We start from the raw sequence: 57,671 nt of genomic DNA, 5'->3' as shown, positions 1-57,671 counted from the left end.
GGAAGGTTTTGGAAAGCCTTTACGCAACCGATTGATTATCGAAAAATAATAAGAATTTATTTTACTCAATAAGCTCAGTAAAATGAATTACTGAAAAAATACACCCATCCCTGATTTTCAATCTGAAACAACAAACGCGTCAAACCAAAGAATAATTTCTTTGATTTGACGCGTTGAATAATGGCCTTAATTGCCTTAAATCTTTGGTTCCCAGCCTTTTTCGTACTCACGTCCCCAGAGTTTCATGGCGTCGCGGTCGCGGATATGGCCGTTTTGAGGGTCAACTTCAAAAGATTTGTTGGTACGATATGCAATGTTGGCTAAGTGACAAAGCAAGGTGCTTTTAGCTCCCTCGTCGATGGGTGAGGCTTGTTTTGCCTTACCCCGTACAGCGTCAAAGAAATTGACCACGTGGCGCGTGGTCATGTCGCCGCCACCGCCCAAGGCCGTGCCTGCTTCTGAGCCAGTTGACTTGCTATCTTTGATTACTTTGCCGTCGCGACTAAATAATTTATAGCCGTCGCGGTCAACGTACACGCTTCCGTTACTTCCATAAATAACCGTTCCCCGGTCGCTGCCGTAGGTTTTGTGACCGTTGCGGCTTTTCCCATCCCATTTGATTACTTTATTTCCAGGAAAGCGAAACATGGCATCCATGGTATCGTACATGGTCCAACCATCGTCCAAGAAAGAGCGTTTGGCGGCCTCCACCATGACAAATTCTGGAAATTCTACCTGCAAAGCCCAACGCGCCACGTCCAACTCATGGGTGGCGTTGTTGCCGCTTTCGGCAGTACCGTAATCCCATCCGTACCAGTGCCAGTTATAATCCCAAGTGTCGTGCGTGTATTCTCTGCGGGGAGCTGGGCCCTGAAACAACTCCCAATCCAAACCATCGGGAACGGGGGATTTTTTTGGAACTGGAACTTCCCCGCGTGAAGCGGCGTAGAAAGCTACGGCTTTGTAGGCGGTTCCGATGGCACCATTATGGATTTGGTTAATGATGTCAATCGACTCCAACGACGAACGTTGCTGATTGCCCATTTGAATCACTTTACCGTATTTTTTCTGGCATTCTGCCAAAATTTCACCTTCACGAGGATTATGGCTACAAGGTTTTTCGACATATACGTGCTTCCCCGCCTGCACGGCCATCCACGTACCGGGTGCGTGCCAGTGGTCGGGAGTTGCGTTTATGATGGCATCTACTTGTTTATCAGCGTATATTTTGCGGAAATCATTTTCTAATTTTGGCGCATAAGTAATGTGCTTTGAAAACTTTTGGGCCGCTGATTCGCGCTGTTTTTTCATGACATCGCACAAATAAATCAACTCTACGTTGCTGCTTTTGAGGCCAATAGGCTCATAATAAGCCCCTAAACGTCGACCCAAGCCCAAAATGGCAAGGTTGATGCGGTCGTTGGCCCCGATGATTTTGGCGTAACTTTTGGCCGACATTCCGTTTGCCAACCCGCCAAAGGTTAAGCCAGCGGTGCTGAGTGCGGCTTTCTTTATAAATTCTCTTCTCGAATTTTCCATTTTAAATTTGGTTAAATGCTTGTCTGTTAGCAATATAGATTATTTGAACCCGATGATTATGTCTACACTTTGCGTTTGCCTTTTTTGGAGGCCTCACAAACCCCTTTGAAGTACCCTACCGACTCGGCAATGCCCGCCAATGGGTCTTTCATGTCTTTTTCGTATTCCAGACTGCAACAGCCGTCGTATTTTACCTTACGAAGCATGGCCACAAACGCAGGAACATCAATTACCCCACGGCCTAATTCGCAGGTTTTCCCGTCTTTTGAAGCAGCGGTTACGTTTTTAAGGTGAATATCAAAAATCCGTTTGTTGTATTTTTCCAAATCGGCAATGGGGTCATCTCCAAAGCGCATGTCGTGGCCCATGTCAAAACAAAGGCCGATGCGCGGATCAAGATTTTTAACGGCATCAATCACCGACGAGGCATTGGGCCAAAGTTTAATGTCTGGGCCGTGAATGTGAATCGCATAACGCATGTCATACTCTTTCACTTTTTTGTCAATGTAAGGCAAAAGGTCTTCATTGGGAACCCCAACGATGAGTTTTACCCCCACACGCCGCGCATAATCGAAGCCATTGTCGATTTCTTGCGTTGTTTTCATGTAAATGGGCCCCACGGCGTAGCCCGTCACTCCAGATTTTTTTAGGGTTTCGTGAAAAGCCGTAATCTGCTCGGCGGAACTATTAAAAGGCAAATGAAAGTCTTTGATACACAGGTAGTGTACGTCCACTTTTTTCATCATTTCGAGGGCTTGGTCCAGCTTGAAATGCACGAAACTGTAGCCGGCAATTCCCAATTTAAACAGGTCTTCGTTGGCCTGAGCGTTGGTTTGAGATGCGCCAAAGGAAGCCGCTCCTGGGCTCGCCAATGCGATGGTCCCCACGGCATTTTTAAGGAATGATCTACGGTTGGTCATGAAAGTGGAGTGTTATGTGCCTGCGCACGGTTGATGGTTTTTTGGGTTCTTTAATCAATGCTAAAGTGTGCTTTTGGGGATATGCCGTTTGAGCAACTCCTTATTTTTTTAAAGAAGGGGCTTGTTTTTCTCTACTTACTGGCATTTTCTATTAGAGGTTGAAAGGGTGAGAGAGCGTTGCTTACGCAAACGTTTTCGTTAAAAGGTTCACGTAAGCTATTGACTATCTGCGTGATGCGTAACTTGCAGAGTATGAATGGATACCCCCAATAATCGAATAGGTTTGTGCGTTGGGAATTTTTTTTCTAATAATTCAAAAATAATTTTTTCAAATAGTGTTTTATCCCTCATGGGTAGGAAAGCCGAATGGCTACGGGTGATTTGCTAAAAATCGTGGAATTTGATTTTCAGGGTAGCCGTAACTCTACAAATCTATCTGCTGTTGAAATGGTTTGATAAAAATGGCTAATTTTCAACAATTAACGCAAAACATCATTTGTATAACGTTGAAAATATATATATCTTTAAAATGATTAAATCAAACCCATGAAGCTTCAACAGATTTCGCCAAGGCAAGAGATAGCGCCGTCAGTGGGTACAGTGGTGTTAACTGTCAGTCAATTGATTAATTATTTTGAGGCTTCTTTAAAAAAGCCCAACAACTACCCGCGCATTGCCCGCGCTTATGTTGAGTATTGCCTACACAATCACTTTGGCATGGATGTCGTCAGTCTTAATTTCTACGCTGTTGGAAAAAAAGGGAATCTGGTTTCGCCCGTTCGTAAGTTTTTGAAGTTTTACGTCGAACAAGGCCAGCCGCAAGTTGTCTTGGACCCACCCACCACGAGCAAAATTTCGCCCGCCGCCAACGAACTGATTCTGGGTTATCTCAACGATGCCACCCATTTGCGCGGCGACCAAAGTCGGGAAAACTATACCAAAGCCCTAAACGCTTTTTTTGAATACATCGAAACAGAAACCATGTCTGGTCGGCCCGCCTCTTTTTCCAGTCGCACCGTTGGGCAATACGTTAACTTTCTGCGGACCAAAAACTTATCGGCTTTTACCATCAATTTTTATTTATCGGTGATTAAACAATTGACGGTTTGGGTCATCAAAAATCGCTCTCGGTTGGGGCTGTCGGCAGAACAATTGGAAGACTTGCACGAAATTTCGGGTATCCGTGGACTAAGAATTGAGCGGGGTTTCTACAAGGAAAGTTTGAACGAAACCGAGCGGGCAGACTTGCTTGCTTCCATCGAAAACCCCACCGACCGTGCCATTGTTGCGTTGTTGGGTATCGAAGGCCTCCGCACGGTCGAGGTATGTAGGTTGCAGGTAGGAGATGTTGATTTGGAGCGCGGTCAATTGTGGGTATTAGGAAAAGGAAAACATACCAAAAAAGTCATTAAACTTTTTGAAACGTGTGCGGAGGCGTTGCGCCTGTATAGTATATATATAGGCAATCAAGCCACCAAAAACACCCCGCTTTTTCCAGATTTAAAAACTGCACAAATTCGCTATCGGGTCGATAAATACTTGAAAGCTCTGGGACTGAAAAGACCAAAAATTTCGGCTCATAGTTTGCGTCATACGGTGGGGCAATTGTTGATTGCAAAAGGGGTTGAACCGATTCACGTTCAGCGACATTTACGGCATGAGCTGTTTGAAACCACTCAGTTTTATATAAAAAAACAAACGGAGAAAGAGTACCTAAACAAAATGCCTGACTAGATGGGTGCTCACGCAAAGTCACAAAGCGTTTTATTCTTTCAATAAGATAGGAAACAGTTGATTGATGTTTTTTAATATTAAAACGAAATAAAAACGTTATAAAATCAAAAAAATAAATCACAACGAATCAACGATGAACAAGTTCATACGCAAAATTTGGTTCAATAAGCGGAAGTATTACCTGAAACTTGGTTTCCTCCTGAAACACCGAAACAGCGGGCTGATTCAGAAGTTGATACTTCGCCATTATATTATTAAGGCCAATTTTGTTTGAAGCCACGGCCAGACGCTTTTTTTGAAGGTTATTCTCAACACACAAAGTATTATCAGCCGCATAAATCCGAATATGCAGCGGTTTGGAAGCGGAAACAATGTTATGTTTTACGGCATTTTCAAACAATAATTGAAGTGTCAAGGGTGGAATAAGAAAATACGAATACTGTTTTGGAATATCAATACTAAGTTCAATCCCCTTTCCGTGGCGGGTTTTGAGAAGGTTAAAATACGCTTTTATAAACGCGATTTCTTCCTCCAAAGCACACAATTCACGATTGTTTTCGCGCAGTAAATAGCGATAAACCGACGAAAGTTCGTCAATAAAGTCACTGGCTTTTTCTGGACTTGAATGCACCAGAGACGAAATAGAATTTAAACTGTTAAACAAAAAATGTGGGTTAATCTGGGCCTTCAACGAATCAAGTTGGCTCTGTAAATTAGCCTTTTTTAATTCCTGTGCTTCTTTGTAGGAAACCCGCCATAAACGATACAAATAAAAACCCTCAAAAACCGTAGCAATCTGAATGGTGCCGACTAATGACACCAAAGCATTGAAAAAATAGGGCTTAAAATGGGTATAATCTACATAGTCCCACACGGCAAACAGTTGATAAAAATACGTTTGTACCACCCGAACCGCAAAAGAGCCAATGGTAAACCAAACGGCTTGATACAAAATTCGTTGGCGGGTATGAATGAGTTCTGGGAATTTACGGCGGGAATAAATAATCCCGATGCGGTTTACTTCCCACACAAAAACCGCCCCCAAAACAAAGAAAAAAGGGATTTTCCAGTCGTCTGCGTAAGGCACATTGGTGTAACCGTACATGACCCACTGCCCAAAAAGAGCAATGAACGGAACACCCGCCAAACGGGTCCATTTATCGTTGAGTTTTTTCATCAATTTCCAGTCGATGCCCCTATTTGCCCATCCATTCTTTAAAATCGCCCACACGTTCACGGCTTACCGTTACTTCTTTCTCGACGGAAGGTTTTAGGTCCAGTTTAAGTTTTCCATTAAAGTAATTATGAATTTGAACCACCGATTTTATTCCCAGAATATACTGACGATTGATTCTGAAATAGTATTTAGGGTCAAGTTGTTGTTCGAGTTCATCAAGGGTGTAGTCAATCAAATGCTTAACCCGGTCGCGGGTCATTAAAAAAGTAATCCCTTCTTCAGTGTAAAAATAAGAAATATCCGTGATTTCAACTGGAATCAGCCGTTGTCCGAGTTTTACCAAAAACCGGGAACGATACTCACGGAGTTGGTTATGACGCTGCAACTCCGAAACCAGTTTAGAAATATCAATCGTTTGCGTCTGAGCACTGTTTATCTGCTCATATTTTCGCAACGCCCTTTCGAGTTCCTCTTTCTTTATGGGTTTAAGCAGATAATCGACGCTGTTTACCCGAAAAGCCTGAATGGCATATTCATCGTAAGATGTGGTAAAAATAACCGGGCTTTTTACCTCCATTTGGTTGAAAATCTCAAAACTTTGCCCATCGCACAGTTCAATGTCCATTAAAATCAAATCAGGATTTGGGTTGGCTTGCAGCCATTCAACGGTGCTTTCAATACCGTCAGTTATACCAGAAATTCTGAGTTCAGGAGCAATTTCAAGCAGCAATTTTGATAATTTTTGTACTGCTAAGGGTTCATCTTCAACGATAAGCACGTTCATGGATTTGTTCATTTGAGAATGTAAAATGACACAAAATTACCGCAACAGTAAAGAGAGGAATGATTGAAGTGTTAAAAAATGCCAGTAAAATAAATGAAAACTCACTTGAATTGATGGACGTGTAATACTTGAGGGTCAGTAGAGGCTTAAAATACGTTACCGAACGTTGATGCGCAGTTTATCTGGCTGCACCACCCGAAAACCCTGAGGGGTGACTTCGATAAAACCATCATGCTTGAATTCACTGAGCGTTCGAATCAGCGATTCTGACGTCGTACCAATCATCGCAGCCAAGTTTTCACGAGAAAGCTGAATTGCTTTTTCGGGCTGTTGAGCCTGTAAAAGCAGCAACGTATCGGCTACGCGGCGGCGCAAAGAATTGTAAGCCATCCCGAGCAGTTTTTTTTCGTGGTCACTTACGCGGCTAGACATCAACTTGATAAATTTTAGGCTTACCTCCAAATCATCAGAAATCACTTTTAAGAAATCAGCTTTAGGAATATAGATTAATTCTGAGTCTACAATGGTCACGGCCGAATCGGTGTAATCGGTGTGCATAAATAAGGAAAGATACCCAAAGAAATCGCCAGGATGATAAAGCCCCGTAATAAACTCTTTGCCGTCACCATTGGTACGAACAGTTTTTACTTGCCCTGATTTGAGATAAAACAATCGAATGGGCTCATCGCCCTCCAAATAAACGTATTGCTTTTTGGGGATAACGTGCGGCTTTCTGTCGGTTGTGAAGCTTTGAAATTTGCCTTCATGATAAGTTTCCTGTAAAAAACGGTTCAGATTATCCTCCTGCACCAGGGGAACGGGTACGGGATTAGCTGGCGGTTTGAGATGAGAAATCCGGTTCAATCGAACCTCAATAGACCGCAGCAAATCACTTTCGTCAAAGGGTTTCATCAAATAATCATCTGCCCCTAAATCCATGCCTTTACGCAAATCAGTGCGCTCAGTTTTGGCCGTCAAAAAGATAAAAGGAGTTCCCGCCAGTTCAGGATTTTTGTTTAAAATTTGCAACACTCCGTACCCATCCAATACAGGCATCATAATATCACAAATCACCAAATCGGGCTTAACGGCAAGGGCTTTCTCAACCCCAACTTTTCCATTCTCGGCCACATGAACCTCATAACCAGCCAATTCAAGAATATCGGCGGTGTTTTCACGAATGATTTCGTTGTCTTCAATCAATAAAATTGTTTTCATAGGGTAAAGTTATGGTAACGGTAGTTCCTTGATTCAAGACACTCGCCAGCTTTATATCTCCACCCAAAAGATTGACATATTGCCCTACAATATGCAGCCCCAGCCCAGTGCCAGAAATATTAGCGGCGTTTTTGGCTCTGAAGAAACGTTCAAATAAATGTTTTTGGTCTTCTTCCGAAATGCCAATACCGCTGTCCTGCACGGTAAGTGTCAGCAGACCGTCTTTACAAGCTCCCCCCACTGTGATAATCGATTCAGAATCAGAGTATTTTGCGGCATTTGTCAGAAGATTCAGAATGATATTACGCAACAGCGTAGCATCAATAATGATGATATCGGTAGGAGAAAAATGAGACTCAATCGTCTGTCCTGGCTTCAATATCCCTTGCATCACCTCCAGAATTTCATCCACCAGTTGGGGCAAATTCACGCGGTCGGTATGAATTTCTACTTTTCCTTCTTCTAACCTGCCCAACGACAAAAACTCTTCTAGGATTTCGTTGAGGTGATTTACCGATGCACGAATACGCACCAGATGTTTGTGGATTTTATCCTGATTAGCTCCGTCGACGTACTTTTCAACCAATGTGGTGGAGGTTAAAATCGCCGTAAGTGGTGTTCTGAACTCATGGGAAGCCAATGAAACAAAACGCGATTTTAAAGCACCCAACTCACGTTCCCTGTCCAAGGCTTTTGCGAGTTCTTCTTTAGATTTTTCAAGTTGTCGGAGCGTGTTTATGAGGGCGTGGGTTCGATTGGCCACCTTTTGTTCCAGCTCAACATTAAGCTGATTAATCAGTTCATGTTGGGCCTTCAGTTGCAGCTTGGCTTCTTTCTTAAAGATAATGTTGTTGATAAAAGCGATGGCATACAGCTCATCATTCAGGCGAAAGTAACTAAGACTTACCTCAACGGGGAAGTCAACGCCCTCTTTAGAAACGGCTCTCAGGTCATACCCGTTTCCCATCTCCCGCGTTTGGGGGTTGACGTTAAAATTTTTGCGGTGTTGCCGGTGTACATCGATGCGGTCGGAGGGTATCAATTGTTCAATATCCATTGTCGTAAATTCATCCTCCGAATAGTGGAACAGTTTTTCCGCCATTTTATTGGCCGAAATAATCTGTCCATTTTCATTACAAACGATGATTCCGATGGTCGCATTCGAAACAATGGTTTCATATTGACGGATGGATTGCAAAAGGGCAAGTTCAGCTTCATACAATCGATTCAGATTGACAATTCGAACCAAGGCGTTGTTTGTACCTCGGATAAGGGTAATTGTAATACCTCCCCGAAACACTTGCCCCGAAAGGCACTTTACTTCAACTTCTTCATAATGATGCTCCGATTCCATGAGCTTTGCTATTTTTGTAGCAATCTCTGTATCTTCATCATGCGCTGCACGAAACCAAGGGTCCTTGAAATCTGAAAATTTTTGATTACCCGAAAAGCCCATTAATCTTATCCCAGAATGATTAATCCGTAGAAAATGAAATCGTTGTAAATCATAAATTCCTAAGAAATCATTTTCCTGTTCAAAGAGTAAATTCGATAAGTCATTAAAAAGCATATTCCTTGGTTTTCAAATGGTATTTTTCAGAAATTTCTAGCTAAAAACGATATTTTAACGAAGAGGGCGCGGGTAAAACACAGGGGCAGAGTTGACCAAAATCAATTTCGAGGGGCGAGAAATCATTACCTTTGCCCAAGTTAATGATTCGTTTTTATTTTAAAAATAAGCAGGCATGGAGTTCACGGTTTCGCATCCGATTCAGATTCCCTCGCAGTCCGCTGATTTACTTATTTTTATGCCTTCAGCACCGGGAGAAAATACCTTAATTGCTTCGCTAAACTCCTTAGCCGATTTGCTACAAAATCTGCTGGGCACTAGTGTTCATGTCTTCAAAATTGATGAAATGACGTATCCTGGAATTGTTAAGAGTTTTGACATCTTCAAAACTCCCACCTTTGTACTAGTGCAGCGGGGCGTTGAAGTTTGGCGTCAAATCGGCATGACGGATGCCCCGACAATTATCAAAGCGGTAAAAAATCAGTTGACCGACTAGAGCTTGAGACTACGGCCTGCTTTTGATTTGATATGAATTCGGTACACGATAGGATGCACCGTTTTTTCGGTTTCTGTTGATGTTTGATTTAAAGTTCCGGGTTTTTCATTGGCAAACACGGGCACTTTTCGGTTTTTGAGCAAATAAAGGGCGGAGTCGCGCAGTTCATCATGTAATTCTTCAAATTCTCCTTCAATCAACACGCTATGCCAAACGCCAGGGCTGATCATTTCATCAATTTCGAAAGCTACATTCGGGTTTTTTCTTACCATATCAATTTTGGTTCCGGCCCGCGTAATGCCGTAAATGTAAAGCCCATCGTAAAAAAACATGACTGGTTCAATCAATATTCTGTTGTCTGCCGAGCACCCAATTCGCCCGAAATATTGATTGTGCAGCATGTGGTCTATAATTTCCGTTGAAAGTTCAGTCAGCATGGTAAATGGTTTTTAGTAATAGGTTGTATCAAATTAGGACTTATAAAGCCGTTCGTAATACTCCGTCGCCAACCGAAGTGCATCAAAACGCGGGCTTATTTCATTGATTCCAGCTTTTACAATCGTCCACCAAGCATCGGGGGTTTCGTAATAAAGCGGTAAAATCTTGTTTTCAAGGTAATCAAACAGGTTTTTGGCATCAAAATCATCTTGCTCGTGGGTCGGGTTGTTTACGTCGGCTTCAGGTAATATAAATGCATTTTGGCCGTTCACGGCAAATTCAGATACCCAGCCATCGTTCGTTGAACACATCAACGAACCGTTCATAATGGCCGTCATGCCGCTGGTTCCTGAGGCTTCGTGGGTGATGCGCGGCGTATTTAGCCACACATCACCGCCTCTTTTTAGCATTTTTGACAACGACAACTCGTAACCCACCAAAACAGAGCAGTTTACGTAGCGCTTTGACAAATGCACAAGTCGGTCAAATTGGCTAATGCCTACATAATCATAGGGGTAAGGCTTACCCGCCCAAATCAATTGGATGGGATAACGGGTATTGGAAATCAAACGCTCGAAGCGCTCCATATCATTGAGCAATAAATCGGCACGTTTGTACCCTGTTAGTCGTCTTGCCCAAACAATCGTCAGGATATTGGGGTCATACATTTCGCCCGTTTGGTCGGCTACCACTTCAAACAACTCCTTTTTCCAATCCGCTTTTTTTTGCTTTAAGAATTCATCATTACCCGTCTTTGCGGCTTCAATGAAAGAATTATCCGCCCAATAAACCTGACTTTGGGCATTGGTAATGTGAATAATCGGGCTTATGTCTGCCGTATGTTGCCAAATAGATTTACTTATTTTCTCGTGCATCGCTGAGACGGCATTACTGAGTCGAGCCAGTCGCAACGCACCCAACGCATGATTGAAAGAATCTCCCTCTACCCCCGTCAAACTCCTTACTTTGTCTAAAGGCAAATAGTAAAAAAAGCCCATTCGGTCAAGTAAGCGAATATCCGACTGCGGATTGCCGGCTTCTTCGGGTGTGTGCGTTGTAAAAACAACGCGCTCTTTGACCGCCTCAACACTGCTAAATTTTGAATACAAATAAAAAGCTAACGGCAAGGGGTGGCTTTCATTCAAATGATAAACATCTGGGGTTAAATTGAGGGCATCTAGCAACTTTGCTCCCCCAATACCCAGTACCGTATAAGCCGCAATTCGGGTTTCGGGATTGGGGTCATAAAGTCGGTGCGTAATGGTTTGGGCCAAATAATCATTTTGTGGCAAGTCCGTGGTCAGTAGAAAAAGGGGCGCAGTGCCAAAAACCGAAGGGGGTAGATAATAAGCCCCCACCCACACGGGTGCATTGTTAATCAGCACCTGCACCGTAACATTTAGTTTTACCAGAAAACCATAATGTTTTTCCATAAACAAAACATCCATGGTCTGGTCAGCTTTTCTGATTTGGTCATAGTAGCCATACTTCCATAAAATACCAACTCCGATGAGGTTTTGCTTAAGCGCATAGGCCCCCCGCAGATGCGAGCCTGCCAAAAATCCCAACCCACCTGAGTACGTTTTTAAGGGTTGATGAATGGCAAATTCCATCGAAAAATACGCCACGCGCTTGGAATACTCGGCCGTAAAGCCAGTGAAATCGTCGGCGAAACCTGATAATGAATATGTACTCATGCTATTTTGGCACAGGTTTGAAACTTGTAAAAGTGTCCAAACGCGATTTTTTAGAAAAGTAAATTACTAAAATAGAAACTTCCTTCACATGAAGCTAATCACCGAAAAAACTGATTTTTCTCACTCCTAAAAATCAGTTTTCTGAGAAGTACTAAATCCCATTTATCGTTTATTTAACAGGGCTTTGAGCTATGCATTCAAACTCTATTTGGCCTCAATCCTCTCGATATTCAGCATAAAAAAGGGGCTTAATGTGGGGATTTTATTGCGCAACGAGGAATAATTTACCCACTCTCTGATGATTTAAAAGCCATAAAACCAACCTTAATTGGTTGGTTTTATGGCTTTTTTGACTGAGTACGAAAATTTATGTGGGGAAATAATCTCTAATGGGAAAACCCATATTAAATCATATTAAACATAATACCTCAATATATATCGAACATTTTTTACGCCGCTTTAATAATGAGATAGACTGGTTAGAAAAATAGATTTCTGGCCAATTGGATAACTTTCAAACGGATAAAAAATGAATAATTCGACGTTAATATATGCCCTCATTACCCGGGCTACGGGTAAAATTGGAGAATCTTTTGCGCGCATTCTGGCGCGAGAAGGATACAGTTTGGTTTTGGTAGATACCAAACCAGATTTATTACAAAAAGCATGTAACACCATTCAAGAGGAGTTTCCTTCCACCCACACGGTTTGCATTAACAAAGATTTAACCCCCGAATCGGCCTCGTATGAGCTTTATAGGGAAGTAAAAGAACAAAATTTGACCATTGAGCTATTAATCAATAACGAAGAAATCGAACACCTAAAACAAAATCCTGCCTTAAAGCATAACCATGGTTTCTACGGGAAGGATGGTATCCCAACCACCAATACTTTTTTAAAGCACCCCCTAACCATTCTTTTTCTGAAAGAAATGATGGCACAAAATACGGGGAAAATAATGCATTTTATCTCAACCATAAACCGCGCTCGCAACATCCGGTTTTCGACGCATAACTTCGATAAACCACTTATTTTTTCGCTCATTGAGGTATTTCAAAATACCATCCAAGAAAGTCTCATTGAGCTCAATATCCTGAATTCGCAAAAGTATTCCCTGTCTTATACGTCGTTGGATGATTTGGATTTAAGACATAATTAGGGGCCGTACTGGTATAGTATTTTAATTTCGTTTTACCCCATCCACTAAAAAACGAATTCAATGACTCGAAAAATCACGCTTAAAGGATTGTGGGAAGTCTTACTTAATTCATTCAACGGATTTTTAGACGACAATGTGACCAAACTCGGCGGCTCGCTGGCGTACTTTACCGTATTTTCGGTAGGACCGTTGTTGGTGGTTATCATTTCCTTTTCTGGAATTTTTTTGGGGCGCGAAGCCATCGAAGGGCAAATTTATGCGCAGCTAGACAGTTTTCTGGGCAAAGACACGGCCATAGAATTACAGGAAATCATCAAGAAAGCTGCCATAAGTGGTAAAAGTACCACCGCTGCCGCCATCGGAATAGCAACTTTGTTGATAGGAACCACAGGTATTTTTGCCGAAATTCAGGACTCCATCAATAAAATATGGGGCATCAAAGCCAAACCAAAAAAAGGATGGCTCAAAATCATCCAAAACCGTTTTTTATCCTTTTCGGTCATTATCAGTCTTGGGTTTTTACTGGTGGTCTCATTGGCCGTCACTACCATCTTAGACGGATTCAACAATCGGTTGCAGGCCGCATTTCCCGAAGTCACGATTGTGGTGTTTTATATTCTTAATCAGGCGCTTACGTTCATCGTCATCAGCTTACTATTTGCGGTTATTTTCAGGGTTTTGCCCGATGCCAAAATCAAGTGGCACGACGTATTGGCGGGCTCGATGCTCACCGCCCTTTTATTTATGCTCGGCAAGTTTGGTATTTCATTCTACATCAGTAAAACCAACATCGGCAGCATGTACGGTGCCGCTGGCTCGATGGCTATTTTGTTGGTTTGGATCTATTATTCTTCTTTGATTCTCTATTTCGGGGCCGAATTTACGAAGGCCTACGCCATGAAATTTGGCTCGGCCATTTATCCCAATGCGTACGCCATTACCGTCAAAGAAGTAGAGATTGAAAACGGCAAAGATTCTATCCAAACCAACGAAAAAAAAAAGAAAGAACTCATAGATAAGGGCTAGCAATCCAAGCAAACCCTCATAACGCTCTTGCATCCCCCTGTAAAAATTCCCTCAATTTTCTTAAAACTTTCCTGACCTATGTGACAATTATCACGGTAAGGCCCTTTTTGACCGTCTACTTTTGCAGAGTCATTCAACAACTCACTGCAAAAGAAAATGAGCTCAATTGAAATTTTTGGTTTTTCAGCCTCCATTTTTATCGGAATAAGTCTCGGGCTTATCGGTGGCGGCGGTAGCATTCTCACTTTACCCGTTTTGGTCTATTTATTGGGCATCAACCCTGTTCTTTCCACGGCGTATTCCCTTTTCGTGGTCGGCACTACTTCATTGGTTGGTTCGGTCAATTATATGCGCAAAGAATTGGTCAATTATCGCGCCGCGCTGGTTTTTGCGGTTCCTTCTTTTATCACCGTTTTTCTAACCCGCAAATACCTCGTTCCTGCCATTCCTGACTCGTTGTTTTCGGTGGGTGGATTTGAGGTCACCAAAAACATCGGCATCATGATATTCTTTGCCATTGTGATGTTGGCCGCTTCGTATTCGATGATTAAGGAGAAGAAAAAGAATAAAACCGAAGAAACTGGCGAATTGAAATTCAACTATCCTGTCATCGGGCTAGAAGGGGCCGTTGTGGGAGCATTAACGGGCCTTGTGGGGGCTGGCGGCGGTTTTTTAATTATCCCGGCCTTGGTGGTTTTAGCGCATTTGCCCATGAAAATGGCCGTAGGTACTTCGCTGCTTATCATTGCGGCAAAATCACTCATCGGCTTTATCGGCGACGTATCCAACCTCCCCGTCGATTGGCCGTTTCTGCTTGAATTTACCGCTTTCTCCGTCGTCGGAATCTTCGTAGGCTCTTACCTTTCAAAATTCGTCCCGAGCGAAAAACTCAAAAGAGCGTTTGGCTGGTTTGTACTCGTGATGGGCATCGGGATTATTTCAAAAGAAATTTTCTTTAAATAATCAAATAAAATGTGGCTTATGTAATAATTGTCACAGTACGGAGCATCCCCTCAATCTAACTTTGTATCATTAATTCAACAATACTAATCTTAACACAACACAACCATGTTCTTTCAACACATTTATGACAAAACCCTAGCCCAAGCGAGTTACCTTATCGGCTGCCAAAGAACGGGTGAGTCCATGGTCATTGACCCCAAAAGAGATGTAGATACGTACCTTGAAATTGCCAAACAAAACGGTTTGCGCATCACCCATATCACCGAAACCCACATTCACGCCGATTTTCTTTCGGGAGCCCGCGAATTGGCCGCAATCACTGGCGCCAATATGTACCTTTCTGATGAAGGCGGCGAAGGTTGGGAATACGAATTTGACCACATCGGTCTGAAAAACGGAAGTGTAATCAAGGTAGGAAACCTTACGTTTGAAGTCATTCACACCCCCGGCCACACCCCAGAAAGTATTAGTTTCTTACTGACCGACAAACCCGCAAGTGCCAAACCAGTGATGCTTTTTACGGGCGATTTCGTTTTCGTAGGTGACATCGGTCGTCCAGATTTATTGGAAAAAGCCGCAGGCATGAAAGGGACACAAGACGCAGGTGCGCTTCAAATGTACAATTCCATCCAAAAATTTGCCGCTTTACCCGATTATTTGCAGGTATGGCCCGGCCACGGAGCAGGTTCGGCCTGTGGCAAAGCCCTCGGCGCTGTTCCTAGCTCAACGGTGGGTTACGAAAAAATCCGGAATTGGGCGTTTCAGCACGACGATGACCAAAAAGGATTTGTGGATTACCTGCTCGCTGACCAACCCGAGCCGCCCAAGTACTTTGCCATGATGAAAAAGCTCAACAAAGTAGCGCGACCGTTGCTTACGCAGGTACCAACACAAACAAAACTTTCAGGCGATGCTGTAAAAGCCGCCATGGAAAAAGGCATCAAATTGATTGATACCAGAAATAAAGTTGATTTTTCCCAAGGTTTTATTCCTGGAAGCATCAACATTCAGGGAAACAACGCCTTTGCTACGTGGATGGGCTGGTTTGTGAATTACGAAGAGCCGTTTATGTTGGTGGCCAACGACAACCAAATCGAAGACCTCACCCGCAAATTGATGCGCATTGGTTTAGACAACGTACTTGGTTATATTGACGACGTAAACACCCTCGAAATTCCGCTCCAAAAAAGCGAAATCATCGAAATCGACGAATTCAAATCTTACCTCAACCGCGAAGATACGCAGGTAATCGACCTGCGCGGGGTATCGGAATACAATACCGAACATATTGAGGGGGTCGAGAATATTTTTATCGGAACGATTCTCTCCAATTTGGATAAAATCAGTAAAGATAAGCAAGTGGTTATCCATTGTCAGGGTGGAGACCGGGCCGCTATTGGGTATTCACTTTTGGTCAAAAACGGATTCAAAAACGTAAAAAACTATTCGGCAGGGATGAACGAATGGGTCGCGAAAGGAAATCCTACCGCAACCGAATTGGTCGAAGCTGCCGCTTGTTAACCCACTTTATTTTCACTAAATCCCCGACGCGGTAGCATCGGGGATTTTTTTATGGGTTTTAGAGACCATTAAATGACATAAAAGCTGACATCAATCAGTATTTCTGTGTGCTAAAAGTTACAGAAAAGGCTACCAACAGGCGGTAATTTTGTTCTATTAAATCAGCAAAATAAACTTCCTCAAAAGACATGAAAGTAGAACAAATTTACACGGGTTGTTTGGCCGAAGCCGCCTATTACATTGAATCAAACGGCGAAGCCGCCGTCATTGATCCCCTTCGTGATACCAAAGCCTACGTAGAGCGCGCCAAAAAAGAAGGCGTTGACATAAAATACGTGTTCGAAACTCACTTCCACGCCGATTTTGTCTCGGGACACATTGATTTATCCAACGCTACGGGCGCCACCATTGTTTTTGGACCCACCGCCAAGCCCGCATACACAGCCTACGTTGCCAAAGACGGGGAAGAATTTCAGTTGGGCAACGTAAAAATCAAGGCCATTCATACGCCCGGCCATACAATGGAATCAACCTGCTTTTTGTTGATTGATGAAAACGGCAAAGAAACGGCCATTTTCACGGGCGATACCCTGTTTATCGGGGATGTAGGCCGCCCCGATTTGGCGCAGCACGTCATCAGCGATTTGACAGAAGAAAAACTGGCGGGGCATCTTTACGATTCTCTCCGCACCAAAATCATTCCGTTGGCCAACGACATTATCGTCTATCCGGGCCACGGTGCGGGCAGCGCTTGCGGCAAAAAAATGAGTAAAGAAACCACCGACACCCTCGGCAACCAGAAGTTGTTTAATTATGCGCTCAATTTGAATCTGACCAAAGAGCAATTCATAAAAGAGATTTTGACGGGGTTGGTTCCTCCCCCTGCCTATTTTCCCCAAAATGTTTTGATGAACATTCAAGGCTACGAAAGCCTCGAAGATGTCATGCAGCGTGGAAGTCAGGCGCTGACACCCGCCGCTTTTGAAGCCGCCGCCAACGAAACCGAAGCCCTGATTTTGGACGTTCGCGAAGCCCAAACTTTTGCCAAAGGATTTATTCCAAACGCCATCAATATCGGCCTTGACGGGCAGTTTGCTTCGTGGGTAGGTACGCTTATTCCTGATTTAAAACAGCCGATTTTATTGGTGGCCGAAGCGGGCAAAGAGGAAGAAACCATCACGCGTTTGGCCCGGGTGGGCTACGACAACTGCATCGGTTACTTGCAGGGCGGCATGGGCGCTTGGCAAGCAGCAGGTCTGGAGTTGGACAGCGTCACTTCTATTTCGGCCCAAACGTTTTCTGATTTGTTTACCGAAAATCCATCACTAACGGTGTTTGATGTGCGTAAAAAAAGCGAATACGACGCCGAGCACATAGTTGGCGTAGAAAATTTGCCGCTGGATTTTCTGAATGACCACATGGCCCAAATTCCAACCGACAAAACCTTTTATGTTCATTGTGCGGGTGGGTATCGCTCCATGATTGCGATTTCGATTTTAAAAGCCCGGGGCTTTGATAATTTGGTGGATGTAGCGGGTGGTTTTGCGGCCCTCAAAAACGTGGGAAAACTCTCTTTGACCGAATACGTCTGCCCTTCTACTCTATTGTAAATCAATTACTTCCTTTGCAAGAGAGAGCGAATTATTCGTTCTCTCTTTTTTTGTGTAACATATATCACGATGTAAGAAAGTAATAACCGCGATTTTTGTGATAAAATCAACCTAATGGGTCTTTTCTGGCCTATTCAGTATACATTTAAATACCATGAAAGAGTTTTGGAATACGCGTTATCAGGAATCTCAATTTGCATACGGTACCCGACCCAATGAGTTTTTTCAGGAAACCATTGATAAATTACCCGCTGGAAAAATCCTGTTACCCGCTGAAGGTGAAGGCCGAAATGCCGTTTATGCCGCTCGCAAAGGCTGGGAAGTGACCGCGTTTGATTACAGTATTCAAGCCATGCTCAAGACCTTTCAGTTGGCCGAACGCCACGGTGTTACGTTGCAATACAGCGTTAAAGACGTTCAAAATTTCGAACCTGAAACGGCGATTTACGACGCTATTGGCTTGTTTTATACCCATTTTCCCATTCAAATACGCCCCGCGTTTCATCAAAAACTGGTGCAAGCCCTCAAACCCGACGGATACGTTATTTTGGAAGGATTTCACAAAAATCAACAATACTACACCTCTGGCGGCCCCAAAGACGAAGCCCTGCTTTTTTCGTTGGAAGAACTGGAGGCTGAGTTTAAAGGCTTGCGTATTTTGAGTTTGGAAGACAAAGTGGTTGAACTCGATGAAGGGCTTTATCATCAAGGGAAAGCACACGTTGTGCGGATGATTGCGATAAAATCTTAAATCTCCTTAACCATAGAACAATGAAAAATACGCTCAACAATTGGCAACTTTGGCTCATGGCAAGTCTGACGTTGGGATTGGCTCCTTTTCTTCCCGAGCCGCACTTATTTGGTAAAATTCGATGGATACTCGGCGGAGCCGTGGGTATGAAACCCATGGATTGGTTTGATTTTTTTTTACATTTAACACCTTGGCTTTTGCTCCTACGAAGTATCGCGCTAAAATGGATAAAATAGCGCAACCTTAACCACTCGTTAGATGAAACTCCCTACATTTAACTAACTATTTTAATACTGTACATATTCATTTTTTTATTCAATTTTTTCATTGATATGTAACATATATCACATTGAAAGAGATTGAATACCGCTAATTTTGTCCCACCGCCTTTCACAACAATTTGGCAATCATGGAGTCCAACAACCTCGTAGAAACGTTATTACGCTCGCTCAAAATTCTATTAGTCTTACTGCTAACCTCGGCCAGTTTAATGTTCTTTTTAGGATATATTCTGGTCGTTGGTGATTCCAATTCAAACGATAATGCACCCATTGTTGAGCAAAACAATTATGTAAAGCCCGATTCAAACTTTGTGGGTCTTTGGCCTGGCCCCGCCGACTGGCAAAAGTCAAAATTCAACCCAGAACAACAAAAGTTAATCAATTATGGCAAAGAGCTCATTGCGCATACGGCTGACTATCTGGGGCCCAAGGGCAGCGTAAAGCCCATTTCTAACGGCATGAATTGCCAAAACTGCCATTTGCAAGCGGGTGCTCAGCCTTGGGGCAACAACTATTTTGCCGTACAGGCTACCTATCCCAAATTTCGCGAACGGTCGGGAACGAGCGAAAATCAAGTAAAACGCGTCAGCGATTGCTTTGAGCGCAGCCTCAACGGAAAAGCCCCCGACTCGACCAGCCGCGAAATGAAGGCTATTTTGGCCTACATCGAATGGTTAGGGACGGGAGTTCCCAAAAATAAAGCACCCAAAGGCTCAGGAATTTATAAACTAAAAGGGCTCAAAAGAGCCACCGACCCCGTTTTGGGAAAAGTAGTGTATGAACAAAAATGCCAAAGTTGCCATCAGGCAAAAGGCGAAGGTGTATTGGCCGCCGACGGTAAAAGCTATACGTTTCCGCCGCTTTGGGGGCCCAACAGCTACAATATCGGCGCGGGTTTGTACCGCATTTCCAACTTTGCGGGCTATGTAAAATACAACATGCCTTTTGGAGTCACCTACAAAAATGCCCAACTCACCGACGAAGAAGCCTGGGACGTAGCTGCCTATGTTAATTCCATGCCCCGACCTACCAAAGACTTAAGCAAGGATTGGCCCAATATCGACGGCAAGCCCTTCGACCATCCGTTTGGCCCTTATTCCGACCCATTTACCGAAACCCAGCATAAATATGGCCCTTACAAGCCCATCAAGGATTGGAAAGAAAAACACAAAGCCAATAAATCCAAAAAGCCTAGCCTCGCCTCCCTATGAAATCACTCCTTTTTATTTTTGCCTTCACGGGTATTTTGTTTGTAAATCAGGCCATTGGACAAACACCGGAGAAAGAACATCGCATCGTATTTCACTTGGCCTCCGCTGACACCCTTGTGCATAAAGCACTCGTTAAACAACTAGGAAACGTCTTAGATTATTGGAAAACCGCCAAAATCGAAGTTGTTGTTCACAATGCTGGGGTAGGTTTTATGAAAAAAGACGAAGCCATCCTGAGCAAAGAAATTGAACTTCTGAAAGAACGTGGAATCGTCTTTGCCGTTTGTGAAAATACCCTTAAACAACGAAAAATAGCCAAAAACCAGATTTTACCAGCGGCCATTTTTGTCCCCGTCGGGCTGGCAGAAATTGTACTCAGGCAAGAGGAAGGTTGGTCATACATCAAAGCGGGATTTTAACTTAAACCTTTATAAACAATGCCTTCTCGCCGCAAATTCCTCCAATCAGGTTTGTTTACAGGGGCCATTTTGGGAAGTACGCCTCCCCTATCGGCTTCTGAAAAAAACACAAATTCCGAAAAAAGTAACCACGCCAAAAGCGGAACAATTACATTCTTACAAACCACCGACGTTCACTGCCAGCTTCACCCCCACGATGAGCTTTTTTGGGAGAACAACCAACTTACATTTCGTAAAGCAGGAGGCTACGCGCATTTGGCAACGGCCTTGGATGTGTTGCGAAAACAAAACCCGTCGAATACCATCGTCATGGATACGGGCGATATGTTTCAGGGCAGTATGCTTGCCATCAAAACCACAGGCAAAGCGTTTGTTCCGCTTTTGAATGCGCTCAATTATGACCTGTATCTTCCCGGAAACTGGGAAGTGGTGTACAACAAACAAAACATGCAGCACCTGATGGGCGGGCTACTGACGCCCAAAGTCTGCGCCAATATGTACCACGACGCAGGCGACGGCAAACGGGGAAATCTCATTTTTCAACCCTACCAGATTTTCAACCGATTGGGGATTAAAATCGGTTTTTTCGGATATACCGATCCGTTGGTTCCGATTCGTCAATCTCCCATGTACAGTAAAGGAATTATTTACACAAAACCCGAAGAAAGCCTAAAAGAATACGTGACGTTGTTGAAAGAACAAGAACAATGTGATTTTGTAATTTTACTTTCACATTTAGGGCTTAGTCAGCAAATTGCGCTTGGCAATAACCCTGACTGTAAAGGAGTTGACTATATTTTTGGGGCTGATACGCACGAGCGGGTACGAAAACCTATTCAGGCAGAATACACCAAAATTGTGGAACCGGGGGCTTTTGGTTCATTCATCGGCAAACTCGACTTGCGCGTTGAAGACGGAAAAATCACGGGAGACTCTTACGAACTTATTGAAGTTGACCCTAAAAAATATCCCGCCAAAAAGGAAGTACAGGAGTTAATAGAACAAATTGAAAAACCGTATCGTACCGAAATAAATCGCGTGATTGGGTACAGTACTTTACCCTTATACCGAAATTTTGTGGTCGAAAACACCATTGATACTTTAATTGTGGACGCCCTCAAATGGAAGGTTAATCCAGATATAGCCTTGTCAAACGGTTTTCGTTTTTGCCCACCCCTGACCGCCGGCAAAGATGGAAAAGTGGCCATCACCGAAGGTTATCTTTTTGACATGCTCCCCATTGATTCTAACGTCAAAACAGCCAAAGCAACGGGCCAACAACTCATGGAATGGCTCGAAAAAGAATTGCAAAACGTATTTGCCCAAGATGCATCCAAACGTTTTGGAGGCTGGTTGATACGGTTTAAAGGGATGCAAATAGAATTTAAAGCAAAGGAAAGAGTGGGTCAACGGGTGCAAAAAGTGACTATCGGCGGTCAGCCTCTCAATCTTGACAAAACCTACACCTTGTGCGCCTGCGAACGCGACGGTGACCCCGATGATATGCTTTGTCGCCTCAAAGGAGTGAAAGAAGCAAGGCTGACTTCTTATACCCTTCATACGGTGATGAAAGAATATTTGCGGGAATTTTCTCCCGTTACGCCCGCTTTACGCCACGATGCCACCATCCTAGACGCTCCTCAGAATCTTTTAAGTCAAGTTTTTGGGGTAGATTATACCTTTAGGTAACATTTGTCACGGAAGGGCCTTTTTCTAACCTGTACTTTTGTAATGTTATTTCAAAACACTAGGCAGAGAAGAAAATGAATCGCACTTTTTATAGTCTAATATTGTTGTCAGGTATGTTAAGTCGTGTTTATGGACAAGGCATACATAGTCACCGAGAAATAGAAAAAGATACCAATACGTTGAACCACTTTTTTGCCAACGGACGCTTTTACGGTCATGCCCGGTCTTATTGGTCAGGCACCGTAAACGACGGCAATCTGAGTGATGCTTATGCATGGGGGGCTGGGGCTGGAATTGGGTACGAAACGCCCAAATTTTTTAAGCGTTTTCAACTCGGTCTGAGTGGTTTTTTTATGTTTAATATCAAATCCACCGACCTCGCCAAAGCCGACCCACAAACGGGACAAGTCAACCGCTACGAGATTGGACTCTTTGACATTGAGCGCCCCAACGACCACGAAGATTTAGACCGACTGGAGGAGTTATTTATCAAAACCCACTTCGGTAAAAAATCGGTCGTTACCATCGGTCGGCAAATCCCACAGTCGCCCTTTATCAATCCTCAAGACGGACGCATGAGACCCACCCTGACCGAGGCCGCCGTGGTAAACATCAATGAATGGTCAAACCTCAAACTCCACGGCGAATACATTTGGCGGATTTCTCCGCGCTCAACCGTTCGGTGGTTTGAGGTGGGTGAAAGCATGGGTGTTTATCCCGTAGGAGTCGATATAAACGGAAAACCCTCTCAGTACAAAGGACATACGGAATCAAAAGGAGTCGGGATATTGGGCGCAACGTACCGTAAAAAACAATGGTCGATTGAGCTTTGGGATACCTACCTTGAAAACATAACTAACACGGGGTTTCTGAAAGCCGAATGGAAATCAAAAACCGAGGCAGGCAAAAACTGGTTTATAGGGAGTCAATTAGTTAGGCAAAATGCATTGGGCAATGGTGGAAATCCAGACCCGTCGCAGGCTTATACTCAAGCTGGAGCAACGTCGACGGTGATTTCGGGCCGAATCGGGCGGCAATCTACCAAATTTGATTGGTACATAAATGCCACCAGAATCACCGCCGAAGGTCGGTACCTTATGCCGCGAGAATGGGGCCGCGAACCTTTTTATACGTTTATGCCCCGCGAACGAAACGAAGGTTTTGGGGATGTAACGGCTACCAGTATCAATACTTTTTATAAACCTCGGAAGAACCTAAAAATTGAAATCAGCGGCGGGTATTTCCAACTACCCGATACCAAAAATTTCGCACTTAACAAATACGGTATGCCTTCGTACTCTCAAATCAACTTAGGCGTTACGTATCAATTTGAAAAATACCTGAAAGGATTAAACGCCCTGCTTTTGGTTGTTCGAAAAGATGAAATTGGCGAAACATACCAAAACGACCGCTATGTATTCAACAAAGTAAATATGTCTCACTTCAACTTAATTCTCAATTATCACTATTAATTAACATTCGCATGCAACAATTCATTGAACTGATTCGTCAACCTTGGCCGTGGTACGTGGCTGGGCCGCTGATTGGGCTGACCGTCCCCACATTATTATTGATTGGAAACAAATCTTTTGGTATTTCATCCTCACTGCGTCACATTTGCGCCGCCTGTTTTCCCGCCAATATTTCCTTTTTTAAGTATGATTGGAAAAAAGAAATCTGGAATTTGGTCTTCGTACTCGGCGTATTTTTTGGGGGAATGATTGCCACCAACTTTATGGAAAACCCCAACGCTTTCCAACTTTCTGCCAGCACAATGGCTGATTTGCGGGCGTTAGGAATTCAGGATTTTTCGGGATTGATGCCCGCCGACTTGTTTAGCATGGAGGCACTTTTTTCGCTTAAAGGATTCATTTTCTTTGTTTTGGGTGGTTTTATGGTTGGTTTTGGCACTCGCTACGCGGGTGGATGTACTTCAGGGCACGCCATCATGGGGTTGTCAAATCTCCAAGTTCCGTCCCTCATCGCAACCTGCTGTTTTATGGTTGGTGGTTTTACCATGACCCACTTATTAATGCCCTTTATTTTCAAATTATTTTAATTGAAACCCAACACATTAAAGCATACAACAATGAGTTTTCAACAAGTTTCTCCTCCCATTGAGCAAGATGAACAACCCTTCGTCTGTGAAGCTCCCAACGACATGGCGCAGTCCGAAAGTTGGGTCAGTAATATCAAATACCTGATTGTCGGGGTTCTTTTTGGGATTGTTTTTGTCAAAGCCGAAATCATTTCTTGGTTCCGTATTCAGGAAATGTTCCGCCTGCAAAGTTTCCACATGTACGGCGTTATTGGTAGCGCGGTAGTGGTCGGAATGATTTCCGTATTTTTGATTAAGAAATTCAATATCAAGACATTATCTGGCGAAACTATTCAGTTTCACCCCAAGAAATTCCAGCGAGGACAAATCTACGGCGGCCTTATTTTTGGTTTGGGCTGGGCCATTACGGGCGCTTGTCCGGGGCCTTTATTTGCCCAAATCGGCAGTGGTTATATGGCCGTGATTGTCACGTTATTGAGCGCCGTGGCAGGAACGTGGGCCTATGGATATTTTAGGGATAAATTACCCAACTAAGCCCTAAAGAATTACCGCAAAATAATACAGCGAGTCTACGCCAAAATGTGCGCTAGACTCGCTGTATTATTTCAATATTAATTGATGAAAAGTTACTCTGCTTTCATCACTTTCAAAGTCAAACTTTTACCGTTTGATTGAACGTTGAGCAGGTACGAACCCGCCGCCAATTGAGGAACCGAGAGGGTTTGACGATGGGCGCTACTACCGCTCACAAATCGGCTCGATACCGCCACACTTCCCTGCACATTCAGCAATTGCCACTCAACCGTTTTACCAGCCATTCCTTTCACCAAAAGGGTCAATTCTCTTCCAATCACAGGGTTGGGCGCAATCGCCGCCCACACATTAGCATCAGCAGAATCATCTGATTCAAAGGTTTCTGCTCCTACTCTACCGTTGCAATTTTTGGCCAAAACAACCGCCGAGCCGTTCATGTTAGCATCACAACCCGTGGCGGCGTTGATCGCATCAACCGTGTAAGTACCAGCAGGCTGCAATCCAAAACTAATCGCGCTGCCAGTTCCTGCCACCAAAATTCCCGTACTTACATTATTTTTTTTGAGCAAGTAATTGACCCCTGCTTCAGAATCCTCCATCCCTACTTCCACACCAGCGCTACCCACGCAGTAATTTCCACCACCCGAAACCTTAAATTTATCGGGGCGACTGTTGGTGTAAATAATGGCTTCTCCCGTCATTGCCGATGTACAGCCAGTGGTTGAAGTAGCTGAAACCGTATAGGCACCCTGCTCGGTCTGCGTAAATGTTAACGAGCTACCTGTGCCCGCTACCGCGCTGCCCACTGGCGAGCCATTGCGGAGGAGTTGATAGTTTACGTTGGTTTGCGAACCGCTCAGCGTAATAGTGAATGATGGCACAACGCCATTTCCATTGTTTCCGCTGCATTTTCCACCACCGCCTGAAACGCTGAACACTGAAGGTACAAGCGGAGCAGCATTAACCACAACGGGGTTGCTTGCATAGGTTGTAGAGCAAGATGTATTGGCTTTGGAGCGCACTACAAGGGTATAATTTCCCGAAGTCAAACCGCTAAAAGTATTTGATTCCTGCCAACCCATATTATTCAAATTGTACTCCAACGTACCTGTACCCGTGGCGGTAATTACAACACTGCCCGTAGCGGTCAAACAAGTAGGTTGGGTTACTACTACGTTGGTGATTGTGGGCGGTGTGCACAAATTCAGTCCGACCAAAACAGGATCGTGGTCAGAAGCCCGGTAAGGCTCAGTGCTGTACAATGAAGCAACAAGACCTGCTGTTTTAAATTCTGTGTTATAGTCTAAAACGGTAGGCTCGTCAGCATTGATGTGCCATTTTTCGGCCCCCGTTACCTGTGATACAAAGGCAGAACTTCCAAGGGCGTGGTCAAGCGAACCAAGTTGACCATCAAAAACGTACGAATATGAGGTCAAAGGAAGAAGATTTCCGAAACCCGCATTGGCAAAAGTGGTTAGCGGGTCTTCTTTGGCGTATGCATTCAAGTCACCCAGAATAAGGTAATCAGGGTCGGTTGTGCCCGTTGGGTTTGTTAACAACCACGCAGCTACATCCTGTGCCTGACGGGTACGTGTTCCGTTAGAGAGCCCCTGCCCGTCGCCAGAATCGGCATCTCCTGCACCGCCTGAACTGCTACCTTTTGATTTAAAATGGTTTACTACAGCCGTAAACACTTCTCCCGTTGAAACCTGCTGGAATGTTTGCGCCAACGACCGTCTTCCTACCACCGTGAACGAACCCGTACCAAAATCAAAAGGAATGGCCTTTGCATCGCCAACGGGGCTGACCGCCGCTGGTTTATAAATCATTGCAACGGTTATTTCGTCAGTAGAAATATTGCCTGAATTGATAAAACTATAAGTACCCGCACCAGCAATACCGTTTAATCCATTCACTAAATCTTGAATGGCACTCGTGGCTCCAAAACCGTCATTTTCAATTTCCATCAAACCAACTACATCGGCTCCTGAAGCAATGATTGCGTTCAGAATCTTATCCCGTTGACGATTAAATTCGGTAACATTGTCCGCTCCGCGTGAAGTAGGAAATCCACCGCCCGAACCGTTTCCGTTGAAATAGTTGAGCACATTGAAGCTAGCCACTTTCAACGTGCCACCAAGCATAGGCGGCGTAGCTGGGCGGGCATTGGTGGCCATGAAATTAGGGCTGGTCAAGGTCTGGATTCGGTAGCCTTCAAAACGATGGTCTAACACCCCCACCACACTCACGACCTCGTCGCCCGTGCGGAGGGTATTGGAAGCGCTGAGGGGATTTCCACCTCGCCCAAAAATGATTGGGTCAGGGTTTTGTGAACCAACGCCATCATCCAAATAAATCTTTCTTTTGGCAATCTGAGCCAGATAGTCAGAATAACCTGCTACGCTTGGGGTATTAAACTGCGTGTATTGATCCAAACGGGCGTCGGTGCCGGGTTGATTGCTGTCACCGTTTGCGGAGAGCACAAGTTGTCCGAAACGGCCCAATTGAAACAGCTCTGTCACGGTAAGATTTCCCGTGGCGGCGCTCAACTCCACGAGCATACCTTCGTAGCGCTCCAAGTCGTTCACGTCTGATACAGGTAATTGTACGTTGGTAATAGCAGGTAACGTAGCCGCACCCGCATTCTGTACACTCACCAATTCGTTCAATTGGGTTAAGCTGCTTCCGCTTGAGGTAAATTCTGCCGCTTTACCCGTTACTTTTACTTTATCACCGATGTTACCGCTGAAAAGTTGGGCGGGGTCAAAAACAAAAATCCCTTCCGACGTGGCTGGATTGCCGTCGGTATCGGCATCTTCTTCCTGTACATAAAAACCGTTCAAACGCGTTGAACCAAGGAAAGTACGCGTTACAATGCCTTCAATGGCAACCGTTGTGCCCGCAAAAGGCGTCGTGGTGCCACTACCTTGAATTTCGTGTATTTTAGAAACTGCGATATCATCATTTTGAATGGTCCCCTGCCCTTGTGTATCACCCGCAGTCGCGCCAGTTACGTTGGTTACTTTGACAAAAAAGGTTTCGTTTGGCTCGGTGGTTTCGTCGCCATTTACTACCACTTCAAAACTGTAACTGTTTGAGCCTTGTGGGATGGTTTGTCCAGTCAATGATTTTGCTACATAATCACTGCTCGAACTAGCGGTATTATCGTCGGTCGCAATATCAAACGTCACTCCACCTGCTCCCGCAGCTACGTTCAAACTTACCGTAAATGAATAAGTAGTGGTGCCGGTATTGCCTTCTACTTTAGAAACGTCATTGATGTTGAGCGTAGGCGTCACGGGACCGCAGGTAGCGGTGTGCGTTCCTAAGCCACCAAATGTGTCGTTGGCAAAGCCATCCCATTCGGTGGCAGGGTCAAATGCATTACTTCCGTTTACTTCACCACCACAGATGACTGCTTTCCGACGAAGGGTATTGTCGGCGGTAGAGGTTAGCCCCGATCCCCATTCGGTACCAGGGTCATTTCCAATTATACCGATTACGTCAATAATTGTAGTGCCTTTGCGAAGCACAACCACATCATCACCGTTGAACCAACCCGAACCATTGGTTTGATCGGCTTGGGCCAGTATGGTTGTGCTTGCACCTGAATTGGCAATAACAAAAACATCATTACTAGCGACTGTCCCCGTCAAATTAATGGTTAATGTCGAAGCAGTGTTACCGTTAAAATACATCTGAATATTGTACCCGCCATCCGCTAAATTAATGGCACTGCCCGTACCATTATAAATTTCAATGGCTTTGTTGTTGCTGCTTCCTTCAATGTACTCAGAAATAAACAACTCCGTGGGCGCCTGCGACCGAGAGACCGTTGAAACCGTTAACAATAGGGCTAAAAGGCAAAAAGAGCCTAAACGCTGAAGCCAACGCACGGGATTTAAAGGTTGAAAATGGGTTTGGGGTAGTAAAAGTGAAGTCATAAATGGTTTTTTAGAACGTTTGATTTGAGTGAAGTAAAATTATGTTGTCGCGAAAGTACAAACAGTAACATTATCAAAATGTAAATTTTAAAAATAATATACCTAAAAGTCATACCTAAAAAGCTTTAATTATCTTACCAAAATCCCTCCTAGGTATAAAAACTGCTTCTCGTATAACTTAGGGTTGTTTATTTTGTTATTGCGTTTTTGCAAAATCGACGCTTTATCAAGCTTTTCAGCGGAAACTTTTATGGTTACCTCATGATTTCCTGCATTCAAACCGTTAATAATCGTATAGTTCATCCGGTAGTAGGTCGCATATTCATCAAAACGATTGATGTAACGAGGTGGCTCATTGTCGATGTATACTCTGATTTGCCCACTACTCGGCCCTATCACATCCACGATTCCAAAACTTGTTCCCTTGAAGCGTACCTTGATGTACTCCGAAGTGTCATCGGAGGCAATGACGGAGGTCAGAAGCGAGGCGTAAGCTTTTCCTATCACGACTGAATCGACCCTTTGCCAGCCCGAACTTTTTTGGATTTTGTCCAGCGCCAAAAGGCTTGCTTTTTCTAAATTGTTAGGCATTAACGCCTTTTTCAACTTGTGTTTGCCTTTTTTCCCAACCGATTGAAGCTGAATTAGGTGTTTTTTTACGGCTTCTGCGTATACTTTATGCCCTGTTTCAGGGAAAGGATGTACTCCATCCGCCGAAAAAACCATTGGGTCAGTAGTAGAACCAGCCTGACCTTGAAGCACCATTTTTCCCTCAGCAATTAAGTTCACCGCAGGAAAAGCCATTGAAATTGAGGGGATTTGGTAATAATCGGCGACGCCTTCCATCGCCGATGCAGAAACGGGGAATGTACCCCGCTGATAAAATTCCAACTGCGGGCGGGAGAAAGTATACACAAAACAAATATCAATGGAGCGGTTTTGTTGCCAAATTTGGCGGACAATTCCTTCCATTGATTCTTTCACATCCTGCGCCGATTTTCCATTGTCATTGACGGCAAATTCCACAAAAACCAAATCAGGAGCATATTGCAGAACATGGTTTTGCAAGCGATACGCGCCAAAATCGGAGCCGGTCCCACCGATGGCGGCCATGATTTCCACAAATTGTGCTTGGGGATAGTTGCTTTGCAACCATTGGAATGTTTTAGTGCGCCATCCATGATCGGCCCGGGTAATACTCCCACCCAAATAGGCCACTTTTACGGTTTGACCTTTCTGTATTTTATCAAAAAAATGAGGCAAGCCTGCGCGATAGGTTGCCTCAACAGAATTAACTAAAGGTTCGGTTTGTGCAATAGTCCGTATGGCAAAAAGCACCGAACATAGTACAAAAAATAGTTTTTTCATTACGTTTGGGAAAGTACCGATAAATAACGGGTGAATTTTTATCCCAAAAGTACTTCAAACTTCTATTTCTATCCTTTTTTCTCCATTAATTGTTCCTCATTCTGGTTTATTTAATCAACAAACTTGCGTTGACTAGTGGCATTTTCGGTCGGGAAATCTCTTGGAATGGGGATATCGACCTTGCCCGTAGCGGCCCACTGAGCCCCGCGTTGAAGGCAAGTGATAAATCCGACACATTCGACCGAATAATCAACATGTCCGAGTGGCGTATGAAAAACGCGCCCCTTGCCGTATTTGATGGTCATCAACATGGGTTCGTGGCGGTCGGTTCCGCGGTTATCTTTAGGAGAAAAAGCCGTGGCCAATACTTCCATATCTTCGGCGGGCCCGCGCAGGCGGTCATACATTTCGTCTTTGGTGTGCATCCATTTCAGCGGCATTCCTTTCGTAATCGGGTGTTTGGAGTTTCTGACAGTGATTAAAAACTCCTTTTGTGCCCCATGAGAGCCTGCTTTACCAGCCTGCATATCCTTGACCAACTTTCCATTTTGATCGTAGTAAACAAAAGGGCCGTCTTTTTCGCTACGGTCGCCCCAGCCTCCTACCCCGATCATTCGGTTATAGGCAGGCCATTTCGGAAATGAATTATCGGCGGCATGAACGACCACTAAACCACCGCCATTGTTCATAAATTTCTCAAAATCAGCCTGCGTTTCGTCCGACCAAGGGGCCGCATTCCAACCAAAATTACAAACCACTAAATCATACTTAGAGAAATCAGGATGAAAAGCGGAATCCATTTTGGCATTTGCCATTGCTTTGGTGGCAGGCAGTCCTTTGATTTTGTATTTATCAACGAGGTCACCACCGTTCCAAGTGTAATAAGTACGTTGCACATCCACCGAAAATTTACCCGTTTCTTCCAAGTAATCTTTCATCATGTACGTTATTTTGGGCCACTGCTCGTGGTTGTTTTGCCCGTCAACAATCAAGGTTTTGATGATTTTTGGACCTTTTTCTTTTTTGGATTGGGCTTGAGCATTTCCCCACCCCAGCGTGGTCAAAAGCACTAAAAAAACGTAAGTAGGTTTCATGAAAAAAGTGAATGGTTATAATTTCTAATCGATTAAATCTTCCTAAAAAACAGCATTTTTACTCAATACCCTTTACTTTCGGCAAAGGGGCCAGTGGGCGCGCTACCATCGACTAATCCAAAACGACGATAAGCATCCTCCATAATGGCCGCCGTGGCGCTGGCGCCCAAACGTGCAACGCCCATTTTCTGCACTTTCAGAAGCCCGTCAAGGGTACGCACCCCACCCGCGGCTTTGACCAAAACCCCTGGGCCCACGTGGTCGAGCATCAATCGGAGGTCATGCTCAGTGGCGCCTTCGTAGCTGTACTTTCCGTCGCTGCCCTTCACAAAACCGTAGCCAGTAGAGGTTTTTACAAATTCAGCCCCGACTGCCGTACAAATCTCACAAAGTTTGATTTTAAAGGAATCTTCGGGCAAGAAATCATTTTCAAAAATCACCTTCAGAATGGCCCCGTGCTGCTTGCAAGCCGTTTTAACCGCCTGTATTTCCTCTTGCACATAAGTCCAATCATTGGCCAATACCTTTCCGATGTTGACCACCATATCAATCTCAACAGCCCCGTCCTTACAGGCCTGAACAGTTTCGGCGACTTTTATCGAAACGGTACTGTTCCCGTGGGGAAAACCAATCACCGTACCTACCAAAACATCAGTACCTGCCAGCAACTCCGTGGCCATTTTGACCGCATAAGGCTTGATACAAACCGAGGCAACATCGTATTTTAGGGCCAGCTTACAACCTTCCAGTAGTTCTGCATCCGTCAGGGTTGGATGCAGCAGCGAGTGGTCTATCATCTTTGCAAGGCTGCGAATCTTTGCGGTGTTCATAACAATCAAGTTTAATGTAAAATATCATTATAATGGGTTATTTCTGCAAAACAGTTATTCATTTACCATACAAGCGCTGACTTTGTAAATTTTCCCGTCTGTTTTTGTGAAAATATACAATTCACCGTTTAGCCCCTCTCCCAATCTCGCGTCGGTTTTGGCGTAGCCTGTGAGTTCACGTAAAGTTGTCAATTTATCCTCCAGCATAAGCTCTAATTCCTGAATATCGGCCTGCTTTCCAAGGCGGAATTGGTTATTTTCCACGTAAAAAATGCGACCATTGACAATATCCCCGAAAATATACTTGCCTTTGAGGGGCGGAATATTGTTTGAATCATACACAAATCCCCCCGAAATGGCATTGCCTTCGTCGTGGTCGTATTGAGCTGCTGGATAGGTGTATTTGGTCGGAGGCTCATTTTTGGGTAACTGATACACCAAGTTCATTTTTCCGCGGGCGTTCATCACAAAAGTACCTTCCCGCTCGGGCCATCCGTAATCGGCTCCTGGCTTGCCAATATTAATTTCTTCAATCTGGGTATGGCCAATGTCCGTAATCAACATTTTACCATCTGGTGTCCAAATGATGCGATTGGGATTTCTAAAACCACGACAATACACTTCTCCAACCGCGCCTTTGACTTTAACAAATGGATTTGACGCAGGAATCCCGTAGCGCCCGTTTTTACTGTTCTTTCCCAACGGGTTGATGCGTAATACCGAGCTCCAAACGTGCGTTTTATCATTGCATAAAAAAGCGAAACCATTTTCTGTAGCGCCCCCATCCCCCACTCCAATGTACAATAAACCATAGTCAGCACTCCCCACCTTGGCTAGAGGATTGAACGTAATTTCTTGCACTCCGTGGATGGGTGAAACCATATTTACCCGCATCAACTCACGACCTTTGCCCGAAAAAGTCTTGGCATTAGGATTCTCCATTTTCCATTCTCGGAGCACCCATTGTAAGGTTACTTTTATGGAGTCGGCGTACCCAAAATCGGGCGTGGCAGCTTTTCCTTTTTCGGTATGGGTGGTGTAAAAAAGCCCATTACGGTAGAAATCAGGGTGAAAGGCAAAGTTTCCAAATCCAGTCGCTAATCCTGGAGCGTGAATAAATTCAGGAATTTCTTTGGCAATATCCATAAACTCTACAAGCTGATTATCAATCATTTCGTAGAGTTTTCCCCGCAAATCCACGATAAACAAACGGTCTTTTGCTCCCGCCAATTTCAACATCTTATTGATTCTGGCCAAGGGCAATTTTGCCGCTGTCGGGGGAGCGGTAGTTAAATACTCTAATTTTAAGCGTAATCCTGATTTTTCAATTTTTTTTGGGACTGGATTGCTCACAGGCGTTCCTAAATGACTCGAAACAGAAGCGGTAGTTTCAGTTTTTCGTTTGGAATGAATAAACGACATAATTGCCTTAATGTCGGCTTCTGGTAATGCTGTAAAAGCTGGCATTGCCTGCTTATATTCATCAAAAAGCATAGACGCACGGGCATCACCGCTACCGATCATTTCGGGGGCATTTCGGATAAACTTTTTTAGCCATTCTGAGGGCACTACGGTTGTTACGGTCGAAAGTTCGGGGCCGATGCCCTTCTGCAAAAAGTTGTGACACGCCGAACAGTTGTTTTCAAATAAAACCTGTCCTTTGGTAATTATTTTCTTATCCGTTGAATATTCGTCTTCAACTAATCTTTTTTGGGAGCTTTTCGAAGTTGTTTTATTTTCCCCTGCGTAGGAGGTCACGCCCAACAATGCGGTAAAAAATGATATAAAAATGAGCACTCTTGTCGTCAGAATCGATGATGTAATAGTATTAGGGTTGGTAATTTTCATTAGATAATAAAAATAGTTGATTGAAGTATGGATAAAAAAAGGACATTTCTTAATGAAAGAAGATTTAGCCAAAAATCTCCCGAAAACGATTGCAAGATATTATTGGCGGCGTACAAGAATACTTGACATCATGCCTTACATACCTTCGAAAAAACAAAAAAGCTCTCTCGTTTAGGGAGAAAGCCTTCGGTAGATGAGTGTGAAAATGAGGGGTTATGGTTTCAAATCAGTTGTTTTAGTTTCTCTGCCCATTCAATCAATTTATCAACATCTTTCATTCTAACATCCGATGAGGTTCTGATTTTCTCAAATGCTTTTATCAGCATTTTTTTCGTTTCTTCTACCTTTGCTTTGGGCTTATTTTTTACGAATAGAGTCGTTTCTTTTTCGGTGAGTATACCCTCTAGTTTCTCCGTTGAGTCAATGAGTTCGGTTTCCTGTGTCTTGGCTAATTTCTGAATATCAGCTTTACCAATCTTGATTTCACCGCTTAAAACCGCATTTTTAAGGTCATTATCTAGCTTATCAAGCCCCGCGGCAAATTCGGCGTCTCTTAGAATTGTATTTCTGCCAACTTTATATTCTTTGGCTAACTTTTCGGAGGTTGAAAGTGAATTTTTATCATAAGTCCCATTTTGGGAATTATGCTTTTCTCCGTCATTTTCACCATAAGTCCCAGAGTGGGACTTATGGTCATTTCGGTCGTATTTCCCTTTTTCCGTCTTCTCCAAATTATACCTGAGACCCCTAAAATAGGAAGTTTGTTGGGGGGTTAAATTTCGGCGACCCAACTGCAAATCAATCATGTAGTCTTTTACCTCCTTAAGTGACAAAAAAGGCATTAACTGAACGTTGAAATTAATGTTTCGGGCGGTGCAAATACGATAGCGATTGTGCCCATCGACCAGTATGTAGGCTGGGGTATTAGGGGTAAGAGACGCATCATCGACTACACCTTGGGTGGTTTCCCATAACAGTAACGCGTCTTTGCAGCCGTTTTTGATAATATTTTGTTCCAGCTGATTGAGTTCATCCTCGGTAGGAGAGGGGATAAAACTGCGAAGTTCCTCTAAAATTTGAATGTTTTGCTTTATCTGCTCAGAAGTGATGTAGCTGTTATTGAGCGCCTGTTTGGTTTTTTCGCCAATGGCGTTTTTGATGTTGAGCTTAGCCATAGGGATATTATTTTACAATTTGCAGGTAATCAATAAACTCATTACAAAAATCACGGTAATTTTTCGCAGCCTCGGAGTTATCGGCAAATTTGGCAATGGGTCGCTGTAAAATTTGTGATTTTTGAAAGTCAACCAAGTGTTTGATTTCGGTTTTAAAGACCCGAATTGGCACGTTCTCTTTCACGTTTTCTTTGATTCCGTCATGGACGCTGTTTTTCTTCACCATTGTAAACACAATGCCATCAACCTTCAATTCTGAGTTGAGGTTCGTCTTCACCTCCATAACGCGCTGTAGAAGCGAATTAAGGCCCTTTACGGCCGACATTTCGGGTAACAGTGTAATCAAACAGCTGTTGGAAGCATTCATGGCCGAAATCGTCAGTTTATTGAGGGAGGGAGGGCAATCAATCAGCACGTATTCAAATTCGGTAAGTAGAGGTTGAAGTTTGTTCTTTAGACGCAAATCTCCCCCCACACTCAAAATGAGTTGAATCTCGGCATCTGCAAGCTCAATATCTGAGGGTGACAGATAAAGATTCTCTGATATTTCAATGATGGGCAATGGTTGAGCATGATTTAGCAGCGCATGGGCCACCTGCACTTCTGGATTTTCTACACCAAGAATTTGACTGAGATTACCTTGTGGGTCTAGGTCGATAAGCAAGACTTTAAAACCTCTCCTAGCTAATGCTTCCCCTAATGAGGATGTTGTGGTTGTTTTTCCCACTCCCCCTTTGTGATTAATGATGGATATGACTCTGGCTTTTTCGTAAAGGGTGGATGAATAACCGTATTTGGTTAATATGGGGAAGAGCGCAGTAAGATGTTTTTCTGCTAGGTTACGTGAGCCCGCAAGTGCTTGGGCAATGGTTCCCTTTGGAATCCCTGCTTCTTTCTCCAATGCCGACACGGTGAGCGCGGGGTTGTGCTTCAAGAAATTTTCTACTTCTTTTTGACTTATCATACGACTGTTGATTTTGTCATTATTTTTTTACAAAAATAGTTAAAATAGTAATCATTAGTAAAAGTATTTTGACAAAATACTGTAAAAAGTAGTGTAAGGTTTTTGATTTAGGGCCTAAAACAGAATGTGGAATTGAAAAAGGCGGGAAAGAAGTGAAATAGTAACGAACTAATTTTTTAGTTGACCCCCAAATCCATTTTTGATGGGAGCGAATTTTTGTTTTTTGTTTTGTTTTTTGTTGTTCCTTTTTTGTTTTTCCCTAGAAGAAAACTGCATTGATTTTAATTTGAAAATTGGTTAAATTTTTATTTAGAAATTGATGATTAAAATATTGATGATTTAAGGGGATTGTAATTCACTGATAGTCAGTGGCTTGCAGGGTCGAATTCTGTCAAAATGTAGTCGAATTCTGTCAAAATGTAGTCGAATTCTGTCAAAATGTAGTCGAACTCTGTCAAAATGTAGTCGAACTCTGTCAAAATGTAGTAATCTATTCTGTCAAAATGTAGTCGAATTCTGTCAAAATGTAGCCGAACTCTGTCATTAAAAATGTCAGACAGAAATAGTTGACAGAATTAGGAGTCATTGGTTTCTTTGTTGTGTTCTCAGAATAACAATTTTAAATTTTAGGAGTGAAAAGTGATATTTTTTATTTTTTTTAAGAAGTTGTGGAATGTGCGTTTAAAAAAATGAATCACCCCAAATCTAGCTTCTTGCTCAAAGTTCTAATTCTGTCAAAATGTAGTCGATAAATAAGTACAAGTTTGCATAAAGTATTGACCGTCAATTGATTATGTATGGTATTGATTTTGAGAAGGTGATTTTTATCCTAAAAAGTATAAGAAATGAAGGTTTTATGTGGGCAATAGTTCGCTAAAATGCGCTTTACAGTGAATAGAACGCGTTTTTTAGAGCTTGACTGCCTATATTTTAGTTCTAATTCTGTCAAAATGTAGCCCAATTCTGTCAAAAAAACGCAAATTCTGACACAGTTTTGTTTTGACAGAAAAGATTTTTACCTTAGCTTCCAGTAAGTAAAAAAGCAGTCTGCTTGTCCAAAAGAATGAAATTAAAGCACTACAATCGACAGCCTAATGGGGCAATCATGACTCGTCAAAACTTTTCACTATTGGAAAAGCGCGTTTTTTACATCGTGATGAACCAAATAACGGAAACGGATGCCGAACTAAAGCAGAATAAATATTTCAAAATACCCGCAAAACTCATTACTAATAATTATCGTCAGATGCTTGCAATGACGCAATCACTGATGCGAAATTGTCAGATTTGGCTCCGAAATGATGAAGAAAAGGAATTTAGCGCCTACAATGTTTTTTCATCCGCCAAGTACAGTGCCAAGGAAGGGGTGTTTGAAATTGGAGTTTCGTACGAAGTGCTTCCTCACATTGCAAAAATCAAAAGTGGCTACACCGAATACGAACTGGCGATTGCTTTGTCGCTCAACAAAACGTATTCTCAGCGATTGTACGAGATTCTTTCCCGTTGGAAAAATTTTAACGGAGGGGCTTGGTCTGAAATCGCGGTGGATGACCTTAGAGAGTTGATTTCTGCCACCGAAGAAACATACGATGATTTCGGACAATTTAAGCGGCGTGTACTCGACCCAAGTCAGGAAGAAATCTCCGCCAAAACTGACCTCGCATTTTCTTACCAAATCCACAAAACAGGCCGCAAAGTCACCCATATCTCTTTTTTGATTGTGACGCAAGAATCAAAAGCATTGGCCGAGTTGCAAGAAATACGGGATGAATTGGGGCAAATGTCGATGGACGACCGATGGAAATATTTTCAGGAACGGCTCCAGGCGTATGATTTTACCAAGTCGCAGCAAAATAAAATTGTTCAAGACGAAGAACTTGCCAACCGTTTTATCAACGCTGACATAGAAATACAAGCGGGCAAACGCAGTCCTAATAATCCAACCGCCTACATGGCGGTGGTGCTGGGATTTAGTGAAAGCGGTAGGGTAAAAAAGACAAAATTGGGTTAGTATAAATACTAAAACACAAGGTTTTTAAGATTGCTCTCTTTCAGATGGTTACGTTCTAAATATGGTACATAATCATCTGAAAGAGAGTAGCTTTTAATCAAATTCAACAACGGCTTTTATCACGCGTTCTTCGGGCGAATACAGTTTTGTAAAGGTTTCGTGCAGTGTGTCAAAGGTTAATCGGTGGGTGATGTACCCGTCGATGTTAACCAAGCCCGCCTTCAATAAGCGAATCAATTTTGTAAAATCTGTAGCCACTGCGTTTCTGGAAGATTTAAGGGTAATTTCTTTGCGGTGAAAAAGTGGGTCGTGAAAAACAACGTCACCGATAAAAAGGCCGATGTATACAATCGTGCCGCCCTGAGCCACGTATTCAAAACACTTTTGCATTGATTCTTTGTTGCCAGTGGCATCCAAAATCACCGTTGGTAAATCACCGTTAAGCACTTCTTTAAGCGAATTTTCAACAGCGTCATTGAGTTTGATGCAGGCGACCGACGGAAACTTTTCGGCGATGTAATCCAATCGGTTTTGGTTCATATCCAACACCAGCACTTTGGCGGCTTTGAGCAAAGCCATCGCTACCGTTCCGATACCAATGGGGCCTGCACCCACTACCAGCACAATATCATCGGGTTGGATGTCGGCGCGCTCGACGGCATGACTGCCAATGGCCAAGGGCTCAATCATGGCGATTTGGTCAAGGGAGAGTTCATTGGCTGGAAAAACCTGCTGGGCAGGGTAGCTGATGTATTCTTGCATGGCACCGTCTTCGTGAACCCCCAAAACACTCAACGTGCTGCCGCAATTGGTTTTGCCGCGTCGTACAGCCTGGTCTATTTCCTTATTGCGGTACGGCATCACGGCACACCTATCGCCGATTTTTAAGTGGGACACATTTTCTCCCAACGCAATCACCTCGGCCGCGATTTCGTGCCCCAAAATTCTCGGATACGAAAAAAAAGGCTGGTTGCCTTTGTAGGCGTGGAGGTCGGTACCGCAAACCCCCAAGCGTTTTATTTTCAGCAAAACATCGTTTGGTGCAGGAGGTTGGGGGGCTTCTAATTCAATTTTTTTGAGAACTTCGGGTTGCTCTAATACAATTGCTTGCATACGGATGAATGATAAACCGAAAGACCCTAAAAGGGCCTATCAGGGTTTGAAAAATGAATTTTGATTTTGGGTGTATTGGATTAGGGGCTTTAAATCTGACGTAAATTACGGGCATTTTATTCATTTCAACAGCCTGTCATGAGTTCCTTTTTGTGAAAGGATTATTGGCTAAACAATCCTGATTAGCTATAAACATTACTTCAATAATTCTTAAATTGGTTAGAAGTAGTGAATTAATCCCTTTTCCAATTAAAAATCCGAAAGCATGAACCAACGTAAAATAAAAAACTTCGCTTCTTTATCCCTTCTGTTGCTGGCGTTTAACGTAAGTTTTGGGCAACAAGCCCCTAATACACTCTCCAAAAATGAGAAAAAGCAAGGGGTAAAACTGCTCTGGGATGGTAAAACTACCAACGGATGGAGGGGCGCGGCTTTGGATAAATTTCCCGAAAAAGGATGGAAAATAAGCGATGGCGTCCTGAGCGTGGAGCCCTCCGAAGGCAAAGGTGGCGACATAGTCACTACCGAAGCGTTCAGCAATTTTGAGTTAAGCGTTGATTTCAAACTCACCGAAGGCGGCAACAGCGGGATTAAATACTTCGTTGACCCCAATCTGCCCAAGTCGGGGCTGGGACTGGAATTTCAGTTACTGGATGATGACAAACACCCCGACGCCAAAAAGGGCCGCGACGGAAACCGAACCACCGCTTCACTCTATGACATGATTCCAGCAGCAAAAGATAAGCCAGTCAGAAAAATAGGGGAGTGGAATACGGCAAAAATTGTGTCAAAAGGCAATCATACCGAGCACTGGCTCAACGGTGTTAAAGTGCTTGAATATGAGCGCAACAGTGATGAATACCGTCGGTTGATTGCGATGAGCAAATACAAAGATTTGCCTAATTTTGGAACGGGTGAGCGGGGCAGGATTTTGCTGCAATACCACGGCGATCAGGCCTTTTTTAGAAATATCAAAATTCGTCCTTTGTAACACACCAAGCCATAATAAACAAGGCGATTATTCCTCTTAACCTTTAGGCATTGACCAACAGAAGATATGAACAAGTTAACGAATTCTACCCGACGTGAATTTCTCCAATCAACCCCCGGGCTAGTGGGCTTAGCCTTTGCGGGATTTTCATTTGAGGTCAAAAAACCAAACCCTCTTTTTTCGTTTTCGACTTTGGGGTGTCCCAAATGGTCTTTTGATACCATTCTTAATTTCGCGGCGGAGCATCAATACAAAGGGATTGAAATCCGGGGAATTCTTAACGAAATGGATTTAACGAAGTGTCCAGAGTTTAGCAGCGCGGCTCAAATCAAAGAATCGTTGAAAAAAGCAAATGACAAAGGGATAAAAATAGTGGGTTTGGGAGCATCTGCCAATATGCACATTGCTGAGCCGGTTCTTCGTAAAACCAACCTCGACGAAGCCAAACGTTTCATTGATTTGGCCCAGCAATTAAACTGCCCCAACGTACGTGTATTTCCCAACGACTTGCCCAAAGAACAAGATAGAGACAAAACCATTGAGTTGATTATCAATGGTTTGTTGGAGCTAGGAAAATATGCCGAAGGAAAAAATGTGAATGTATTGCTTGAATCTCACGGTAAAGTAGTCGGCAAAGAAATTTTATCTCAAATCATGCAGGCAGCCAAACACCCGCAGATTGGGCTTATCTGGGACGTGGTCAATATGTGGACGGTTACGAAAGAAACGCCGACCGAAGTATATGATAAATTGAAACAATACATCCGTCACGTGCACATTAAAGATGTTAAGGTGGTAGATGGAAAATTGCATTATGTCAGGATCGGTCAAGGTGAAGCACCGTTGGCGGAGGCGATAACGGCACTGGAAAAAAATGGTTACAAAGGTTATTACAGCTTTGAATGGGAAAAACGTTGGCATCCAGAAATTGAAGAACCCGAAGCGGTTTTCCCAGACTACCCCAAAGCAATGAAAAAATATTTCTAGCCGTCAAAAACACCCCAGAAATTGAATTGGGGTTGATTAAGTAAAACAGATAACCCCTCTCTGTTCGCCATGAATAGTGCCTCTGATTATCAAGCCCAAAAGATTTCAACGTCCATCGCAATCGACGGAAACGTGACCAAGGATGTTTGGAAAAATGCCCAATGGAGCAAAAGATTGGTGGATATGGTGACGGGTGCCCCAGGAATGTACAACACCCAAACGGCGGTTCTTTGGAACGAGACCCATTTGTACATTGCCTTTGTCGCGGAGGAGCCTTTTGTAGAGGCTTACCAAACCGAGCGAGATAGCATTGTTTTTTTGGAAAATGACTTAGAAGTATTTATTGATGGCGGTGATTGTTATTATGAGCTGGAAATCAACGCGGCAAACACCATTTACGAAGTATTTTTTATTTGGAAAGATGCCTACAACAAAGGCAGCAAATTTGATATTCCGTCTTTTGATGTCCATCAGCCGCAGGCGTACACTTTTGGCGGTGATTACGATAGGAGCGGGGTCTCGTTTTGGAAAGGCACGAACCCACGTGGGATTCGCTGGGCGTTTACCAATTTTGACCTGCCTGGATTGGAAACGGCGGTGCAAATTGACGGCACATTGAACGATAACTCCGACGTTGACAAAGGTTGGAGCTTGGAGATTTCTATTCCTTGGAGCAGTTTGCATCTCTTGGCCAATGGGCGTTCTCTTCCGCCCACCAACGGGGACATTTGGACGATGTTTTTGGGTAGATTTCAAAAATTGACGGCCGGGGGAAAAGAGGTGCAGCCCCACCCCGCAATGTCGCTCACCCCGCATGGTATCTACGATACTCATTTACCCGAAAAATGGAGCCGAATTGCGTTTATAGAATAGAAACTTTTGGTAAAATAGGCTCTTATAGTTTAAAAAGCCCTTTTGATTTTGTTTATTGATATTGATGGGTTAACTCAATAACTCTTCTGCGCTTGGGTAACCCGACGGATTTGGTACCTGCTACCGCCGATTTTTGTTGGGTTTTCTATCCATCCTTTTTATCCAAATTATCAGACTATTCAAACACTTCTACGGATGAAAATCAAATCTATCACCACCATTTTTCTTTGTTTATTTTCCATTGTTTCATTGGCTCAAAGCGATTGGAAAAAGCTTACTACCGTAGAAGAAGTATGTGCGGCTTATCCCGAACAAATTAACTTTATTTTTCAAAACCTGAATTTGGAGTATCTGGGGTTAGAGGAGGTAAAAAAAGCTTATTTGTCAAATAACTTACCTTTGGCAGGCCGCCATTTATTAGCGTATTATGCCAAATCGAAGCGCGTACTTCCACGCCAGAAATTACCACTTAAATCATTGAAAACGAGGGCGGATGCCGACTCCATCGTGAAGGATGTTTTCACCTTTCAGGAGGTGAAGGGTAAGACTCCGCGCCTACCCGACGGACATTTAAAATGGGCGCATACTGGCCCCGAAAATGATTTGGAATGGGCGTGGGCGCTCAACCGCCATTACCCCATACGGGACGTGATTGAGGCATATTTTGAAACGGGTAACCTTCAGTATCTGCAATATGTAGATTCATTTGTAAAAAGTTGGGTCATTAGCAGTTGGCCTTATCCTGCCAAAAACAGCCGAACAGCCATGTGGCGTGGTCTGGAAGTAAGCTTTCGGGAAAAAGTATGGGAGAAAGTTTTTTATGAATTATGGAATACGGAGCAAATCAGCCCTGCCACTCAATTGTTGATACTGAGCAGCTTGCCACTCCATGCGCACTACGCCCGAAATTTTCACGCGCAGGGAAACTGGCTCACCATGGAAATGTCGGGCCTTGCGGTAGTGGCAACGGCGTGGCCTGAGTTGAAAGAATCCCCCTCGTGGCTCGACTACTCCATCAAAGCCATGACCGCAAGCATGAAAGAACAGGTGTACCCCGATGGCACTCAAACAGAACTATCTTCAAGTTATCATTACGTAGCGCTTTTGAATTTTAATCAATTTGCCGAAACCTGTCAAAAAGCGGGGGTGGTACTTTCTGAGTATTACAACAAAACCTTGCAGGATATGTGGAACTACCTCGCCATGACAATCCGACCTGATGGTTTTGGGGTATTGAATAACGATTCAGACTTGAACAATAATCGACAAAATGTACTAGAGGCAGCCCAAAAATACGAGCGTTCTGATTGGAGATACGTCGTATCAAACGGTACCAAAGGGACAAAGCCCAACGCCGCGCCTTCGGTATTTTTCCCTTGGGCGGGGCAGTTGATTTCGCGAAGTGGGTACGGCGAAAAAGCGCATTGGTCGTTTTTGGACGTAGGCCCCTGGGGAAGCGGGCATCAGCACAATGACAAGCTCCATTTATCAGTAGTAGCCTACGGCCGCGATTTGTTGGTGGATGCGGGTAGATTTGCGTATACGGGAAGTGTGGCGCAGAAATTTAGAAAATATGCCTTGGGTAGTCAAGGGCACAATTTGGTTTTGGTGGATGGAAAGGGGCAAGCCGCAGGCCCCAAAGTGACGACTGAACCAACCCCTGAAAACCATTTTTTTATCGGAAAAGACCACGATTATGGCTCGGGAAAGATGAGCTCATTCGCCGATTTAGAAGGTACGTTTGAACATACCCGCTCGGTGGTGTACCTGCGCGATAAGTTTTGGGTGGTGGCCGACCAATTAAAAACAGACCGCCCCCGCACCATCGAAACCCTTTGGCATTGGCACCCTGATTGCACCGTTGAAATCGATGCCAATGGGAATATGTTCACCAAAAACGACTACGGTAACCTCCAAATAATCCCCGTTGATACGCGAGGATGGCAGATGACTCTGGTCAAAGGACAGGAAAGCCCCACGATTCAGGGGTGGTATAGCCGAGTTTACAACGCGTATGTGCCCAATCCTACGGGTATTTATTCGCGTAAACTACCCGCCGATGACACTTTCGTTTGGATTTTGTGGCCGTCCGAGGGAAAAGGGCCCAAGTTAAAAACCTCGATTTTATCAAAAACCGACGACCATGTCATGGTGAAGGTGACCGAGTCTGGCAAAGGTTCGTGGGTGGTGCGCGTGCCGTTTCTGGATCGCAACGGTGTGGTGATAAAATCAGAAAAAGAGTAAGAGTTTCCGACAAAAACAGAATAGTCATGAGAAACCTCGTCGTATTGTGTTTCATGATAAGCACTGGGCTGATGGCTCAAGGCGTAAATACTTGCCGAGCCGAACTCAAAAACGATACGTTAATTATTGAAAATCAATTAATTGAACGTAAATATTTTTGGAATGGAGGAAACTTAATCACCTGCTCTTTGACCGATAAAACCAGCGGGAAGGTCTGGAAAATGAATACAAAAAAAGCAGATTTGGACTTTCCTGGACAATCTGAAGTAGGTGAAAAAGCCCAGTTTTCTGCCAAAATAGTCCCTGAAAATGCCGTAACGCCCGCGCATCTGGAAGCTGAAATTACCTATACGTTGGATAGGTTAGAGATAAAACGGGTGTTGCGGGTGTATCCCAATTGCGCGGTTATTGCCTGCAATTTGTACTATCGAGGCTCTACCATTGCGTTTTGGCTGCAAGCTGGAATTAATTTGGCCGATATGGTTAATCTCGAACAACTCGTCTCGAACAACACCGTCACCAATGCGCCGGTCATCGAAAAATTAGAACTTCCCGGCAAACATTGGCAACTCAATACCGTCGAGTTTTCGGACATCACCGACCGCTTCAATAATCTGGTCCATTCGGAAGAATCCATTTCGTACCGCCCCAATCTGTACCGAGGTAATTTACTTTTTGCCCACGACAAAGTGAGCGATGAAGGGATATTTATCCTAAAAGAAGCGCCCACTTCCAACGTCCAGTTGGCGTATCCCGGGGGCGATTTTCTTACTGAATTTGGCACATTCCGAGTCATTGGGGCGGGGCTAAATCCCACTGATTTGCACCCCACCGAATGGCGACGCGGCTATGGTTTTGTCACGGGTGTTTACTCGGGCAACGAGTCAAACCGCTACAAAGCCCTGCGTTTGTACCAACGTAATCTACGAACGCACAAGGCAGGGCGGGATGAAATGGTGCTGATGAATACTTGGGGAGATCGGGGGCAGGATACACGCGTTCGTGAACAATTTGCTTTGGCAGAACTAGAAGCGGGGGCTAAGTTAGGCATTACCCATTTTCAGCTGGACGACGGCTGGCAATCGGGTCGTTCTTCCAATTCGGCGCTCAAAGGGGGCTCGTTAAACAATATTTGGGACAATAAAAATTATTGGGAGCCTCACCCTGAAAAGTTTCCCAAAGGGCTTACACCCGTTCTAAAAAGAGCCAAGGAGCTGGGAATTGAAGTGTGTCTTTGGTTCAATCCAAGTAAAGACAACAGCAATGAATACTGGGAAAAAGATGCCGATGCGCTGATTGGATTGTATCAAAAATACGGAATTCGGACGTTCAAAATTGACGGGGTAAACTTGCCCGATAAATTGGCGGAGGTAAATTTTAGGAAGTTTTTGGATAAAGTAAGCCTCAATACAAATCATAATGTAGTGTTTAACCTTGACGTGACGGCGGGGCGCCGCGGTGGGTATCATTATTTTAATGAATACGGGAATATCTTTCTCGAAAATCGCTATACCGATTGGACCAACTATTATCCCTATACAACCCTTCGTAATTTATGGATGCTTTCTAAGTATGTGCCTGCTCAAAACCTCCAAATCGAGTTTTTGAATAAATGGCGAAACGTGGATAAATATCCAACGAATGACCCTTTTGCTCCTAAAAATTATTCGTTTGATTACCTATTTGCCATCACGATGTTTGCGCAGCCGCTGGCGTGGTTTGAAGGAACAGGTCTGCCAGAAGAAGGCTTTGCTACGGGCAAGCTGATTAAGACATACCTTCAGCATAACACTAAAATTCACGCAGGGCAAATCTTTCCAATCGGTAACGAACCCAACGGAAAGCAATGGGCAGGTTTTCAGTCTATTGGAAATGTAAAAGAAGGTTATATCTTAGTGTTTAGGGAAGACAATGGAGCCGTAAAATCGTCGGTAAAAACGTGGTTTTCGGCGGGGCAGCGCGTCACGTTTACATCGGTGGCGGGTAGCGGAAAATCATTTGATGGACAAGTACTCAACGGGGGGCATGTTGAATTTGAATTGCCCCTCAAAAATAGTTTTGTCTTATATAAGTACGCGGTAAAATGAAAAAATATGTTACTGATTGAGAAGGTTTAAAAAGATAAAAAAGGATGTTTTTGGGGAGGGATTCTAAAACTTTTGACCTTGCTGTATGTTTATTGCTAGGGTTATTGTCCGCAATATTTTCTCAATTGAGGTTGAATGAGAGAATGAAATTATGGTATAGTCCTATGAGATGATTGTAAGGCTAAGATTTAAAAAACACACTATAACATTATAAAAAGCTATGAGACAATATGTTATTTTATTCCTCTTGTTTTTTAGCTTCACTATAAAAACCCATTCTCAGGAGGTCTTGATTGTAGCCGACGAAATTCCTGCCATGCAGGTGTTGGCAAAATCTTTGAAAACACAGGAAGGAATTACGACCAAAATTGTTTTTCAAACCGACTTGCCGCGCTCGTTGGAAGGCTTTAGGGCGGTGATTGTGTACATCCACAAAGACCTAGACTCAGGACCAGAAAAAGCGTTTATTCAATACGCAAAAAATGGCGGTAAACTTATCGTTCTTCACCATTCTATCAGCTCGGCAAAACGAAAAAACAACGAATGGTTTACCTTTTTAGGTATAGATTTACCAAAAAAAGAAGCGGGGGAGGGCGCCTATAAATTCGTTGGCGACATTGCAATGGAGGTGGTCAATCTGGCTCCCAATCATTTTATTACTACCCATAAAATCACCTACGACACTCAAATCCTTTACACCCCCGAAGGTCAGGCACAAGAAAATACACTACCAGGGTTTGTTTTACAAAATACCGAAGCGTTTCTAAACCATAATTTTCAAACCCCGCGCACGGTGTTAATGGGTTTTAAAATGAAAGATACCACGGGCAAAGTATGGATGCAAGACCGCTCGGCGTGGTGTATGCCCGTAGAAAAAGGCTGGATTTTTTACAGTCAACCGGGGCATTCTTACACCGATTTTGAAAACCAAATTTATACCCGCATCATTGCCAATGCCGTGATTTATAAGCTGTAATGGGCGGTGGAAATTAAAGTAAAATTGCCTCAATTTTATTCACTAAACGCCGCCCGATACGACGTTGGGTTCTGATTTTTAAGCATTTTGAAGGCGCGGTTGAAATTAGAGAGATTATGAAACCCACAATCGAAGGCGATTTGCTGAATGCTTTTTTTATTTTCAATCAACATCCTACAGGCGTAACCGATACGTACTTCGGTCAGGAATTGAACGTAGGTTTTTTGGGTGCGGTTTTTGAAATACCGACAAAAATTAGCCACCGACATGTGCGCCAAGGCAGCGGCTTCTTCAATCAAAATTTTGCGATTAAACTGGGAAAGCGTAAATTCATACACGCGGTTGATGGTGTCGGTATCAAACCGGTGATACGAATCAAGAAAACCTTCGCTACTCAAAAAGGCCACTTCTTCCGATTCGGCCAAGGCTTCGAGAATGTTTAAAAATAGCCCTATTCGCTGTATTCCGCTGGGATTCTCAACGAGTTGCGCCATCAACGCACCTACTTTTTCTTTCGTTTTTCCCATTATCCTAAGTCCCCTTTTGGCTTTTTCAAACAGGCGACGGATGTTCTCCATTTCCTTTAATTTTAGAAAATCTGGGCCAAAACAATCGGGCAGAAATTGAACCACCCGGGCTTTGGCCCGCAGGGTGGAATCGGGCAAAAAATAGTTGTTGTCGTTTTTCCAAACGTGGGGTAAATTGCTCCCCACAAAGGTTAAATCGCCTTCTTCAAATTCCTCGATACTATCACCCACAAACCGCGTTCCTCGACTTTCAAGAATATGATTTAACTCAAATTCGGGATGAAAATGCCATTTTTCGTACAAAAAAGGAAGATTATCAATTCGAGCAATGAACGAATAATCGGCCGAAGGATTTACTTTTCGAAGGATTGCCTGCATGAAACTGTATGATATAATTGTATTATTAAATCAATGTAGATGTAAAATTGCTATTATTTCACCGGAAGTAAATAATATTTCACAACTAATGTATTGACTAATCTATTTTCTTTGCATACGATTATTCAACTTAATTGGGATTCTTTTTTTACGAAATATATCCCGATTATCACTTATAAGAATCCCTTACCAATCAACCAAAAAAACTGACCATGAAGCTGTATCCAACGTCGCAGGGCATTGTCATCGAAGCTGACGCCAATTACTACCTTTCGCCCCAAAAAGACTGGGACGCTTATATTAATCGCGACGATTTATTTGACGCCATAACGGCCGAAATCAGTACCCTTTCTCCCGACGCGTCGTTGGCTGAAACCATCAAAACGGATATTTTGCCCCCCATTCGCCAACAGGAAGTATGGGCTTCTGGGGTTACGTACATGAAAAGCCGCGAAGCGCGCATGGAAGAATCCAAAGATGCGGGTGGCGGTGATTTCTACGCCCGGGTTTACGACGCCGACCGTCCAGAGCTTTTTTTCAAAGCTACCGCTGCCCGAACCGTGGGCACGGGTGCGGAAGTGCTGATCAGACGTGATTCAAAATGGAATGTTCCTGAGCCTGAATTGACGCTTTTTGCCACTTCCAATGGGAAAATTGTAGGTTATACCTGCGGCAATGACATGAGCTCGCGCGATATTGAAGGCGAAAACCCGTTGTATTTGCCCCAAGCCAAAAGCTACGATGGTGCCGCAGCCATAGGGCCGTGTTTGTACGTACCCGCCCAACCCATCAACCCAGACGCCCAAATTAGCATTGCCATTGTACGCAACGGAACGAATGTTTTTGAAGGAAATATTTCTATCAATCGAATGAAACGCACTCATACTGAGCTAATTGGATATTTGTTCCGTGAAACCTCTTTTCCTTATGGGGTGTTCTTGATGACGGGCACCGGCTTGGTTCCACCCAACGAATTTACGTTGAACGTGGGCGACGAAGTCAGAATAACCATTGAACATATTGGGACTTTGGTCAACAAAGTCTCACAAAAACCACTTTAAGATGATTTTAGAAGGAAAACAATTGATTGGGTTTGCCGTTTCGGCCGAAGGCGGAAGCGTATTTCAAGCCCCAAATCCTACGACGGGCGAAACGCTTCCTACCCAATACCATAAGGCAACCAAAGCAGAATTGGAATTGGCGGCCCAAAAAGCCTACGACGCTTTTAAAGTTTACCGTAAAAAATCAGGCGTTGAAAAAGCCTTGTTTCTCGAAACCATTGCCGAAGAAATTGAAAATATCGGTGACGCTTTGGTAGAAATTGCCACCGCCGAAACGGGTTTACCCGCGGGGCGGATTCAAGGCGAGCGCGGTCGCACCACGGGGCAGTTGCGCTTGTTTGCGCAATTACTGCGGGAGGGTTCGTGGGTAAATGCCCGCATCGAAACGGCCATTCCCGACCGTCAGCCATTGCCAAAAGTTGATTTACGTATGATGCAGCGTCCTTTAGGACCAGTGGGCGTATTTGGCGCGAGCAATTTTCCGTTGGCATTTTCGGTAGCGGGCGGAGATACGGCTTCCGCGTTGGCGGCGGGGTGTCCCGTGATTGTCAAAGCACACTCGGCGCATCCAGGTACTTCTGAATTGGTCGGCAAAGCCATTCAGCAGGCGGCGATTAAATCGGGTATGCCCGACGGCGTATTTTCGTTGTTGCACGGAAGCGGTACCGAAGTGGGCGCTGCTTTGGTCCAACACCCTTATATTAAGGCCATTGGATTCACGGGTTCGTATCAAGGTGGCATGGCGCTGGTCCAATTGGCGGCCAATCGCCCCGAGCCGATTCCCGTTTATGCCGAGATGGGAAGCACCAATCCCGTGTTTATCTTACCCCAAATCATGAAAGAAAAAGGGGCACAGATTGCGCAGCAATTTGCCGCTTCGGTGACCTTGGGGGTGGGGCAGTTTTGCACCAATCCGGGCATGATTATTGCCAATAAAACAGAAGACTATCAGCCCTTTTTGGCGGATTTAGAAACCCAATTTCAAAATGTTGCGGGTGGGGTGATGCTCACGGGTGGAATCCAAAAGGCTTATACACAAGGAATTGTAAAACACCTTGAAAATGAAAGTGTATCCATCGTGGCAAAGGGAGTAGAGGCAAAAGGCTTTACGGCGGTTCAACCGATTTTGTTTAAAACCGACGCCAACGCTCTTGCCCAAGACCATACGCTTTCGGAAGAAATATTCGGTCCAACCAGCGTGTTGGTAGAAGCCGATAGCAAAGAAGAAATGTTGCGTATTGCCGAAACCATGGAAGGCCACCTCACGGCTACCGTTCACGGTACGCCCGAAGAATTGGCAGAGTATGCGGATTTAATTGATTTATTGGAACAAAAGGTGGGACGTTTACTCATCAACGGTTTCCCAACGGGCGTGGAAGTTTGCCACGCGATGATGCACGGTGGCCCGTTCCCTGCTTCTTCCGATTCGCGGAGTACATCGGTCGGAACGGCTGCTATTTACCGTTTTACCCGTCCCGTCAGTTACCAGAATTTCCCTGAAAATCTGTTGCCTGATGAATTGAAAAATGCCAATCCGTTGGCTATCTGGCGTTTGGTAAACGGTGATTTTCAAAAAGCTTAAAATTTTAATAGGTTAAAAATGAGTAGTTAAAGGGCTTCTACATTGTAGAAGTCCTTACTTAACTTCCTCAAAATCATTCACTCAACTTTTTTTACAATGCACACCTATTTGAGTGTACATCCCAAAGACAACGTTTTAGTTGCGCTACAAAATCTGCCGAAAGGCACTAAAATTGATTTCAATGGTCGGTCGTTTGAATTGGTCATGGATATTCCCGCCAAGCATAAATTTGTGACCGAAGACTTGCCAACGGGCGGCCACGTGACCATGTACGGCGTGTTGGTAGGCAAAGCGACGCAGCCCATTCAAACGGGCGAGCAGGTCACTACCTTCAACCTTAAACATGATTCGGACGAATATTCGGTAAAGAAACGCAAACCCCAATTGGATTGGCACATTCCTGATGTTTCAAAGTGGGAAAACCGAACTTTCATGGGCTATCATCGGTCGGATGGCCAAGTTGGAACGGCCAATTATTGGCTGGTATTACCTTTGGTTTTTTGCGAAAATCGTAATATCCTGAAGCTCAAAGATGCGTTTGACAAAGCCCTTGGCTACGCTTTCCCTGATATTTATCTCCAGCAAACGCAGGAGCTAGTCCAGCTGTTCAAGGCCCAAGGGCCCGAAGGTTTGAGCGAATATACTCCTGGCTATACTTCAGAAAAACCAACGATTCAACCGCTTTTTCCTAATCTGGACGGGATTAAATTCTTGACGCACGAGTCGGGTTGTGGCGAAAACAACCAAGATTCGGCGCTATTGGCGGCGTTGTTTGGGGCGTATGCCAACAATGCCAACGTGGCAGGAATTACGGTGTTGAGCTTGGGTTGTCAGAAAACCCAGTTTGAAGATTTAACGCAAGAAATCAAGAGTCGAAATCCACTGTTTGATAAACCCATTTTGTTTTACGAACAGCAATCCTACGGGACCGAATTCGACATGCTTTCGGCGGCTATCAAGGGTACTTTTCAAGGATTGATTGAAGCCAATAAATCAGAAAGACGGCCCGCCCCGCTTTCTAAACTCAACATCGGACTCAAATGCGGCGGCTCTGATGGTTTTTCGGGGATTTCGGCCAACCCCGTTTTAGGGCATTTGTCCGACATTGTCGTGGCGCTGGGCGGCAGAACTTATCTGGCCGAATTTCCTGAATTGTGCGGCGTGGAGCAGGAACTCATTGACCGTTGCGTGGATGAAGAAAAAGCGCAAAAATTTGAAACCCTCATGCGCGACTACGCCGCCAAAGCCGAAGCCGTGGGCGCAGGTTTTGACATGAACCCGTCGGCAGGAAACATAAAAGATGGCTTGATTACCGACGCCATCAAATCGGCAGGAGCAGCAAAAAAAGGCGGTACAGCGCCCATCGCCGACGTATTGAATTATACCGAGGTTTCAAAAGTCCCAGGTTTACATTTGGTTTGTACGCCCGGCAACGACGTACTTGCCACCACAGGACAAGCGGCTTCAGGCGCTACGATTACGCTGTTCACGACGGGATTGGGAACGCCTACGGGAAACCCCATTTGTCCAATGGTGAAGGTAGCAACCAACACAAAATTGGCCCAGAAAATGTCAGATATTATTGATTTTGACTGCGGCCCGATTATCATCGGTGAAAAAACCATCGAACAAACCGCCGAAGATTTGTTGGATTATTGTATTGATTTGGCAAGCGGAAAATTCAGAACCAAGGCACAACTGCTCGGTCAAGATGACTTTATGCCGTGGAAACGAGGCGTAAGTTTGTAAGATTTTCAATTATTAACTTTCAAAAAGAGGCCGCTTCGAATACTCAAAGCGGCCTCTTTTTTTTCGCGTAAGAAATAAGCTATAACCTAAAAAACCCCTGCGAAAATTCAGATTCAAAATCCAAGTCTTGCGCGCAGTTTGCGCCGAGTCGACCCATGGCATCTGAGCACATGGCCCCGTAGCCGTTGCCACCCGTACAAATGTATTGTTCACGTCCGATTTGGGCAATCAGCGGGCGACGAGATTGGGTGTATTCAATGATGCAGTGTTTGATTTGAAAGGATACGAAATCAATCGTAGGACATAAATCAATCGCCATTTGCTTTAGCACCTCAAATTGATCGGGTAACGGCCCTTGGCAAAACCAACTTTTTATATCTTCCAAATTTGTTAAAAAACGGTCGTCGTTTAGATTGGCACCGAGTTTTAAATAGTATTTTCCATCAGGATAAAGTACGGGTTGTATGCCGTAAATTTCGTCATAAGTATCTGTTTTACAAGTGTATAATATAGAAGGCATCTGCCGTAGTTCTTCAGCCTGAATTTTTGAAACCTCAGCCAAAATGATGGTTTCCGTTTTTATTTCCAGCGGAATGGCAGGCGTATTAAATTGGAAAAAAGGATGAAAAACACCCGTGGCGTACAGTACTTTTTTTGCTCGAAAGGTTTGCGCTTTTCCCGTGGTTACTTCATAAAAATCGGTTTTGTCACTAACGGTTTCTACCACATCGTCGACCCATTTTCCGCCTGCTTTGGCGAAAATAGCCAACTGAGCTTCAATCAATAAACGCGGATTCAAATGTCCCGACAATGCTTTTTCAAAGTACGCAACCGACGGTTTTTGAAAAGAAAAGTAGGGGAAAAGCTGTTCAAGTTGAGCTTCATTCAAGACCTGAAAATCGTTGTCTTTTTTTGCTAACAACTGAAAATCAACCGCTTTTGTGTAATGGTCGTCGGGCAGTAGATCGCTTACGTAGAGGCATCCTTCATTGCCGTAAAAGTTGATGCCTGATTGGTCAACGATGGATTGAAACGCCGCTTGGGTTTGGGCGTTTAGCTTACTCCAATCTTTGGTTTTGCCGATTTTTCGGGTTACTCGCCCCGAATCATAGTGGCTCGAAAATACCTTTGCCTCCTTAAAATCAGCGGGTTGTGGTTCTGCGGGTCCAATCAAAAGCGTTTTTAAACCGTCCGTTTGCAGGTACTTCGCAGCTGGGCAACCAAACAAACCGCGTCCAATCACAATCACATCGTATATTTCTGACATAGCATTTATTAAAACCGCCCAATAAAGCAGCAAAATAAGCCCTTTTGACCGAAGATGTGCAACTTGTTTTGTTGGGAAATAATGAAGGCAATTAAAACGAGAAACCCGCGCGGAGGGTTAAGCGGTTAAAATCTTCGGTCTTTTCAATGTTTAATTGTGTGACCGACGACCGTTGAAACCGATAGCCTGCCCCGATGACAAAACCCGTATTGTTGGTAAATAATATTTTTAAGCCAACTCCCCCCGCAAAGGTAGTGCCACCACCGAAGCGGAGATTGTCGACGTCGTTTGAGGTGGCGTTGAAACCGTAGCCGCCTTCCAAAAAATAGAAAGGTATTTTATCGCCAGTGCGGCTAAAATCTCCCCGGAGGCTAAGCACAACCGGCACAAAGGTTTGGACAGCGTACAAATCTGCACCAATCCCCAAGCCAGTGTAAAACCACTGGTTAAACTTGTAACCGTTGGTGGTTTGAAATGAAAATGCCGAAGTAGTAACCCCATTGGAGGCGCGGTTGCTCATCGCCAATGGGCCTAGTTCAGTGTAGTGCACAAAGCCTTTTTCTTTGTACTTTATATTCGGGTTGGGCGATTTTAAAGGGATTGCTTTTTCAATTTCTGAAGGCTGAAAAACCCATTGGCTTTGGTCGTAAGTTTCAATTCTATAAACGGGGCTTTCTTGCAAAATTTTGCCGCGAATGATAGAGCCATTTTTGAGGTAAAGACTCACGTTTTGGGGAGATTGACCAAAAGTTAACGTACTGTAAAAGAGAGTTATAACGAAAAATAATTTTTGAGGAAAAGGTTTCATGGCAATAACTGAATTAAATGGGTCTTAATTATCCAGCCAGACTTTAAACTCTGGACTTCTTTCTTTGCTGACGTAGGTGTCTTGTTCAAAAGTAGGTTTAAGATAGACCTGAAGGCGGCTGTTGAGGAGGGTTTTTACCTTTTGTACGGCGTCTATCCCCACAATCAATTTTCGGTTGATTCTAAAAAACAACTGTGGATCAAGAATTTCTTCCAAGCTCTCCAAATTATAATCAATCAGGTACTTTCGGCCTTCGTTGGTGACCAAATAAACCACCTTGTCGTCGGCAAAAAAATACGCTACTTCGTTGATGTTTTTAAACTGAATGGTATCCCCAAATTTAACCAAAAATCGATTCTTATATTTTTTGCTCAGGGATTGGATTGTTTGCTTAATACGCTGAATATCAAAGGAAGAAATGCTTTTTCGGTCTTGCATCAGGGTGTGATACTTGGCGAGCGCATTGTTCAATTCGTGTTTATCGATGGGTTTTAATAGATAGTCAATGCTGTTGATTTTGAAGGCTTGCAAGGTGTATTGGTCATAGGCGGTCGTAAAAATGACGGGGCTTTTGACCGATACGCGGTCAAACAAGTTGAAGCATAAACCATCCGATAAATGAATGTCGAGCAGCATCAAGTCGGGTTCGGGGTTGTGTCGGAGCCAGGCGGCGGCATCTTCGACCGACTCTAGCGTTTCAACCACCTCAATGGAAGGGTCAAATTCGTTGAGCAGTTGTGAAGCTCTTTTAGCAGAGAGCGCTTCATCTTCTAAAATCAATACTTTCATGGCTTGTCAATGGCTAAAAGTGGAAAGAAGCTAGTCAATACGTTCAATTTCGGACGAAAAGGCGGGTTTTTTGAGGCGTATCAGCGGAATCGTGACGCTGAATTGTTCGTCGTTTTCCTCAATGAGAATGCCTTTTTGCCCCAAAAATTCGTAACGTTTTGAAATATTGCTTAATCCCAATTTTGTGGATTCTTCTTCATCAACTATTTTCCGTTGCAAATTGTTTTTGACGGTCACCGAAACGCCATCAACGCTGAAGATGTCAATGTGCAATGGTTTACTCTTTGCAATTACGTTGTGTTTGATGGCATTTTCAACCAGCATTTGCAGCGACACTGGTACGATGTACGCTGAGAGGCCCGACGGTGAAATTTGAATATTTATTACTAAACCCGTTTGAAAACGGGTTTTGAGTAAATAGAGATACGATTCGATAAAATTGAGCTCTTCACTCAATTCGATAATTTCCTTTTCATGACTCTTCAACAAGTACCGGTACACCCTCGAAAACTGTCGCACAAATTCCACGGAGGCATTGGCGTCGGTCGGAATTAAAGCACTTAAAACGCTCAGGTTGTTAAATAAAAAGTGCGGATTAACTTGGTTTTTGAGGGATTGTAGTTGAGCCTGTGTACTGATTTTTTTGTAGTTCTCAACTTCCTTGTAGCTGTGTTCGAGTTGAAGATGGTATAAATAAATGATGTGGATAGTGTTCAGAAAGAGATTGATACGAAAGCAAACCATCAGAAAAAGCTTCATCGATAATACCCAATCTTGCCATCGGGAAGAAATGGTCAAATAACAGACGATTCCGCCCAATACAAGGGTGATGAATGATGTAATGAGGATACTTCCCGTAAAATTGTAGGCGATTCTTTTCCAAAATTCTTTGATATTTTTCTCGGAAATGAAATTGTCCCAGATGCGGTTTCCTTCCCAAATTCCGATGACAACCAAGACAAAAAGGGCTAAAATTACTGACTTTGGGGTGCTAATCGGATAATGGTCAAATGCCTCTACTAAAAGCGTATTCAGAAATGAATACAGCCCTAGCAAAATCATGTAAACAAACCGATTGTGAATGGAAAACATAGCGGTTAAAAGGGATTTTGGAATTAAAAAAAGGGCAAACCCCGTTTGATAAAGAAACGAAGCCTGCCCGTTGGTTATTCCTTCAATTAGGGGAGCAATACTTTATCAATTACGTGGACAACTCCGTTGGTGGCCAGAATGTTTGCCGCTGTAATGTTGGAGGCACCGCTGGTTTTTCCTACCACTTTAGCGCCACCCGCCAGGTTAAACGTAACTTTACCCGCAGGGTTGGCGGTAGAAACCTCTCCTGAAACGTTTGGCAAATCGGTTGAGAAAACGCGGCCTGGTACCACGTGATAGAGCAATACGTTGGTCAAAAGAGTTTTGTTGGCAGGATCCAATAAAGCTGACTTAGGCGTAGTTTTGTACAGTTCGGTAAATGCGGCATTGGTTGGCGCAAAAACCGTCAAGCCGTTGGCTGAAGCCGATGAAAGAGCCGTAGCTACTGCTGGGTCGGCGGCTAAAACAAGCGAAACTAACTCCGAAAAATTGCTGTTGCCCTGTGCTACTTGTACTAACGATTGCGTAGGAGGTACAATTACGTTGTCAATCACGTGGATTACGCCATTAGAGGCACTTACATCGGTAGCAATTACTTTAATGTTTCCATTGATAAATACACCATCGGCATTCTTTGAGAGATAAATGTCGTTGTTTGTATTAACGGTTTTTACCGCACCGCTTTTAACATCTGCGGCTTTTACATTCCCACTTAGCACGTGGGTCGTTAAGATGGGCGTGAGTGCTTCTTTAGTCAAACCGTCCAGGCTGGTGATACCCGCTTTGGTAAAAGCGGCGTTATTTGGTGCAAAAACCGTAAATGGGCCCGTTCCCTGCAAAGTAGTCACCAATTCTGCCTTTGATAAGGCGCCAACAAGGGTGGAGAACTGTGGGTCAGCCGAGGCTACGCCCGCGATATTGCCCAACGCTGGGGTCGACGGAGCGTCGTCGTCATCGTTGCAAGCCGTAAATGAGAGCGCCAACACTGCCGCTGCAAGATAGATTTTGAGGGTGTTACTTTTGAGGGTAGTTTTCATGATTGGATGATATTTAACGTTTGAAAAATGGTTGATTTACTGCCTAGAAAAGTCTCGTAGTAGTCAAATCGTTTTTTTTT

General features: G+C 43.9%; 49 protein-coding genes (1 of these 49 running past the window's edge). 26 read left to right on the top strand and 23 right to left on the bottom strand.

What is annotated here, in order from left to right:
* Positions 1 to 49, top strand: the final stretch of a protein-coding gene (araD1, locus tag NCI00_RS27995) for an AraD1 family protein (RefSeq protein WP_253533109.1). Its footprint begins 908 nt before the window's first position; only the last 49 of its 957 coding nucleotides appear in the window; its start codon lies off the left edge, out of view; it ends in the stop codon at positions 47 to 49.
* Positions 50 to 195: 146 nt separating this feature from the next.
* Here the strand turns inward: araD1 and NCI00_RS27990 are convergent, their stop codons facing one another.
* The 3 genes from NCI00_RS27990 to NCI00_RS29615 form a co-directional block, all read right to left on the bottom strand.
* Positions 196 to 1,539, bottom strand: a complete 1,344-nt coding sequence (locus NCI00_RS27990; protein ID WP_114464396.1) for a Gfo/Idh/MocA family protein — start codon at positions 1,537 to 1,539, stop codon at positions 196 to 198.
* Positions 1,540 to 1,601: 62 nt separating this feature from the next.
* Entirely contained in the window at positions 1,602 to 2,459 is an 858-nt protein-coding gene (locus tag NCI00_RS27985; RefSeq protein WP_253533107.1) for a sugar phosphate isomerase/epimerase family protein, read from the bottom strand.
* Positions 2,460 to 2,675: 216 nt separating this feature from the next.
* Positions 2,676 to 2,840, bottom strand: coding sequence for a hypothetical protein (locus tag NCI00_RS29615; protein WP_374758873.1), 165 nt, complete (start codon positions 2,838 to 2,840; stop codon positions 2,676 to 2,678).
* Positions 2,841 to 3,005: 165 nt separating this feature from the next.
* Here NCI00_RS29615 and NCI00_RS27980 point away from each other — a divergent pair, with 165 nt between their 5' ends.
* Positions 3,006 to 4,193, top strand: a complete 1,188-nt coding sequence (locus NCI00_RS27980) for a tyrosine-type recombinase/integrase (protein ID WP_253533105.1) — start codon at positions 3,006 to 3,008, stop codon at positions 4,191 to 4,193.
* Between the two features lie 127 nt (positions 4,194 to 4,320).
* On the opposite strand, the gene NCI00_RS27975 is transcribed toward NCI00_RS27980, so the two are convergent.
* The 4 genes from NCI00_RS27975 to NCI00_RS27960 form a co-directional block, all read right to left on the bottom strand.
* On the bottom strand, positions 4,321 to 5,370 hold the full coding sequence (locus tag NCI00_RS27975) for a sensor histidine kinase (protein WP_253533103.1): 1,050 nt from the start codon (positions 5,368 to 5,370) through the stop codon (positions 4,321 to 4,323).
* Positions 5,371 to 5,389: 19 nt separating this feature from the next.
* Positions 5,390 to 6,154 carry a LytR/AlgR family response regulator transcription factor gene (locus tag NCI00_RS27970; RefSeq protein WP_253533101.1) on the bottom strand — a complete coding sequence of 255 codons (765 nt, stop codon included), beginning with the start codon at positions 6,152 to 6,154 and terminating at the stop codon, positions 5,390 to 5,392.
* A 156-nt stretch (positions 6,155 to 6,310) separates the two neighbouring features.
* Positions 6,311 to 7,372 carry a response regulator gene (locus NCI00_RS27965; protein ID WP_253533099.1) on the bottom strand — a complete coding sequence of 354 codons (1,062 nt, stop codon included), beginning with the start codon at positions 7,370 to 7,372 and terminating at the stop codon, positions 6,311 to 6,313.
* Complete coding sequence (locus tag NCI00_RS27960) at positions 7,350 to 8,942, bottom strand: sensor histidine kinase (protein ID WP_253533097.1); 1,593 nt, start codon at positions 8,940 to 8,942, stop codon at positions 7,350 to 7,352. The genes NCI00_RS27965 and NCI00_RS27960 overlap by 23 nt, the downstream gene beginning before the upstream one ends.
* A gap of 175 nt (positions 8,943 to 9,117) precedes the next feature.
* Here NCI00_RS27960 and NCI00_RS27955 point away from each other — a divergent pair, with 175 nt between their 5' ends.
* Entirely contained in the window at positions 9,118 to 9,438 is a 321-nt protein-coding gene (locus NCI00_RS27955; RefSeq protein ID WP_253533095.1) for a YbbN family protein, read from the top strand.
* Here the strand turns inward: NCI00_RS27955 and NCI00_RS27950 are convergent.
* Both NCI00_RS27950 and glgP read right to left on the bottom strand, forming a co-directional pair.
* Positions 9,435 to 9,875 carry a pyridoxamine 5'-phosphate oxidase family protein gene (locus tag NCI00_RS27950; RefSeq protein ID WP_253533093.1) on the bottom strand — a complete coding sequence of 147 codons (441 nt, stop codon included), beginning with the start codon at positions 9,873 to 9,875 and terminating at the stop codon, positions 9,435 to 9,437. The genes NCI00_RS27955 and NCI00_RS27950 overlap by 4 nt on opposite strands.
* 33 nt (positions 9,876 to 9,908) lie before the next feature.
* Positions 9,909 to 11,573 carry an alpha-glucan family phosphorylase gene (glgP, locus tag NCI00_RS27945; RefSeq protein WP_253533091.1) on the bottom strand — a complete coding sequence of 555 codons (1,665 nt, stop codon included), beginning with the start codon at positions 11,571 to 11,573 and terminating at the stop codon, positions 9,909 to 9,911.
* A 529-nt stretch (positions 11,574 to 12,102) separates the two neighbouring features.
* On the opposite strand from glgP, the gene NCI00_RS27940 reads away from it, so the two are divergent.
* The 13 genes from NCI00_RS27940 (at position 12,103) to NCI00_RS27880 (ending at position 24,796) form a co-directional block, all read left to right on the top strand.
* Complete coding sequence (locus NCI00_RS27940; protein WP_253533089.1) at positions 12,103 to 12,732, top strand: SDR family NAD(P)-dependent oxidoreductase; 630 nt, start codon at positions 12,103 to 12,105, stop codon at positions 12,730 to 12,732.
* Between the two features lie 60 nt (positions 12,733 to 12,792).
* Positions 12,793 to 13,758 carry a YihY/virulence factor BrkB family protein gene (locus tag NCI00_RS27935; RefSeq protein ID WP_166561453.1) on the top strand — a complete coding sequence of 322 codons (966 nt, stop codon included), beginning with the start codon at positions 12,793 to 12,795 and terminating at the stop codon, positions 13,756 to 13,758.
* Between the two features lie 156 nt (positions 13,759 to 13,914).
* Positions 13,915 to 14,721 carry a sulfite exporter TauE/SafE family protein gene (locus NCI00_RS27930; RefSeq protein WP_253533086.1) on the top strand — a complete coding sequence of 269 codons (807 nt, stop codon included), beginning with the start codon at positions 13,915 to 13,917 and terminating at the stop codon, positions 14,719 to 14,721.
* A gap of 105 nt (positions 14,722 to 14,826) precedes the next feature.
* Positions 14,827 to 16,242 (top strand): MBL fold metallo-hydrolase, encoded by a 1,416-nt coding sequence (locus tag NCI00_RS27925; protein ID WP_253533084.1) that lies wholly within the window; start codon positions 14,827 to 14,829, stop codon positions 16,240 to 16,242.
* 188 nt (positions 16,243 to 16,430) lie between these two features.
* The gene (locus NCI00_RS27920; protein ID WP_253533082.1) at positions 16,431 to 17,852 is read left to right on the top strand and encodes an MBL fold metallo-hydrolase; all 1,422 of its coding nucleotides are present in this window, start codon (positions 16,431 to 16,433) and stop codon (positions 17,850 to 17,852) included.
* A gap of 154 nt (positions 17,853 to 18,006) precedes the next feature.
* On the top strand, positions 18,007 to 18,603 hold the full coding sequence (locus NCI00_RS27915; RefSeq protein WP_253533080.1) for a class I SAM-dependent methyltransferase: 597 nt from the start codon (positions 18,007 to 18,009) through the stop codon (positions 18,601 to 18,603).
* A 20-nt stretch (positions 18,604 to 18,623) separates the two neighbouring features.
* Positions 18,624 to 18,839: a hypothetical protein gene (locus NCI00_RS27910; protein WP_253533078.1), complete on the top strand. Its 216-nt coding sequence runs from the start codon at positions 18,624 to 18,626 to the stop codon at positions 18,837 to 18,839.
* A gap of 254 nt (positions 18,840 to 19,093) precedes the next feature.
* Positions 19,094 to 20,095, top strand: coding sequence for a c-type cytochrome (locus NCI00_RS27905; protein ID WP_310586796.1), 1,002 nt, complete (start codon positions 19,094 to 19,096; stop codon positions 20,093 to 20,095).
* On the top strand, positions 20,092 to 20,514 hold the full coding sequence (locus tag NCI00_RS27900) for a DsrE family protein (protein WP_253533074.1): 423 nt from the start codon (positions 20,092 to 20,094) through the stop codon (positions 20,512 to 20,514). The genes NCI00_RS27905 and NCI00_RS27900 overlap by 4 nt, the downstream gene beginning before the upstream one ends.
* An 18-nt stretch (positions 20,515 to 20,532) precedes the next feature.
* Positions 20,533 to 22,203, top strand: coding sequence for a bifunctional metallophosphatase/5'-nucleotidase (locus NCI00_RS27895; protein ID WP_253533072.1), 1,671 nt, complete (start codon positions 20,533 to 20,535; stop codon positions 22,201 to 22,203).
* Between the two features lie 113 nt (positions 22,204 to 22,316).
* Positions 22,317 to 23,675 carry an OprD family outer membrane porin gene (locus NCI00_RS27890; protein ID WP_253533070.1) on the top strand — a complete coding sequence of 453 codons (1,359 nt, stop codon included), beginning with the start codon at positions 22,317 to 22,319 and terminating at the stop codon, positions 23,673 to 23,675.
* An 11-nt stretch (positions 23,676 to 23,686) separates the two neighbouring features.
* A complete protein-coding gene (locus NCI00_RS27885; protein ID WP_253533068.1) occupies positions 23,687 to 24,262 on the top strand; it encodes a YeeE/YedE family protein in 576 nt (191 codons plus the stop codon).
* Positions 24,263 to 24,292: 30 nt separating this feature from the next.
* Positions 24,293 to 24,796, top strand: a complete 504-nt coding sequence (locus NCI00_RS27880; protein WP_253533066.1) for a DUF6691 family protein — start codon at positions 24,293 to 24,295, stop codon at positions 24,794 to 24,796.
* 92 nt (positions 24,797 to 24,888) lie between these two features.
* Here the strand turns inward: NCI00_RS27880 and NCI00_RS27875 are convergent, their stop codons facing one another.
* The 7 genes from NCI00_RS27875 to NCI00_RS27845 form a co-directional block, all read right to left on the bottom strand.
* Positions 24,889 to 28,740, bottom strand: coding sequence for an ExeM/NucH family extracellular endonuclease (locus NCI00_RS27875; protein ID WP_253533064.1), 3,852 nt, complete (start codon positions 28,738 to 28,740; stop codon positions 24,889 to 24,891).
* A gap of 129 nt (positions 28,741 to 28,869) precedes the next feature.
* Positions 28,870 to 30,108 carry an SGNH/GDSL hydrolase family protein gene (locus NCI00_RS27870; protein WP_253533062.1) on the bottom strand — a complete coding sequence of 413 codons (1,239 nt, stop codon included), beginning with the start codon at positions 30,106 to 30,108 and terminating at the stop codon, positions 28,870 to 28,872.
* A gap of 110 nt (positions 30,109 to 30,218) precedes the next feature.
* Positions 30,219 to 31,202, bottom strand: coding sequence for a ThuA domain-containing protein (locus NCI00_RS27865; protein WP_253533060.1), 984 nt, complete (start codon positions 31,200 to 31,202; stop codon positions 30,219 to 30,221).
* Positions 31,203 to 31,264: 62 nt separating this feature from the next.
* On the bottom strand, positions 31,265 to 32,032 hold the full coding sequence (deoC, locus tag NCI00_RS27860; RefSeq protein WP_253533058.1) for a deoxyribose-phosphate aldolase: 768 nt from the start codon (positions 32,030 to 32,032) through the stop codon (positions 31,265 to 31,267).
* Positions 32,033 to 32,086: 54 nt separating this feature from the next.
* Positions 32,087 to 33,880: a PQQ-dependent sugar dehydrogenase gene (locus tag NCI00_RS27855; protein ID WP_253533056.1), complete on the bottom strand. Its 1,794-nt coding sequence runs from the start codon at positions 33,878 to 33,880 to the stop codon at positions 32,087 to 32,089.
* A gap of 221 nt (positions 33,881 to 34,101) precedes the next feature.
* Positions 34,102 to 35,055: a ParB N-terminal domain-containing protein gene (locus NCI00_RS27850; RefSeq protein ID WP_253533054.1), complete on the bottom strand. Its 954-nt coding sequence runs from the start codon at positions 35,053 to 35,055 to the stop codon at positions 34,102 to 34,104.
* Between the two features lie 7 nt (positions 35,056 to 35,062).
* Positions 35,063 to 36,019, bottom strand: coding sequence for a ParA family protein (locus NCI00_RS27845; RefSeq protein ID WP_253533052.1), 957 nt, complete (start codon positions 36,017 to 36,019; stop codon positions 35,063 to 35,065).
* Positions 36,020 to 37,082: 1,063 nt separating this feature from the next.
* Here NCI00_RS27845 and NCI00_RS27840 point away from each other — a divergent pair.
* Positions 37,083 to 38,030 (top strand): replication initiation protein, encoded by a 948-nt coding sequence (locus NCI00_RS27840; RefSeq protein ID WP_253533050.1) that lies wholly within the window; start codon positions 37,083 to 37,085, stop codon positions 38,028 to 38,030.
* A 93-nt stretch (positions 38,031 to 38,123) separates the two neighbouring features.
* Here the strand turns inward: NCI00_RS27840 and NCI00_RS27835 are convergent, their stop codons facing one another.
* On the bottom strand, positions 38,124 to 39,143 hold the full coding sequence (locus tag NCI00_RS27835; protein ID WP_253533048.1) for a zinc-binding alcohol dehydrogenase family protein: 1,020 nt from the start codon (positions 39,141 to 39,143) through the stop codon (positions 38,124 to 38,126).
* A gap of 265 nt (positions 39,144 to 39,408) precedes the next feature.
* On the opposite strand from NCI00_RS27835, the gene NCI00_RS27830 reads away from it, so the two are divergent.
* The 6 genes from NCI00_RS27830 to NCI00_RS27805 all read left to right on the top strand — a co-directional run bounded on the left by NCI00_RS27830 (position 39,409) and on the right by NCI00_RS27805 (position 47,301).
* Positions 39,409 to 40,134 (top strand): 3-keto-disaccharide hydrolase, encoded by a 726-nt coding sequence (locus tag NCI00_RS27830; RefSeq protein WP_253533046.1) that lies wholly within the window; start codon positions 39,409 to 39,411, stop codon positions 40,132 to 40,134.
* A gap of 66 nt (positions 40,135 to 40,200) precedes the next feature.
* On the top strand, positions 40,201 to 41,121 hold the full coding sequence (locus NCI00_RS27825) for a sugar phosphate isomerase/epimerase family protein (protein WP_253533044.1): 921 nt from the start codon (positions 40,201 to 40,203) through the stop codon (positions 41,119 to 41,121).
* Positions 41,122 to 41,190: 69 nt separating this feature from the next.
* Positions 41,191 to 41,994 (top strand): carbohydrate-binding family 9-like protein, encoded by an 804-nt coding sequence (locus tag NCI00_RS27820; protein ID WP_253533042.1) that lies wholly within the window; start codon positions 41,191 to 41,193, stop codon positions 41,992 to 41,994.
* 195 nt (positions 41,995 to 42,189) lie between these two features.
* Complete coding sequence (locus NCI00_RS27815) at positions 42,190 to 44,238, top strand: alginate lyase family protein (protein ID WP_253533040.1); 2,049 nt, start codon at positions 42,190 to 42,192, stop codon at positions 44,236 to 44,238.
* A 26-nt stretch (positions 44,239 to 44,264) separates the two neighbouring features.
* Positions 44,265 to 46,325, top strand: a complete 2,061-nt coding sequence (locus tag NCI00_RS27810) for an alpha-galactosidase (protein ID WP_253533038.1) — start codon at positions 44,265 to 44,267, stop codon at positions 46,323 to 46,325.
* 220 nt (positions 46,326 to 46,545) lie between these two features.
* Entirely contained in the window at positions 46,546 to 47,301 is a 756-nt protein-coding gene (locus tag NCI00_RS27805; protein ID WP_253533036.1) for a ThuA domain-containing protein, read from the top strand.
* 35 nt (positions 47,302 to 47,336) lie between these two features.
* On the opposite strand, the gene NCI00_RS27800 is transcribed toward NCI00_RS27805, so the two are convergent.
* A complete protein-coding gene (locus NCI00_RS27800) occupies positions 47,337 to 48,206 on the bottom strand; it encodes an AraC family transcriptional regulator (RefSeq protein ID WP_253533034.1) in 870 nt (289 codons plus the stop codon).
* A 212-nt stretch (positions 48,207 to 48,418) separates the two neighbouring features.
* Here NCI00_RS27800 and NCI00_RS27795 point away from each other — a divergent pair, with 212 nt between their 5' ends.
* The 3 genes from NCI00_RS27795 (at position 48,419) to NCI00_RS27785 (ending at position 52,598) form a co-directional block, all read left to right on the top strand.
* Positions 48,419 to 49,267: a fumarylacetoacetate hydrolase family protein gene (locus tag NCI00_RS27795; RefSeq protein ID WP_253533031.1), complete on the top strand. Its 849-nt coding sequence runs from the start codon at positions 48,419 to 48,421 to the stop codon at positions 49,265 to 49,267.
* A 1-nt stretch (position 49,268) separates the two neighbouring features.
* Positions 49,269 to 50,849: an aldehyde dehydrogenase (NADP(+)) gene (locus NCI00_RS27790; RefSeq protein WP_253533029.1), complete on the top strand. Its 1,581-nt coding sequence runs from the start codon at positions 49,269 to 49,271 to the stop codon at positions 50,847 to 50,849.
* A gap of 96 nt (positions 50,850 to 50,945) precedes the next feature.
* Positions 50,946 to 52,598, top strand: coding sequence for a UxaA family hydrolase (locus NCI00_RS27785; RefSeq protein WP_253533026.1), 1,653 nt, complete (start codon positions 50,946 to 50,948; stop codon positions 52,596 to 52,598).
* 79 nt (positions 52,599 to 52,677) lie between these two features.
* On the opposite strand, the gene NCI00_RS27780 is transcribed toward NCI00_RS27785, so the two are convergent.
* The 5 genes from NCI00_RS27780 to NCI00_RS27760 form a co-directional block, all read right to left on the bottom strand.
* Positions 52,678 to 53,865 (bottom strand): NAD(P)/FAD-dependent oxidoreductase, encoded by a 1,188-nt coding sequence (locus NCI00_RS27780; RefSeq protein WP_253533024.1) that lies wholly within the window; start codon positions 53,863 to 53,865, stop codon positions 52,678 to 52,680.
* A 91-nt stretch (positions 53,866 to 53,956) separates the two neighbouring features.
* Positions 53,957 to 54,592, bottom strand: a complete 636-nt coding sequence (locus NCI00_RS27775; RefSeq protein ID WP_253533022.1) for a hypothetical protein — start codon at positions 54,590 to 54,592, stop codon at positions 53,957 to 53,959.
* A 105-nt stretch (positions 54,593 to 54,697) separates the two neighbouring features.
* A complete protein-coding gene (locus NCI00_RS27770) occupies positions 54,698 to 55,462 on the bottom strand; it encodes a LytR/AlgR family response regulator transcription factor (protein WP_114070773.1) in 765 nt (254 codons plus the stop codon).
* Between the two features lie 30 nt (positions 55,463 to 55,492).
* The gene (locus NCI00_RS27765; RefSeq protein ID WP_253533020.1) at positions 55,493 to 56,554 is read right to left on the bottom strand and encodes a sensor histidine kinase; all 1,062 of its coding nucleotides are present in this window, start codon (positions 56,552 to 56,554) and stop codon (positions 55,493 to 55,495) included.
* 86 nt (positions 56,555 to 56,640) lie between these two features.
* Complete coding sequence (locus tag NCI00_RS27760) at positions 56,641 to 57,591, bottom strand: fasciclin domain-containing protein (RefSeq protein WP_253533019.1); 951 nt, start codon at positions 57,589 to 57,591, stop codon at positions 56,641 to 56,643.
* Positions 57,592 to 57,671 lie beyond the last annotated feature (80 nt).

The sequence above is a fragment of the Runella salmonicolor genome (assembly GCF_024158025.1).
Lineage (GTDB): Bacteria > Bacteroidota > Bacteroidia > Cytophagales > Spirosomataceae > Runella > Runella salmonicolor.
Note: the sequence above shows the minus strand (reverse complement) of the source record. Positions and strands in the feature narration are given on the sequence as shown.

What these genes read in the sequence shown, in the direction of transcription:
- NCI00_RS27895 (WP_253533072.1), top strand. Translation starts at nt 20,533, where the DNA reads ATGCCTTCTCGCCGCAAATTCCTCCAATCAGGTTTGTTTACAGGGGCC.
- NCI00_RS27935 (WP_166561453.1), top strand. Translation starts at nt 12,793, where the DNA reads ATGACTCGAAAAATCACGCTTAAAGGATTGTGGGAAGTCTTACTTAAT.
- NCI00_RS27770 (WP_114070773.1), bottom strand. Translation starts at nt 55,462, where the DNA reads ATGAAAGTATTGATTTTAGAAGATGAAGCGCTCTCTGCTAAAAGAGCT.
- NCI00_RS27925 (WP_253533084.1), top strand. Translation starts at nt 14,827, where the DNA reads ATGTTCTTTCAACACATTTATGACAAAACCCTAGCCCAAGCGAGTTAC.
- NCI00_RS27980 (WP_253533105.1), top strand. Translation starts at nt 3,006, where the DNA reads ATGAAGCTTCAACAGATTTCGCCAAGGCAAGAGATAGCGCCGTCAGTG.
- NCI00_RS27875 (WP_253533064.1), bottom strand. Translation starts at nt 28,740, where the DNA reads ATGACTTCACTTTTACTACCCCAAACCCATTTTCAACCTTTAAATCCC.
- NCI00_RS27835 (WP_253533048.1), bottom strand. Translation starts at nt 39,143, where the DNA reads ATGCAAGCAATTGTATTAGAGCAACCCGAAGTTCTCAAAAAAATTGAA.
- NCI00_RS27940 (WP_253533089.1), top strand. Translation starts at nt 12,103, where the DNA reads ATGAATAATTCGACGTTAATATATGCCCTCATTACCCGGGCTACGGGT.
- NCI00_RS27915 (WP_253533080.1), top strand. Translation starts at nt 18,007, where the DNA reads ATGAAAGAGTTTTGGAATACGCGTTATCAGGAATCTCAATTTGCATAC.
- NCI00_RS27780 (WP_253533024.1), bottom strand. Translation starts at nt 53,865, where the DNA reads ATGTCAGAAATATACGATGTGATTGTGATTGGACGCGGTTTGTTTGGT.
- NCI00_RS27855 (WP_253533056.1), bottom strand. Translation starts at nt 33,880, where the DNA reads ATGAAAATTACCAACCCTAATACTATTACATCATCGATTCTGACGACA.
- NCI00_RS27890 (WP_253533070.1), top strand. Translation starts at nt 22,317, where the DNA reads ATGTTAAGTCGTGTTTATGGACAAGGCATACATAGTCACCGAGAAATA.
- NCI00_RS27960 (WP_253533097.1), bottom strand. Translation starts at nt 8,942, where the DNA reads ATGCTTTTTAATGACTTATCGAATTTACTCTTTGAACAGGAAAATGAT.
- NCI00_RS27905 (WP_310586796.1), top strand. Translation starts at nt 19,094, where the DNA reads ATGTTCTTTTTAGGATATATTCTGGTCGTTGGTGATTCCAATTCAAAC.
- NCI00_RS27920 (WP_253533082.1), top strand. Translation starts at nt 16,431, where the DNA reads ATGAAAGTAGAACAAATTTACACGGGTTGTTTGGCCGAAGCCGCCTAT.
- NCI00_RS27885 (WP_253533068.1), top strand. Translation starts at nt 23,687, where the DNA reads ATGCAACAATTCATTGAACTGATTCGTCAACCTTGGCCGTGGTACGTG.
- glgP (WP_253533091.1), bottom strand. Translation starts at nt 11,573, where the DNA reads ATGAGTACATATTCATTATCAGGTTTCGCCGACGATTTCACTGGCTTT.
- NCI00_RS27840 (WP_253533050.1), top strand. Translation starts at nt 37,083, where the DNA reads ATGAAATTAAAGCACTACAATCGACAGCCTAATGGGGCAATCATGACT.
- NCI00_RS27810 (WP_253533038.1), top strand. Translation starts at nt 44,265, where the DNA reads ATGAGAAACCTCGTCGTATTGTGTTTCATGATAAGCACTGGGCTGATG.
- NCI00_RS27825 (WP_253533044.1), top strand. Translation starts at nt 40,201, where the DNA reads ATGAACAAGTTAACGAATTCTACCCGACGTGAATTTCTCCAATCAACC.
- NCI00_RS27795 (WP_253533031.1), top strand. Translation starts at nt 48,419, where the DNA reads ATGAAGCTGTATCCAACGTCGCAGGGCATTGTCATCGAAGCTGACGCC.
- NCI00_RS27880 (WP_253533066.1), top strand. Translation starts at nt 24,293, where the DNA reads ATGAGTTTTCAACAAGTTTCTCCTCCCATTGAGCAAGATGAACAACCC.
- NCI00_RS27820 (WP_253533042.1), top strand. Translation starts at nt 41,191, where the DNA reads ATGAATAGTGCCTCTGATTATCAAGCCCAAAAGATTTCAACGTCCATC.
- NCI00_RS27845 (WP_253533052.1), bottom strand. Translation starts at nt 36,019, where the DNA reads ATGATAAGTCAAAAAGAAGTAGAAAATTTCTTGAAGCACAACCCCGCG.
- NCI00_RS27800 (WP_253533034.1), bottom strand. Translation starts at nt 48,206, where the DNA reads ATGCAGGCAATCCTTCGAAAAGTAAATCCTTCGGCCGATTATTCGTTC.
- NCI00_RS27815 (WP_253533040.1), top strand. Translation starts at nt 42,190, where the DNA reads ATGAAAATCAAATCTATCACCACCATTTTTCTTTGTTTATTTTCCATT.
- NCI00_RS27765 (WP_253533020.1), bottom strand. Translation starts at nt 56,554, where the DNA reads ATGTTTTCCATTCACAATCGGTTTGTTTACATGATTTTGCTAGGGCTG.
- NCI00_RS27950 (WP_253533093.1), bottom strand. Translation starts at nt 9,875, where the DNA reads ATGCTGACTGAACTTTCAACGGAAATTATAGACCACATGCTGCACAAT.
- NCI00_RS27870 (WP_253533062.1), bottom strand. Translation starts at nt 30,108, where the DNA reads ATGAAAAAACTATTTTTTGTACTATGTTCGGTGCTTTTTGCCATACGG.
- NCI00_RS27975 (WP_253533103.1), bottom strand. Translation starts at nt 5,370, where the DNA reads ATGAAAAAACTCAACGATAAATGGACCCGTTTGGCGGGTGTTCCGTTC.
- NCI00_RS27760 (WP_253533019.1), bottom strand. Translation starts at nt 57,591, where the DNA reads ATGAAAACTACCCTCAAAAGTAACACCCTCAAAATCTATCTTGCAGCG.
- NCI00_RS27990 (WP_114464396.1), bottom strand. Translation starts at nt 1,539, where the DNA reads ATGGAAAATTCGAGAAGAGAATTTATAAAGAAAGCCGCACTCAGCACC.
- NCI00_RS27985 (WP_253533107.1), bottom strand. Translation starts at nt 2,459, where the DNA reads ATGACCAACCGTAGATCATTCCTTAAAAATGCCGTGGGGACCATCGCA.
- NCI00_RS27955 (WP_253533095.1), top strand. Translation starts at nt 9,118, where the DNA reads ATGGAGTTCACGGTTTCGCATCCGATTCAGATTCCCTCGCAGTCCGCT.
- NCI00_RS27865 (WP_253533060.1), bottom strand. Translation starts at nt 31,202, where the DNA reads ATGAAACCTACTTACGTTTTTTTAGTGCTTTTGACCACGCTGGGGTGG.
- NCI00_RS27830 (WP_253533046.1), top strand. Translation starts at nt 39,409, where the DNA reads ATGAACCAACGTAAAATAAAAAACTTCGCTTCTTTATCCCTTCTGTTG.
- NCI00_RS27900 (WP_253533074.1), top strand. Translation starts at nt 20,092, where the DNA reads ATGAAATCACTCCTTTTTATTTTTGCCTTCACGGGTATTTTGTTTGTA.
- deoC (WP_253533058.1), bottom strand. Translation starts at nt 32,032, where the DNA reads ATGAACACCGCAAAGATTCGCAGCCTTGCAAAGATGATAGACCACTCG.
- NCI00_RS27965 (WP_253533099.1), bottom strand. Translation starts at nt 7,372, where the DNA reads ATGAAAACAATTTTATTGATTGAAGACAACGAAATCATTCGTGAAAAC.
- NCI00_RS27910 (WP_253533078.1), top strand. Translation starts at nt 18,624, where the DNA reads ATGAAAAATACGCTCAACAATTGGCAACTTTGGCTCATGGCAAGTCTG.
- NCI00_RS27970 (WP_253533101.1), bottom strand. Translation starts at nt 6,154, where the DNA reads ATGAACGTGCTTATCGTTGAAGATGAACCCTTAGCAGTACAAAAATTA.
- NCI00_RS27790 (WP_253533029.1), top strand. Translation starts at nt 49,269, where the DNA reads ATGATTTTAGAAGGAAAACAATTGATTGGGTTTGCCGTTTCGGCCGAA.
- NCI00_RS27785 (WP_253533026.1), top strand. Translation starts at nt 50,946, where the DNA reads ATGCACACCTATTTGAGTGTACATCCCAAAGACAACGTTTTAGTTGCG.
- NCI00_RS27930 (WP_253533086.1), top strand. Translation starts at nt 13,915, where the DNA reads ATGAGCTCAATTGAAATTTTTGGTTTTTCAGCCTCCATTTTTATCGGA.
- NCI00_RS27805 (WP_253533036.1), top strand. Translation starts at nt 46,546, where the DNA reads ATGAGACAATATGTTATTTTATTCCTCTTGTTTTTTAGCTTCACTATA.
- NCI00_RS27850 (WP_253533054.1), bottom strand. Translation starts at nt 35,055, where the DNA reads ATGGCTAAGCTCAACATCAAAAACGCCATTGGCGAAAAAACCAAACAG.